At 71.5% G+C, this 57671-nt stretch carries 46 protein-coding genes and 2 pseudogenes (1 of these 48 running past the window's edge); 21 read left to right on the plus strand and 27 right to left on the minus strand.

What is annotated here, in order from left to right; genetic code table 11:
* Positions 1 to 296 (plus strand): annotated as a pseudogene (locus ACZ55A_RS27045) (RNA methyltransferase); the annotation flags it as partial.
* A 376-nt stretch (positions 297 to 672) separates the two neighbouring features.
* Here the strand turns inward: ACZ55A_RS27045 and ACZ55A_RS27050 are convergent.
* Positions 673 to 1203 (minus strand): hypothetical protein, encoded by a 531-nt coding sequence (locus ACZ55A_RS27050; protein ID WP_468845090.1) that lies wholly within the window; start codon positions 1201 to 1203, stop codon positions 673 to 675.
* A 42-nt stretch (positions 1204 to 1245) separates the two neighbouring features.
* Positions 1246 to 1698 carry a hypothetical protein gene (locus tag ACZ55A_RS27055; protein WP_468845092.1) on the minus strand — a complete coding sequence of 151 codons (453 nt, stop codon included), beginning with the start codon at positions 1696 to 1698 and terminating at the stop codon, positions 1246 to 1248.
* 536 nt (positions 1699 to 2234) lie between these two features.
* Between ACZ55A_RS27055 and ACZ55A_RS27060 the strand changes: the two genes are divergently transcribed.
* Positions 2235 to 3932, plus strand: a complete 1698-nt coding sequence (locus ACZ55A_RS27060; RefSeq protein ID WP_468845093.1) for a trypsin-like serine peptidase — start codon at positions 2235 to 2237, stop codon at positions 3930 to 3932.
* A gap of 202 nt (positions 3933 to 4134) precedes the next feature.
* Here ACZ55A_RS27060 and ACZ55A_RS27065 read toward each other — a convergent pair whose 3' ends face one another.
* From ACZ55A_RS27065 to ACZ55A_RS27090, 6 genes are all read right to left on the minus strand, one after another.
* The gene (locus ACZ55A_RS27065) at positions 4135 to 4896 is read right to left on the minus strand and encodes a GNAT family N-acetyltransferase (protein WP_468845096.1); all 762 of its coding nucleotides are present in this window, start codon (positions 4894 to 4896) and stop codon (positions 4135 to 4137) included.
* Positions 4897 to 5140: 244 nt separating this feature from the next.
* On the minus strand, positions 5141 to 5728 hold the full coding sequence (gene grpE, locus ACZ55A_RS27070; protein ID WP_468845098.1) for a nucleotide exchange factor GrpE: 588 nt from the start codon (positions 5726 to 5728) through the stop codon (positions 5141 to 5143).
* On the minus strand, positions 5725 to 7614 hold the full coding sequence (dnaK, locus tag ACZ55A_RS27075) for a molecular chaperone DnaK (protein ID WP_468845101.1): 1890 nt from the start codon (positions 7612 to 7614) through the stop codon (positions 5725 to 5727). The genes grpE and dnaK overlap by 4 nt, the downstream gene beginning before the upstream one ends.
* 198 nt (positions 7615 to 7812) lie before the next feature.
* Positions 7813 to 8877: a type III polyketide synthase gene (locus ACZ55A_RS27080; RefSeq protein WP_468845104.1), complete on the minus strand. Its 1065-nt coding sequence runs from the start codon at positions 8875 to 8877 to the stop codon at positions 7813 to 7815.
* Between the two features lie 177 nt (positions 8878 to 9054).
* Positions 9055 to 10260 carry a cytochrome P450 gene (locus ACZ55A_RS27085; RefSeq protein ID WP_468845107.1) on the minus strand — a complete coding sequence of 402 codons (1206 nt, stop codon included), beginning with the start codon at positions 10258 to 10260 and terminating at the stop codon, positions 9055 to 9057.
* A gap of 198 nt (positions 10261 to 10458) precedes the next feature.
* Positions 10459 to 12429 carry a B12-binding domain-containing radical SAM protein gene (locus ACZ55A_RS27090; RefSeq protein ID WP_468845110.1) on the minus strand — a complete coding sequence of 657 codons (1971 nt, stop codon included), beginning with the start codon at positions 12427 to 12429 and terminating at the stop codon, positions 10459 to 10461.
* Between the two features lie 246 nt (positions 12430 to 12675).
* Here ACZ55A_RS27090 and ACZ55A_RS27095 point away from each other — a divergent pair, with 246 nt between their 5' ends.
* Positions 12676 to 13884, plus strand: a complete 1209-nt coding sequence (locus ACZ55A_RS27095; protein ID WP_468845113.1) for an MFS transporter — start codon at positions 12676 to 12678, stop codon at positions 13882 to 13884.
* Here the strand turns inward: ACZ55A_RS27095 and ACZ55A_RS27100 are convergent.
* The 5 genes from ACZ55A_RS27100 to ACZ55A_RS27120 all read right to left on the minus strand — a co-directional run bounded on the left by ACZ55A_RS27100 (position 13881) and on the right by ACZ55A_RS27120 (position 18655).
* Entirely contained in the window at positions 13881 to 14627 is a 747-nt protein-coding gene (locus ACZ55A_RS27100; RefSeq protein ID WP_468845116.1) for a thioesterase II family protein, read from the minus strand. The genes ACZ55A_RS27095 and ACZ55A_RS27100 overlap by 4 nt on opposite strands.
* 53 nt (positions 14628 to 14680) lie before the next feature.
* Entirely contained in the window at positions 14681 to 16513 is a 1833-nt protein-coding gene (locus tag ACZ55A_RS27105; protein WP_468845119.1) for a non-ribosomal peptide synthetase, read from the minus strand.
* 79 nt (positions 16514 to 16592) lie between these two features.
* Positions 16593 to 17618, minus strand: a complete 1026-nt coding sequence (locus tag ACZ55A_RS27110; protein ID WP_468845122.1) for a TauD/TfdA family dioxygenase — start codon at positions 17616 to 17618, stop codon at positions 16593 to 16595.
* A 67-nt stretch (positions 17619 to 17685) separates the two neighbouring features.
* Positions 17686 to 18336, minus strand: coding sequence for an LmbU family transcriptional regulator (locus tag ACZ55A_RS27115; protein WP_468845124.1), 651 nt, complete (start codon positions 18334 to 18336; stop codon positions 17686 to 17688).
* 136 nt (positions 18337 to 18472) lie between these two features.
* Complete coding sequence (locus tag ACZ55A_RS27120; protein WP_468845127.1) at positions 18473 to 18655, minus strand: hypothetical protein; 183 nt, start codon at positions 18653 to 18655, stop codon at positions 18473 to 18475.
* 201 nt (positions 18656 to 18856) lie between these two features.
* Here ACZ55A_RS27120 and ACZ55A_RS27125 point away from each other — a divergent pair, with 201 nt between their 5' ends.
* Positions 18857 to 19792 (plus strand): LuxR C-terminal-related transcriptional regulator, encoded by a 936-nt coding sequence (locus tag ACZ55A_RS27125; protein WP_468845129.1) that lies wholly within the window; start codon positions 18857 to 18859, stop codon positions 19790 to 19792.
* Positions 19793 to 19832: 40 nt separating this feature from the next.
* Here ACZ55A_RS27125 and hppD read toward each other — a convergent pair whose 3' ends face one another.
* The 3 genes from hppD to ACZ55A_RS27140 are packed head-to-tail and all read right to left on the minus strand — an operon-like array spanning position 19833 to position 24345.
* Positions 19833 to 20924 carry a 4-hydroxyphenylpyruvate dioxygenase gene (gene hppD / locus ACZ55A_RS27130; protein WP_468845132.1) on the minus strand — a complete coding sequence of 364 codons (1092 nt, stop codon included), beginning with the start codon at positions 20922 to 20924 and terminating at the stop codon, positions 19833 to 19835.
* Positions 20921 to 21169, minus strand: coding sequence for an MbtH family protein (locus ACZ55A_RS27135; protein WP_468845134.1), 249 nt, complete (start codon positions 21167 to 21169; stop codon positions 20921 to 20923). The genes hppD and ACZ55A_RS27135 overlap by 4 nt, the downstream gene beginning before the upstream one ends.
* On the minus strand, positions 21166 to 24345 hold the full coding sequence (locus ACZ55A_RS27140; RefSeq protein ID WP_468845137.1) for an amino acid adenylation domain-containing protein: 3180 nt from the start codon (positions 24343 to 24345) through the stop codon (positions 21166 to 21168). The genes ACZ55A_RS27135 and ACZ55A_RS27140 overlap by 4 nt, the downstream gene beginning before the upstream one ends.
* 256 nt (positions 24346 to 24601) lie before the next feature.
* On the opposite strand from ACZ55A_RS27140, the gene ACZ55A_RS27145 reads away from it, so the two are divergent.
* The 6 genes from ACZ55A_RS27145 (at position 24602) to ACZ55A_RS27170 (ending at position 33999) form a co-directional block, all read left to right on the plus strand.
* Complete coding sequence (locus ACZ55A_RS27145) at positions 24602 to 25822, plus strand: MalY/PatB family protein (protein ID WP_468845140.1); 1221 nt, start codon at positions 24602 to 24604, stop codon at positions 25820 to 25822.
* A gap of 81 nt (positions 25823 to 25903) precedes the next feature.
* Complete coding sequence (locus tag ACZ55A_RS27150) at positions 25904 to 30133, plus strand: non-ribosomal peptide synthetase (protein WP_468845143.1); 4230 nt, start codon at positions 25904 to 25906, stop codon at positions 30131 to 30133.
* Positions 30130 to 31842, plus strand: coding sequence for an S-methyl-5-thioribose-1-phosphate isomerase (gene mtnA, locus ACZ55A_RS27155; protein ID WP_468845146.1), 1713 nt, complete (start codon positions 30130 to 30132; stop codon positions 31840 to 31842). The genes ACZ55A_RS27150 and mtnA overlap by 4 nt, the downstream gene beginning before the upstream one ends.
* Positions 31839 to 32432 carry a 1,2-dihydroxy-3-keto-5-methylthiopentene dioxygenase gene (locus ACZ55A_RS27160; protein ID WP_468845149.1) on the plus strand — a complete coding sequence of 198 codons (594 nt, stop codon included), beginning with the start codon at positions 31839 to 31841 and terminating at the stop codon, positions 32430 to 32432. The genes mtnA and ACZ55A_RS27160 overlap by 4 nt, the downstream gene beginning before the upstream one ends.
* Positions 32429 to 33151: an acireductone synthase gene (gene mtnC / locus ACZ55A_RS27165; RefSeq protein WP_468845152.1), complete on the plus strand. Its 723-nt coding sequence runs from the start codon at positions 32429 to 32431 to the stop codon at positions 33149 to 33151. The genes ACZ55A_RS27160 and mtnC overlap by 4 nt, the downstream gene beginning before the upstream one ends.
* Positions 33152 to 33165: 14 nt before the next feature.
* Positions 33166 to 33999, plus strand: a complete 834-nt coding sequence (locus tag ACZ55A_RS27170; RefSeq protein WP_468845155.1) for an S-methyl-5'-thioadenosine phosphorylase — start codon at positions 33166 to 33168, stop codon at positions 33997 to 33999.
* Between the two features lie 73 nt (positions 34000 to 34072).
* On the opposite strand, the pseudogene ACZ55A_RS27175 reads toward ACZ55A_RS27170, so the two are convergent.
* The 3 genes and pseudogenes from ACZ55A_RS27175 to ACZ55A_RS27185 all read right to left on the minus strand — a co-directional run.
* Positions 34073 to 35128 (minus strand): annotated as a pseudogene (locus ACZ55A_RS27175) (UDP-N-acetylmuramate dehydrogenase); the annotation flags it as partial.
* Between the two features lie 45 nt (positions 35129 to 35173).
* The gene (locus ACZ55A_RS27180; RefSeq protein ID WP_468845158.1) at positions 35174 to 35707 is read right to left on the minus strand and encodes a hypothetical protein; all 534 of its coding nucleotides are present in this window, start codon (positions 35705 to 35707) and stop codon (positions 35174 to 35176) included.
* An 83-nt stretch (positions 35708 to 35790) separates the two neighbouring features.
* Positions 35791 to 36738 carry a hypothetical protein gene (locus tag ACZ55A_RS27185; RefSeq protein WP_468845160.1) on the minus strand — a complete coding sequence of 316 codons (948 nt, stop codon included), beginning with the start codon at positions 36736 to 36738 and terminating at the stop codon, positions 35791 to 35793.
* A 467-nt stretch (positions 36739 to 37205) separates the two neighbouring features.
* Here ACZ55A_RS27185 and ACZ55A_RS27190 point away from each other — a divergent pair, with 467 nt between their 5' ends.
* Genes ACZ55A_RS27190 through ACZ55A_RS27200 form a run of 3 tightly spaced genes read left to right on the plus strand, consistent with a single transcriptional unit; the run spans position 37206 to position 39416 of the window.
* Complete coding sequence (locus ACZ55A_RS27190) at positions 37206 to 37661, plus strand: MarR family winged helix-turn-helix transcriptional regulator (RefSeq protein WP_468845163.1); 456 nt, start codon at positions 37206 to 37208, stop codon at positions 37659 to 37661.
* A complete protein-coding gene (locus ACZ55A_RS27195) occupies positions 37658 to 38593 on the plus strand; it encodes an ATP-binding cassette domain-containing protein (protein WP_468845166.1) in 936 nt (311 codons plus the stop codon). Before ACZ55A_RS27190 ends, ACZ55A_RS27195 begins: the two co-directional genes overlap by 4 nt.
* Positions 38553 to 39416: an ABC transporter permease gene (locus ACZ55A_RS27200; protein ID WP_468845169.1), complete on the plus strand. Its 864-nt coding sequence runs from the start codon at positions 38553 to 38555 to the stop codon at positions 39414 to 39416. Before ACZ55A_RS27195 ends, ACZ55A_RS27200 begins: the two co-directional genes overlap by 41 nt.
* A 94-nt stretch (positions 39417 to 39510) precedes the next feature.
* Here ACZ55A_RS27200 and ACZ55A_RS27205 read toward each other — a convergent pair whose 3' ends face one another.
* The 6 genes from ACZ55A_RS27205 to ACZ55A_RS27230 all read right to left on the minus strand — a co-directional run bounded on the left by ACZ55A_RS27205 (position 39511) and on the right by ACZ55A_RS27230 (position 46504).
* Positions 39511 to 40203 carry an SMI1/KNR4 family protein gene (locus tag ACZ55A_RS27205; RefSeq protein WP_468845172.1) on the minus strand — a complete coding sequence of 231 codons (693 nt, stop codon included), beginning with the start codon at positions 40201 to 40203 and terminating at the stop codon, positions 39511 to 39513.
* A gap of 174 nt (positions 40204 to 40377) precedes the next feature.
* Positions 40378 to 40791: an SHOCT domain-containing protein gene (locus ACZ55A_RS27210; protein ID WP_468845175.1), complete on the minus strand. Its 414-nt coding sequence runs from the start codon at positions 40789 to 40791 to the stop codon at positions 40378 to 40380.
* 145 nt (positions 40792 to 40936) lie between these two features.
* On the minus strand, positions 40937 to 42283 hold the full coding sequence (locus tag ACZ55A_RS27215) for a hypothetical protein (protein ID WP_468845178.1): 1347 nt from the start codon (positions 42281 to 42283) through the stop codon (positions 40937 to 40939).
* Between the two features lie 100 nt (positions 42284 to 42383).
* Positions 42384 to 42584 (minus strand): hypothetical protein, encoded by a 201-nt coding sequence (locus ACZ55A_RS27220; RefSeq protein WP_468845180.1) that lies wholly within the window; start codon positions 42582 to 42584, stop codon positions 42384 to 42386.
* An 89-nt stretch (positions 42585 to 42673) separates the two neighbouring features.
* Positions 42674 to 45403: a helix-turn-helix transcriptional regulator gene (locus ACZ55A_RS27225; protein WP_468845182.1), complete on the minus strand. Its 2730-nt coding sequence runs from the start codon at positions 45401 to 45403 to the stop codon at positions 42674 to 42676.
* A gap of 102 nt (positions 45404 to 45505) precedes the next feature.
* A complete protein-coding gene (locus tag ACZ55A_RS27230) occupies positions 45506 to 46504 on the minus strand; it encodes a hypothetical protein (protein ID WP_468845185.1) in 999 nt (332 codons plus the stop codon).
* 208 nt (positions 46505 to 46712) lie between these two features.
* On the opposite strand from ACZ55A_RS27230, the gene ACZ55A_RS27235 reads away from it, so the two are divergent.
* Complete coding sequence (locus tag ACZ55A_RS27235) at positions 46713 to 48047, plus strand: diacylglycerol/lipid kinase family protein (RefSeq protein ID WP_468845187.1); 1335 nt, start codon at positions 46713 to 46715, stop codon at positions 48045 to 48047.
* A gap of 15 nt (positions 48048 to 48062) precedes the next feature.
* On the opposite strand, the gene ACZ55A_RS27240 is transcribed toward ACZ55A_RS27235, so the two are convergent.
* Together ACZ55A_RS27240 and ACZ55A_RS27245 are read right to left on the minus strand one after the other, a co-directional pair.
* Positions 48063 to 48749 (minus strand): DUF2238 domain-containing protein, encoded by a 687-nt coding sequence (locus ACZ55A_RS27240; protein WP_468845190.1) that lies wholly within the window; start codon positions 48747 to 48749, stop codon positions 48063 to 48065.
* A gap of 158 nt (positions 48750 to 48907) precedes the next feature.
* On the minus strand, positions 48908 to 50065 hold the full coding sequence (locus ACZ55A_RS27245; protein WP_468845193.1) for a magnesium and cobalt transport protein CorA: 1158 nt from the start codon (positions 50063 to 50065) through the stop codon (positions 48908 to 48910).
* Between the two features lie 219 nt (positions 50066 to 50284).
* Between ACZ55A_RS27245 and ACZ55A_RS27250 the strand changes: the two genes are divergently transcribed.
* The 7 genes from ACZ55A_RS27250 to ACZ55A_RS27280 form a co-directional block, all read left to right on the plus strand.
* Positions 50285 to 50674, plus strand: a complete 390-nt coding sequence (locus tag ACZ55A_RS27250) for a cell division protein SepF (RefSeq protein ID WP_468845196.1) — start codon at positions 50285 to 50287, stop codon at positions 50672 to 50674.
* A gap of 55 nt (positions 50675 to 50729) precedes the next feature.
* The gene (locus ACZ55A_RS27255; RefSeq protein ID WP_468845198.1) at positions 50730 to 52184 is read left to right on the plus strand and encodes a biotin transporter BioY; all 1455 of its coding nucleotides are present in this window, start codon (positions 50730 to 50732) and stop codon (positions 52182 to 52184) included.
* Complete coding sequence (locus ACZ55A_RS27260; protein WP_468845200.1) at positions 52181 to 52579, plus strand: nucleotide pyrophosphohydrolase; 399 nt, start codon at positions 52181 to 52183, stop codon at positions 52577 to 52579. Before ACZ55A_RS27255 ends, ACZ55A_RS27260 begins: the two co-directional genes overlap by 4 nt.
* A 383-nt stretch (positions 52580 to 52962) precedes the next feature.
* On the plus strand, positions 52963 to 53418 hold the full coding sequence (locus ACZ55A_RS27265) for a DUF6099 family protein (protein WP_468845465.1): 456 nt from the start codon (positions 52963 to 52965) through the stop codon (positions 53416 to 53418).
* 498 nt (positions 53419 to 53916) lie between these two features.
* Positions 53917 to 54843, plus strand: a complete 927-nt coding sequence (locus tag ACZ55A_RS27270; RefSeq protein WP_468845202.1) for an LLM class F420-dependent oxidoreductase — start codon at positions 53917 to 53919, stop codon at positions 54841 to 54843.
* Between the two features lie 110 nt (positions 54844 to 54953).
* Positions 54954 to 56474 (plus strand): 3' terminal RNA ribose 2'-O-methyltransferase Hen1, encoded by a 1521-nt coding sequence (locus ACZ55A_RS27275; RefSeq protein ID WP_468845204.1) that lies wholly within the window; start codon positions 54954 to 54956, stop codon positions 56472 to 56474.
* Positions 56475 to 56578: 104 nt separating this feature from the next.
* A protein-coding gene (locus tag ACZ55A_RS27280) for a polynucleotide kinase-phosphatase (protein ID WP_468845467.1) crosses the window boundary here: on the plus strand, positions 56579 to 57671 show its beginning. Its footprint extends 1574 nt past the window's final position; 1093 of the gene's 2667 nt are visible here — the first part of the coding sequence; it begins with the start codon at positions 56579 to 56581; its stop codon lies off the right edge, out of view.

Raw genomic sequence — 57671 nt, forward strand, 5'->3', positions numbered from 1 at the left:
ATCGAACACGGCAAGGTCGAGTCGATCCTCCCCCGCACCGGCATCACCGACGTCGACCTCGTCGTCCTCGACCCACCCCGAGCCGGCGCCGGCAAACAAACCGTCAACCACCTCACCACCCTCACCCCCCGCCGCATCGCCTACGTAGCCTGCGACCCGGCCGCCCTCGCCCGCGACCTCAAGTACTTCGGGGAGGCGGGTACGTGCCGCGGCGGATGCGGGCGTTTGATCTGTTTCCTATGACGCATCATGTGGAGTGCGTGGTGATTTTGGAGCGGGTGGGGAAGGGTGCCTGACCTGCGGTTTTGAGCTTGCTCGTTATGTGCGGAGTGGGCGTTACGGGCGATGTCTTGACGCTGAAATGACGCTTGTGACGCTCATTTGGTCGCCCGCTTTGATGGGGCGTCAGCTAGCTGACAACGGCGAGTAGTGGGGCGTCGGTTTGTCCCGGATGAGGTCAGAACAAGATCTCAACGCGCGCGGAAGGTGTTTGCACAGGTCAGAGACTTGACCTGCGCTGGTCTCGCGTGGTTCGAGAGGGCATCTGGGAGCCGATTGGCTCCCAGATGGCTCCCAGCGGGACCTCACAAGCCCAACTGCCGCCGAGTTTGCCCATCCCGCTGTATCGGCTCACACAAAGTCCTTGGTGCCACGGCACCTGACCAGCGCGCCTCAGATCACTGTTGAGGGTGCGTGCTTGCTCAAGTAGCCCTTGAAGGTTTTCCTGATCTCCGCCTGGAGATAGCCTGCCTGCGGTGAGTTGGGCACCACATCCGGCTCGAAGCCCCTCTTGCGGGCATCCAGGTACCGCACGATGCTCGATGATCTGGTGTTGGAGACGAAGAGCTCGTTCTGGGTGCGGAGGTCGGCGCGCAGTCCTTCGAAGTTCCGCGCGAGCCCGATGCCGAGGTGGGAGACGTAGTACTTGCACTCGACGATGAGGACGCACTGACTGCCTCGTGGTGCGATGCCCTGTTTACGGCTCAGGGCGGCCTCCTCGGCCGGCAGCACCAGGACGTCGCACTCGTGCAGGACGCCTGACGCGTCGGTCACGTAGACACTGAGGTGGACTTCCAGGGCGGGAGCGCCGTCGCACTCGATCACGGCGTGGGTGAAGGGATGGGTATTGCTGTACCGATGTCCCGGCCCTGTTCGGAACACGAGGCTGTTGGCCTTCGCCCCGTAGACGTCCTCGTGGGTCACAGTGGAAGGCTTTTGACCTTGCCGACGAGGTGATCGACGTGCTCAACTGCGCACCTCCCTCGCTACGTCGGCCAGCAACTGGCTGAGGCGTGAACGTCGCTCAATGGCCATCCGAGCTGCCCGGAATTCCGTTCGGCCACGGCGCGAATGAGCGCTCTCGTCAGGTTCGAACACGACTGCCTCAGCGAAGCTCCGGCTGCCGGCGTCACCCTCGGACTCGGTCCGGAGCATCTTCAGCGTCTCCAGTTCCATCTCGGGCAGCTCCACGAGCACGCGCCTTACTGCATCCAGGAGGAGTTGGACACGCTCTTCATCCGTCATGGCTCGCGTGGCGATGACCAGCGTGCCTCGCTTGCGTGATGCCTCATACGCGGCGGAGCCGAGCTCCCTGCTGTCCACGACCTCGTATCGGGCCGCTGCCAAGGCCGGGCTCGCGGCGTAGGAGTCATCATCGCGGCGCTGAGGACGGCGCCGGAGGATCTTCTCCTCGGGCACTTCTGCGGCGACGGTCGGGCTTGCCGCCACCGCTGGGAGTTCCGGGCTGCGCGACGTCTTGGTGGGGCGGATGGGTCGGAGGGGTGGCTGTCGGGCGGACTTGGAAGCGGGTGCGGCCAAGCTCTTCGGCGTAGAGGTGGCCGGTAACGGCCGTAAGGGCGAACACACGTGCCCATGCGCCCGTAAGATCTGGCTGGCGCCGGCTCTGTAGCCGGCGTTTTGTAGCTTCGGTGGGTTTGGCGGGCACCGGGTGGTCGGGGGCCGGAAGAGTGTCCTCGGGGCTCGGGGGGCCGGCTGGGCCCGATCGATTCCAGCCTTCGATAGACAGGTCTATGAGACGAATACCCCGGGTGCGCGCCGTCGCTGTCGGCTCTTGTGTGGCGATTGCGCTCGCTGTTCCCGCGGTCGCTGCCGGCGATGAAGCAGAGACCGCGCTCACCGATCAGAGTAGTTCCTCGAGCAGTTCCTCGCCCCGGGCCGGCGCCCCGTCGTCGGATGATCCGGTGAAGCCCTCCAGGGGGGTGACGGAGGAAGGGATGCGCAAGGCCCGGGAGGCGGAGCGCTATTGGACTCCGGAGCGCATTCGCACGGCCGTCCCCCTAGATGTGGTGCAGGACGGCAAGGGGGTTCAGGACCAGCGGTCCGCGCCTGGTGCCACGGGCCGGCGTTCACTGGCCGTGCCGAGTCATCGGGCCGATGCGGGCGTCGCCACGGTCGGGGTCTTCCTGATCCGTGATGAGGACGGGAGTCCGACGCCCAACCAGTTCTGTAGCGCCAGCGCGGTGACCTCGCCGACCAAGAGCCTGATCCTGACGGCGGCGCACTGCCTCAAGGGCGACAAGCCGTACCGCAACGTCGCTTTCGTTCCCGGCTACCGCGCCGGGGCCTCGCAGGACGGTCAGGCCGGGGAGATGCCGTATGGGATCTTCCCGTTGCAGCAGGGCAAGGTCTGGATCGACGGGCGGTATCTGTCCTCGTCGCCCAGTGATGATGTGGACTTCGCGTTCCTGCGGGTCGGGCCGAACTCCCAGGGGCAGTTGCTGGAGGACGCCGTCGGCCGCGGCAATGAGCTCACCGCCGTTTCCGCCGCGAACCTGGCCCGCCGTGATGTGACGCTCACCGGCTACCCCGGCGGCCAGAAGACCCCGTTGCAGTGCACGAACAACACCACGGCCTTCCAGGGCCGGTTCATGGAGATCAAGTGTGACGGCTATCGGTCGGGGGTGAGCGGCGGTCCGTTCCTGGAGGGTTTCGACGGTAGTCGCGGTCGTCTTGTGGGGGCGATCGGCGGCTACAAGACCGGTGGGCTCCGCGACGACACCTCCTACTCCTCGCAGTTCGACGGCGATGTCTTCCGTCTGTACAACCAGGCGGTGTCCGATGCGGCGCCGGATACCCTCAACCCCCTGGGTGACGCCGGGACTTGGCAGCACGCCACGGGTATCACCGCCGGGCGGTTCCACTCCAGCTCGGTGCGTAACAACACCGGTGATGTGGTCGTGCGCTGGTCTGATGGCGAGGTCTCGCTGTATCCCGGTAACGGCAAGTACGGGTTCGGCAAGGACATTCAGCTCGTCAAGAAGAACCAGGTGTGGAAGCAGGCGAAGGTCGTCACCGCGGGTGAGTTCACCGGCAACTCCACCGATGACCTCCTGGTCCGCTGGGCCAACGGCAGGCTGTCCCTCTTCAAGGACGTCAACGAGACCAACAAGCTCGGCACCGAGGTCCAGCTCAGGGGCGCCAACGACACCTGGACGCACGCCTACGGCATCACCGCCGGGCGGTTCGGCGGCGGCAACACCCGCCGCGACGACCTCGTGGTGCGCTGGTCCGACGGTGAGGTCACCCTCTACACCAATGTCGACGGCAAGGGGCTGCACGCCGAGAAGCAGCTCGCCAAGAAGAACACCACCTGGCCGCACGCCGGTGATCTCGCGGCCGGGAACTTCAGCAACGCGGCCGGCGACCAGGACCTGTTCGTGCGGTGGTCGGACGGTGAAGTCACCGTCTACGACAACCTCGCCGCCAAGGGGCTCAAGGGCGAACACCGCCTCCGCCCGGCCAAGTCGGCATGGCGCAGCGCCAGCCTGATCACCGTCGGCGCGTTCGGTGGCAGCACCCGCCAGGACGACCTGGTCGCCCGCTGGACGGGCGGGAAGCTCGCCATGAACGGTGACAGCACCGCCACGTCCCTGGGGCGCGAGCGCGTCCTGGTTCCGCAGCAGATCAGCTGAATCAGGTTCAGCTGGGCCAGGTTCAGCTGAACCCGATCAGTTGAACCAGGTCAGCTGAAAAGTGCAGCTGAGCCAGGTCAGCTGAACTGATACGACGGCACACGGCCGGTGCCCTCTCCGGTTCACCGACGGAACCGGAGAGGCACCGGCGCTGGGGGAGTGGGGCAATGACATACGCATGGCGGGGCCGGTGGTGCGCGGGTCAGTGTCCGGCGAGGCGGGCGGCCACGCAGGGGTCCTCGTTCCGGTAGCCGAGGCGGGTGTAGAGCCGTTCGGCGGGGGTGTTGTCGGCGAGCTGCCACAGGGTGCAGAAGCCGTGGCGGCGTACCGCGTAGCGGGTCAGCCATGAGGTGAGGGCCGCGCCGAGGCCCTGGCCGCGGAGGGCTGCGTCGGTGGCCACGGACGCCATGAGCGGGGCGCCGCTGTCGCGCAGGCTGCTCAGGGCGCCGCAGGCCACCAGCCGTCCGTCCGTGTCGCGGATTCCGGCCCACAGGCTGACGTCGGCGGAGCCTGGGCCGGTCGAATGGGCCGGGCTGTGTGTGGCGAGGAAGGCCGCCAGCTCGTCGTGGTGGGTCTCGTCGAGGGTGACCACGCGGTCCTCCGCCCGCTGGACGGGCGGTTCCTCCAGTGTCCAGCGGAAGATCCACTCGACGGGGTCGGTCACCGTCAGATGGCGGCCGACGAGGGCGTCGGTGCCTCGGGGGCCGGTGAATTCCCGCACCCGGCCGGCGGAACCCTGCGCGGCGCGCAGGATGAGTCCGGCGGCGGCAACCGGTTCGCCGACGCTCCACACGTGCCCGCGGGTGTCGTCGAGCCAGGCGACGGCGCCTTCGCCGGACCAGCTGGTCCGGCCGGCCGGGCGCTGCCGTGCGGCGCCGAAGCGCAGCAGGGCGGCGCCTGACTGGAGCTCCAGTCCCTGGCTGAACAGGTCTGCGGTCCGGGGGACAAGTGTCGTTACCTGCATCGCTCTCTGAGGAAGGACGGAGGGGAAGGACTGACAAGGGCAGACGCGCCGTTCCGGACGCGCGGGGGCGCGGCCGGAGCCTGTATGGGGGTGGGGGAGCCCGGCGGCAGCTGCGCGCAGGGCGCGCCGAGCCGGCCGGGCGACCCACTGTGACATATCGCCCCCGGCCCGGCGCAAATCCGTCGGCCACCGTCCCGTCAGGCACGGCACGGTGGGCGGAACCACCGCTTCCGGCGCCCGGCCGTCATTCGCTCGGCACCGCGACCACCACCTGCGCCGCCCGCAGCAGTTGTCCGCCCACGCAGTAGCCCTGGCGGAGGACGGTGGTGCAGGTGGCGGTGGTGACCTCAGGGGTGTGGGTGCAGGTGATGGCTTCGTGCAGGGTGGGGTCGAAGGGGGCGCCGGGGGCGGCGACGGGTTGCAGGCCCAGGGCTGCCAGTTGGGTTTCCAGGGTGTCGGCGACGGCTCGGAAGCCGCCGGTCATCTCGTCCTGTGCGGTGGCCTCGGCGAGGGCGTCGAGGACGGGCAGGAGCCGGGAGAGGACGTTGCCCACGGCGATCTCGGCGACGGCCTGGCGGTCCCGGTGCACGCGCTTGCGGTAGTTGTCGTACTCGGCCTTGAGGCGTTGCAGGTCGGCGGTGCGTTCGCGCAGCTCGGCCCGGAGTGCCGCGGTGTCCGCGGGTTCCGGACGGGTGGGGGACTGGCCGTGGGGCGTGGGGGGAACGGCGTCGGAACGGTGTTCCCCGCCGGTGGGGTGGTCCGTCGGCCCGCCGTTCCCGACCAGAGCCAGCGGTGGGCGGGAGGAGGGACGGACATGGGGCGGGCGGTTCATCGGGCGCCCCCCTCCTTCTGGTCGTCGTCGACGATCTCGGCGTCGACGACGTCGTCGGCGGCGTCGGACTGGGCCTGCCCACCGGCGGACGCGCCCTCGGTGCCGCTGCCGCCCGCGGCGGCCTGGGCGGCCTGCGCGTCGGCGTACATGGCCTGGCCCAGCTTCTGGGAGACGGCCGCGAGCTTCTCGGAGGCGGTGCGGATCTCGGTGGTGTTGTCGCCCTCGCTCTTGAGCTTCTCCTTCAGCTCGCCGACGGCGGTCTCGACCTCGGTCTTGATCTCACCGGGGACCTTGTCCTCGTTGTCCTTGAGGAACTTCTCGGTCTGGTAGACGAGCTGTTCGCCCTGGTTGCGGGTCTCGGCGGCCTCGCGGCGCCGGCGGTCCTCGTCGGCGTACTGCTCCGCGTCCCGGACCATCCGGTCGATGTCGTCCTTGGGCAGCGAGGAGCCGCCGGTGACGGTCATCTTCTGTTCCTTGCCGGTGCCCAGGTCCTTGGCCGTGACGTGCATGATGCCGTTGGCGTCGATGTCGAAGGAGACCTCGATCTGCGGGACACCACGCGGGGCCGGCGGCAGACCGGTCAGCTGGAACATCCCGAGCTTCTTGTTGTACGCCGCGATCTCCCGCTCGCCCTGGTAGACCTGGATCTGCACGGACGGCTGGTTGTCCTCGGCGGTGGTGAAGATCTCCGAGCGCTTGGTCGGGATGGTCGTGTTGCGCTCGATGAGCTTGGTCATGATGCCGCCCTTGGTCTCGATGCCGAGGGACAGCGGGGTGACGTCCAGCAGGAGGACGTCCTTGACCTCGCCCTTGAGGACACCGGCCTGGAGCGAGGCGCCGATGGCGACGACCTCGTCCGGGTTGACGCCCTTGTGCGGGTCCTTCCCGGTCAGCTCCCGCACCAGCTCGGTCACCGCCGGCATCCGGGTCGAGCCGCCGACCAGAATGACGTGATTGACGTCCGAGAGCTTGATCCCCGCGTCCTTGACCGCGTTGTGGAACGGGGCCTTGCAGCGGTCGAGCAGGTCCGAGGTCAACTGCTGGAACTGCGAGCGGGTGAGCTTCTCGTCCAGGTGCAGCGGGCCCTCGGGCGAGGCGCTCAGATACGGCAGATTGATCGTGGTCTCGGTGGCGGAGGACAGCTCGATCTTGGCCTTCTCGGCCGCCTCCCGCAGCCGCTGGGTGGCCATCTTGTCCTGGGAGAGATCGATGCCGTAATTGTTCTTGAACTGGGTGGTCAGATGGTCCACGATCCGCTGGTCCCAGTCGTCGCCGCCCAGGTGTGTGTCGCCGTTGGTGGCCTTCACCTCGACCACGCCCTCGCCGATCTCCAGCAGTGAGACGTCGAAGGTGCCGCCGCCGAGGTCGAAGACCAGGATGGTCTGGTCGTTCTCCTTGTCCAGGCCGTAGGCCAGCGCGGCCGCGGTGGGCTCGTTGACGATCCGCAGGACCCTCAGCCCGGCGATCTCCCCGGCCTCCTTGGTCGCGGTGCGCTGGGAGTCGTTGAAGTACGCGGGGACCGTGACGACGGCGTCCGTCACGTCCTCGCCCAGGTACTGCTCAGCGTCGCGCTTGAGCTTCTGAAGCACCCGCGCGGAGATCTCCTGGGCGGTGTACTGCTTGCCGTCGATGTCGCCCGTCTCCGGGAAGCGCCACGACGCCTCGCCCATGTGCCGCTTGACGGACCGCGCGGTGCGCTCGACGTTGGTCACCGCCTGCCGCTTGGCGATCTCGCCCACCAGCACATCGCCGCCCTTGGCGAAACCGACCACCGACGGGGTGGTCCGGGCGCCCTCGGCATTGGAGATGACGGTGGGCTCACCGCCCTCCAGCACACTGACCACCGAGTTCGTCGTACCGAGGTCAATACCCACTGCACGTGCCATGGTCCGCTCCTCACCTTGCGGCCCGCTCCGCCGGGGGCGGGTCCACACGGGCCCCGGAACGCCGCCCGGGACGCCGCGCAGGCCCTCTCACCTGCTGGTACGGAGCGTGAGCCGCCTCACAACCTGGATAAATCGCACGGGGACGGCTGTCAAGAAATGCTGCGATCGACGGCAAGCGCGTTGCGGCCGGCGGGCGGCTCACGCCGCGACCGCGGGATCCGATGTCCAGGTGCCCAGGGACATCTCCGCGGTGATCCCCGGACCGAAGCCGGCCAGCAGGCCGCGATGGCCGTCGAGGGAGGACGCCTCGTCGAACATCCGGGCCAGTGCGTCCAGCACCACCGCGCTGGCGATATTGCCGTACTCGGTCAGCGTCGCGCGGCTGAAGCGGAACGCCTCGGGCGGCACCTCCAGGAAGCGGCTCAGATCGTCCAGGATGCGCGGGCCGCCCGCGTGGACCAGGTAGAAGTCCAGGTCACCCGCGTCCCATTGGTGCTCGTCCGCGACCGCGCGGAGGGCCGGCGCCAGCGGCTCCATGGTTCCGGGAACCCGCTTGTCCAGCAGGAAGTGGAATCCGGTGGAGCGCACCGCGTAGGAGATCCAGTCCTCGGTGTGCGGGATGAGGTACGAGCCGTTGCGCTCCAGACGGACACCGGTGCCACCGGCGCCCCGGACCACCGCGGCGGCGATGGCGTCACCGAAGAGCCCGTTCGACAGCAGCGAGCCCACGCCCAGGTCGGTGGGCTGGTAGCACAGCGAGCAGAATTCACAGGCGACGATCAGCACATTGGCGTCGGGGTAGGCGGTGCAGAAGTCATGCGCCCGGTTGATCGCGGCGCCCCCCGCGGCGCAGCCGAGCTGGGCGATCGGTATCTGCCGGGTCTCCGGCCGGAAGCCCAGGGTGTTGATCAGCCAGGCGGTCAGTGACGGCATCATGAAGCCGGTGCAGGAGACGTAGACGATCAGGTCGATCTGCCGCGCCTCCAGCTCGGCCTGGTCCAGTGCCGTACGGACGACGGCGGGGACCCGGGCCTTGGACTCCTGCTCGTAGACGGCGCTGCGGGCGTCCAGCCCCGGGTGCTTGAGCACCTTGTCGATCGGCTGGATCAGATGCCGGGTGAGCACCCCGGTGTGCTCGATCAGCCGGAGTACCAGTCTCAGCTGCGAATGGTCCTTGTGCAGCCGCCGTGCGAGTTCGAGTGTGTCGTCCTGGGTGATGATGTATTCCGGGACGGCTATTGCCGGTTTACACAGAACCGCCATGGGATCCACTCCTTGCAGACTGCGGTCCGCCCAGTGCAGCCCCCGCGTTGAATTCACCTCGGGCGGGCCAGCCTTCGAAGAATGAACTCTCCCCGTGCTGGTGGGTCGCTGGTGGGCGACTCGATCAACGGTAGGTCAGCCGGAGGGCATCCGCATGCCGCCGACAGCCCTGCACGGTCACCAAGCAATCGGCAACTCGACCGGATAACGCCAGATCGCGGTCTTGTTCCAGGGCACCTCGTCGGCCGGCTTCGCCAGCCTCAGATCCGGGAAACGCTCCAGGAGGGCACCGAGGGCGACTTCGAGTTCCGTGATGGCCAGGGGCGCGCCCAGACAGTGGTGGCCGCCCCAGCCGAAGGTCATGTGATTCGGGCCCTCGCGTTCCAGATCCAGCTCGTCGGCCCGTTCGAACTTCTCGCCGTCACGGTTCGCCGTCAGATAGGAGACATGCACGATGTCTCCGGCCCGGATCCTCACACCGCTCAATTCCACATCCTCAAGGGCGACCCGGGGAATTCCGACGCCTTTGCGGAAGGGAATGAATCGCAGCATTTCCTGGATTGCCTGCGGAAGCATTTCGGGGCGCTCGCGCACCATGGCCAGCTCGGCGGGCCGGGTGAGCAGGGTGTAGGCGAGGTTGGCGATCTCGTAGGTGGTGGTGTCCTGGCCGGTGATGAGCAGGACCATGGCCATCACGGTCAGTTCCTGCTCGTTGAGGATCTCATCGCCGTCACGGGCCGTGGCCAGCGCGCTGATCAGGTCGTCCCCGGGGTTCCGGCGCCGCTCGGCGGTCAGTTCCTTGAAGTAGGCGCGCATATCGGCCTTGGCGCGCACGGCGGCGTCCCGGTTGTCGAGGCTGGTGTCCATCATCGTGCGGGCATGGCCGCGCAGCCGGTCGCGGTCGCCCTCGGGGATGTCGAGGACCTCGCAGATGGTGGTCAGCGGCAGCGGGGCCGCCAGGCTCTCCATGAGGTCGGCCGGCGGGCCGTGCTGGGCCATCCGGTCCAGCAGCTCGTCCACGACGTGCTGGGTGCGGGTCCGCATCCGCTCGACCTGGCGCGGGGCGAACGCCTTGGAGACCAGGCTCCGCAAGCGGCTGCTGTCGGGCGGGTCCATCACATTGATCGCCTCGTCCTGGACGATCGGTTCGGGGGTCATCCGCGGGAAGTCCCGGCCGACGACGGCATGCCGGCTGAAGCGCCGGTCGGTGGTCACCGTGCGCACGTCCTCGTACCGGGTGACGAGCCAGGCTTCGCCCTCCCCGTACGGCAGCTTGATGCGGGCGACGGGTTCCTCGGTCAGCAGGCGCTTGAGCGTGGGATCGAACTCAAGGGCCTCGGCGTAGTCGAACGGACACTGGTGGACGGTGGGACCGCGCTCCATGATGACCTCCCGGAATGAGACCGCATGATGTCTGTACCATTTCCGGTGATTCATCGTATAAGGGCGATATGTGGGCGGCTTGCTCGCGCGCTCGGGCAGGGGGTGGCGGAGGCCGCGCACCCGCCGCCCCGCCCCGGCGAACGGCTCCGCGTGACCGGCCGGCGCATTGCGCCAAACGGGTGGCGGAGCCGCCGGGCGTCAGATGGTGCCGGCCTGTTCCAGCCGTACCGGGTGTTCCGTCCGTCGGACGTCGGGTTCGGCCGAGTTGCGGATGGCGCCCCAGCGTCTGGCGGTCTCCTCGTGGATGAACCAGATGTCGTCCTCGGACAGCCGCCGGGAGACGACACCGGGGAACGCCTCCTCGAAGAAGATGTACGGCGCCCGGTTGTCGATGTCCGGCGAGTGGTAGTCGAGCTTGTCGTGCATCCCGTGGGCGCGGGTGATCTTCGTGGCCGGGTGGTAGGTGAGGATGTTCGGGCTGGCCAGCACGATGAGTCCGGCATCGACCAGCGCCCCGACCTCGTGGACGGTCTCCTCGATGGTCGCCCGGGTCTCCCCCTCCAGGCCGAACAGCACCGAGCTGCCGACCGGGATCCCGGCGTCCCGGATGCGTTCCAGCGCCGTGCGGACCTTCGCCTTCCAGGGGAAGGCGGTGATCCGCCGGATGTTCTTGTGCACATGCTGCATGACGTCCGTCGCCATGCTCTCGATGCCCATGTAGAGGTAGGTACACCCGGCGTCGCGCAGTGCCGCCAGCAGTTCGCGGACCTCGTGCTCCTTGTGGAGCGTGGTCAGCAGGTCCGCGGTCACCTGGCAGCCGAACTGGAGGTTGCGCAGCCGCTCCCAGTCGCCCTCCGCGGTGATCCACCGGCGGCAGGCCTCGGGCAGTTTCTCCGGGCCGTCGACGGTACGGGCCGCGCGCAGCAGTGCGCAGAACTCCCGCATGAGCGGGAAGGAGCCGGTCCAGAAGATCGAGTCGTCGAAGAAGACGGCCTGCGCCCCGTAACTGACGTATTCGCAGACCCGCTCCAGCGCGGTCTCGGCCGGAGAACCCCGGAACCGCTTCAGTCCGCCGACCACCAGCGCCGATTCGGAGCAGAAATCGCAGTGGTACGGGCAGGCGTTGGACACCGTCATATGGGCCGTGCGGGCGGGGGTGCCGTCCGGCAGCGGAAAGACCGGGAAACGGGAGCGGATGGCGAATCCCTGGTAGGGCGAGGGGAGTTCGGCCAGGTCGAACTTCTCACCGGATATGGGGAACGCATGCATTGTGCCCTCGTCCAGCGCGCACAGCAGGGAGGTGCCCGGTGCCCGGACACCGGCGGCGCCGAAGAGCTTCAGCACCCGGACCACGTCCGGCACCGTGGCCCGCGTACGGTCGAGGTCCATGGCGAGCGCGATCGCCTTCATCAGGAGGTCGAGCGCGAAATGGCCCTCACCGCTGACACAGAAGTCCACCACGGGATCCGCGCGCCGGTCGTCGATGGCCTGAAGGGTACTGCTGTATTCCAGCAGGACGGAGCGCTTGGCGGCCGAATACGTCATGGTCTCGTCCATGTGCCGGCCGCCGAACACCACCAGACAGTCCGGCATTTCTTCCTTGACGATACGGGCCATTTCCAGCGCATACCGATGACCGGGGGAGACCGTACTGACGAGGAATACCCGCGGCCGCCGCCGGCGGACTTCGGCCCGTAATTCCGCACGGATCTCGGCGTCCCACACCCGGGGATCGAAGACCGTGGCATCGGAGGTCCCGGCACTTACCCGCTGGGCCGGCAGACCATGTTCCGCACTCAGTCGATGACTTTTCGTCGGTGGCTTTCCCCAGTCGGGGCACAGATCGCTGAACGGGGTGTCCTTTCCCGGTCCGAGCCGGGCGGAACGCAGCGCACTGTCGACCGGGACGCTGAGCGCCGCATAAAGACACATCGGGTCGCCAGGGTAGGTGATTTCCCCTTCGGGTGAGGTCATGACCGGGGCGAGCGCGGCCAGCAACGGGAAACTGCGGACGTGCCAGGGCACTTCGTCCGGCGCTGCGCAGCCCGCCCGGGCGACCAGTCCGGCGATCCGGGATTCGCGCAGCCGCAGCAATTCCCGGGCGGAATCCGCAGCCATGTCCCCGGCGGTGCGGAAGAATTCGTGAACGACCGTCTGGATGGTGCGCATGCGTAACTCCTGATGGGTGATCAACTCGAAGGAAGAGCCATGCGGGCCTGCGCCTCCGTCCCTTGGGCGCTCTGCGGGCGGCGGGACGGAGCACCGGCTTGCTGGAGCGGCGCGATGGAGGAAAGTAATCCATTAACCCCGAGGCGGGGCAACCTTTCTGAGCCCTGGCCCGGCCGTCCGCTTGTTCAGGGCGGGGCCGCCACAATCCGCTTGTCCGCCATTTATCGGCGGACTTACAGTCCGTGGATGGCAGGGAACACCTATCGCGCACTCCTCACCCGGCCGGTGCTGAGCTGGGCCGCGGTCGCCGTCGCGGCGCGCATGCCGGTGGCGATGGCGCCGCTGGCCCTCGTCTTCCTCGTACGGGAGCGGCCCGGCGGATATGTGCTGGGCGCCGAACTGGCGGCGGTCTACGTGGTGGGTGAGGTTATCGGCGCGGCGCTGCTGGGCGCGAGACTGCGCCCGGGCCGGGCGCGAGGGCACCTGGCGGGCGGCCTCGGTGCGGGCGCGGCGGCCTTCGCGGGTCTCGGCCTGCTGCCCGGCGCGCCGGACCTGGTGCTGGGGGCGTTCGCGCTGCTGGCGGGCGCCGCACCGGCCGCGTCCCCAGGAGGGCTGCGGGCCCTGCTGACCGAACATGTCGCCACCGGCCTGGTCGCCAAGGCGCTGAGCGCGGAGGCCACGCTGAACTACGCGGTCTGGGCCGCCGCGCCCGCCGCGGCGAGCGCCCTGGCCTTCGGCGTGGCCCCGTACGTACCGCTGCTGCTGGCGGCGGCGCTGATGGCGCTCGCCGTCGCCGGACTGTGGGCCCTGCCGTCCGGCTGGCCGGCGGAAGAGTCCGACCGCGCCGGCACCTCGGTGATCCGTACGCTCGCCGCGGCCTGGCCGGTGTATGTGTCGGGCGCGGCGGCCATGTCACTGCTCGCGCTGGCGGAGCTGGTCCTGCCCGCGCTCCTGGAACAGCGCGCCATAGCGGTCGGCTGGTCCGGCCCGCTGCTGGCCGGGTACTCGCTCGCGGCGGCCGCCGGGGCGCTGCTGTACGGACTGCGCACCTGGCCGGGACGGATCGGTACCCAGAGCCTGGTGCTGCTGCTGGGCGTCTCGGCCTGTGTGGCCGCGGCGGGTCTGCTCCCTGCGCTCGGCGCGCTCGCCGCGGCCCTGGTCGTGGCCGGCCTGTTACAGGCGGGGCTCCAGGTGACCCGGGCGCTGGGGCTGCGGGCGGTGCTGCCGCAGAGCGCCCTGGCCGCGGGCTACTCGATGATGTACTCGGTCGTCGGGGCCGGCTACGCGGCCAGCGCCTCGCTCTCCGGAGCGGTGCTGAGTGTGGCGACGCCCAGCACCGCGATCCTCTGCGGGGTGCTGCTGACCCTCCTGCTCACCGCGGTCAGCGCGGTCGGCGAGCTGCGGCTGGTCCGCGCGCAACGCTATGTGCCGGCCGAGCAGCAGGGCGTTTCCTAGGGGGCGTGCAGTGCCGCAATACGGGACGGCAGGGTCTGCCACACGCCGGGGGTGTAGAAGTGCCCGCCCGGCAGCTCGTCATGGCGGAAGGCGCCCCGCGCCAGCTTCCGCCACTGCTGTGCGGTCCGCGGATCGATGACCTCGTCGTCGGCGCCCGTGAGGATCTGGAGCGGGGCATTCACCGTGGCGCCCTCCCGGTAGTAGAAGGAGTCGCGGACCCGGATGTCGGCCCGCATCAGCTCCACCGCGATCTCCCGCAGGTCGGGATCGCCGAGCACATGCTCCGGCATCAGCCCGAAGGTCTTCATCCAGTCCATGAGCGTGTCGTCGGACTGGTGTTGGGCGGGGAACATGTCCTGTGGGGTGAGGCCCCGGCTGGGGGCGTTGGCCGAGGAGACCACGACCGCCTGCGGTGCCGGGCCGCCTTGTTCCTCGATCCGGGCGGCGACGTCGAAGGCCATCCAGCCGCCCATGCTGTGGCCGAAGAGGACGTACGGCAGCTGTGCGGCGGAGAGCACCGCGGCCACCGCGTCCGCCGCCAGCTCGTCCCAGTTTTGGGCGTACTCCTCCGCGAAGCGGCCCTCCCGGCCCGGGTAGCAGACCGCGGCCAGCTCGGTCCCGGGCGGCATCACCTCCGTCCAGACCAGGTACGCACCGGCCCCGCCGCCGCAGAAGCCGAGGCAGATCAGCCGCTGCGAGGCCGAGGGGACCGGTCGGGGGCGGACCACGATGGTGTCCTGCATGGGTGGCGTCTCTCTTCTCCGTAGCGGGCCGGTGGCGTGACGGGCGGCGGCGGTCAACCGGGCGGCGCGGTCCGCGCGTTGTGTTTCTCCACGTGGTGGGCCAGGTCCCTCAGCCGTGGGTGCCGGTACACCTCCTTGACCGAGATCACCACGCCGAGGTTCCGCTTGAGGCGCCCCACCACCCGCAGCGCCATCAGCGAGTGCCCGCCCAGGGCGAAGAAGTCGTCCTCGGCGCTGATCGTGCGCCGGCCCAGCACCTCCGCCCACACCTCGGCGATCAGCTCCTCGAACGGGCCGGCCGGCTCGGCGGCCGCCCGCTCCGGCGCCCCGCCGTCGTCCGTCGGTTCCGGCAGCGCGGCCGTGTCGAGCTTCCCGTTGGGCGTCAGCGGCAGCGCATCGAGCGGTACCCAGCCCGACGGCACCATGAACTCCGGGAGGGACGCCGCGACATGCTCCCGCAGCCGTGCGGCGGCGAGCGCCGCCCCCTCGGCGGGTACGCAGTACGCCACCAGCCGTTCGCCGGCCGGTCCGTCGCTGCGGACCACCACGACGGCGGCGCTGACGTCCTGATGGGCACGGAGCACCGACTCGATCTCGCCGGGCTCCAGCCGGAAGCCCCGGAACTTGATCTGGCGGTCGGCGCGTCCGAGATACTCCAGGCTGCCGTCGGCGGTGCGCCGCACCCGGTCGCCGGTGCGGTACATCCGCTCCCCGGCCGCGCCGAACGGGTCCGCGACAAAGCGTTCCGCGGTGAGCGCAGGCCGGTTGACATAGCCGTGGGCCAGCCGCGGCCCGGCGACGTAGAGCTCACCCTCGGCGCCGTCGGGCACCGGCCGCAGCCGCTCGTCGAGGACGTACAGCCGGCCGTCCGGCAGGGCGCCGCCGAGGTGCGGGGTGTCGCCGGTCATCCGGGCGACGGTGGTGTCGACCGTGCACTCGGTGGGGCCGTAGAGGTTCAGGCCCTCCAGACCGGCCGACTCCGCGATCTCGCACCAGGTCCGTGCGGGCACCGCCTCGCCGCCCATGAACAGCCGCAGCGGCCGGCCGCCGGCCCGCGGGGCGGTGAGCGTGCCGCGCAGCAACTCCCAGTGCGAGGGCGTCAGATCGAGGTCGTTCACCTCGTATTCGTCCAGCAGGGCGCGGAGCAGGGCCGGCTCCTTGCGCTCCTCCTCGGTGAGCACGACCACGGTGTCGCCCCGGCAGACCCGCGCCCACTGCTGGACGGACGCATCGAAGGAGACACTGGCGTTCCACGCGACGACCCGCGGCTCGGGGGCGTACGCTCCGGCCTCCTCCAGCCCCGCCAGCAGCGCGGCGACACCTCCGCGGGAGGCCTCGACGCCCTTGGGCCGGCCGGTCGAGCCCGAGGTGTAGATCACGTAGGCGGGGTCCCGGGGGTCGCACGGGTCCGGCGGGGCGGGTGTGGCCGGCGCGGTACGGCCGACCCCGTCCGGCACCCCGTCCTGCACCCCGTCCGGCACCTCGTCCGGCACCCCGTCCGGCAGGCCGAGCACCGGAACACCCCTCGCCCAGGGCGGAGCGCCGTCCGCCGTGAGCAGCGCCCGGATCCCGGCGTCCCGTGCCATGAACTCCAGCCGCGCGTACGGATAGTGCGGATCCAGCGGTACATACGCCGCTCCGGCGCGCCACACCGCCAGCAGCGCCACCACGAGCCCGGTGGCGCGGCCCTGCGCGACACCGATCCGGTCGCCGCGCGCCACCCCGCGGGCGGTCAGCTCCCGGGCCAGCCGGCCGCATGCCCGGTCGAGTCCGGCGAAGGTCAGGGCGCCGTCGCCGCCGCGTACCGCGATCCGGTCCGGGTGGGCGCGGACCGCCCGGTGGAAGCGCACCATCGCGTCGACCGGCGGCCGAACGGGATCAGCCATGAACGGCCTCCATGAACAAGCTCCTTGTGCCCGTGGAAGGGGGAATGTGCGGTGCTGCGACGGCCGGTCCCGCGGTCCGTCAGGCGAACGCGGCGGCGGGCTCGACGGTGGGACGGCAGCCGGCCAGCTCGACGGGCGCGCCCATGGCCACCGCGATCCGGCGCTCGCCCCGGAAGGGGTCGCGGCCGTGTGCGGTCAGGATGTTGTCGACCAGCAGCAGATCGCCGGGCTGCCAGGGTTCGCGGACCGTCGCCGCGTCGTAGGCGGCCTGGATGTGCGCCAGGTCCTGCCGCGTCAGCGCGCTGCCGTCGCCGAAGGCGGTACGGAACGGGAGGCCGTCCGGCCCGAACTCGTCGATCAGGGTCTCCCGGAGCTCCTCGTCCAGCGACCACTCGTTCCAGAAGGCGAGGTGGTTGAACCAGACCTCCTCCCCGGTCGCCGGATGGCTGATGATGCCGGGCCGCACCTGGCCGGTCCGCAGCCCGCCCTCCTCCTGCCAGGCGTGGGCGATCAGCTGGTCCGCGCAGTAGCGTTCGACCTCGCCGCGGTCGTCGGAGCCGAAGGCGCTGCGCCAGTCGGTGGAGACCAGGTCGGAGTAGCTGCGGCACAGCAGCCAGCCGGACGTGCGCATCTTCGCCACCAGGTGGCCGGGCAGCGAGCGCAGCACCCTGCGGCAGTCGGCCACCGGAGTCGCGCCGCCCTCTTCGGGCGCGATCAGGCAGGCGAAGAGCAACAGACCGGGGAAGGTCAGGGTGTAGCTGTTCTCGTTGTGCAGATGGATCCGCTGCGAGGCCGGGAGGTCGGTGGAGGAGTACACGCCGTTGCCGAAGTCGCTGCGCGGAGTGGCCTTTTCGCGGTACGGCGTGGCCTCGGGGATGAGGATGTCGCGCACCTCGGCGACATCGCCGGTGTCCGCGAGCGGCAGCCCGCGCAGCAGGACCGCCCCGTGGTGGTGCAGGGCGTGGGTGAGGGCGGGGCGGACCGCGGTCAGCCAGGCGCGGGCGGCGGCGATATCGGTGAGGGCCGGGGCGCGGGTCAGGGCGGGCCGGCCAGGGAGGGTTTCCCAGTGGAGCGACGGGGAGTCCGGCACGGCGGCACGGTTCACGATCGATCAGCACCTTTCACTCAGCGATGACGAGAAGGGTGGTGCGGGGTTCCCGGGCGGCCGGAGGTCAGCCGCCGCAACCGCCGAGCGCGTTGTTGGCCGCAAGGTCCAGCCGGTCCACCATCCAGGACTCGAGGCTGCTGTCGCTCCGCTCGGCGGCCGCGCGATAGCGGGCGATGCGTTCCGGCGTGAGCTGGATGCCGACGGAGGCCGTCTTGCGGGCGGCGGCCGGCTCTTCCTCCCTGGCGGCCCGTACGTTCGCCCGTAACTGGTTGCGCGACCAGCCGAGTTCCTGGGCCCTGTTGAGCCAGTAGTCTTGCTCATGGGGCGGCAGGGACGCCACCTCCGCATGGTGGTTGAAGCTGAGGGTGTCCCGCCGGCGGGACACCTCGAACCTCCGGGCCACCCAGGCGTAGTTGCGCAGTGTCTGGTAGTCGAGGCCCACCGCGTCGACCGCCCTGCGGTAGCGGTCGGTGTAGCGCCACTGGCCGTAGATCAGCCAGTCGCCCAGGCACCAGGCGGACGAGTTGGCGACCGCCGAGATCCGCCGGCCGGCGCTCTCCCAGGTGTCGTAGCTGAGCGCGGCCGGGATCTGGAGGCCGACGCGGGTGACCAGGACTCCGCTGCGCGCGGTCTGCCGGTGCTGCGGTGCTGCGCCACGTTCCCTGACCGGCCCGGGGCGCGGCGCGGTGCCCAGGGCTGCGGACGATGTGCTCAAAGCTTCTCCTCGGTGCGGTTGCTTCGGTCCGGGCCGTGGGCCCGGCGCACCCGTGGCGGGCCGCGGAACGGTCCCGCGCGGCCCAGCACACGCATGCGGTGAATCGCAAGAGCGGGAAATGCTCGGAAACGGGGCCTCAGAACGGCCCGGTGTGCGGCGTCATGAGCCGGCCCCAGGCCGAGTCGCCGTAAAGGACGTCGGTGGCCCCGGAGTTGAGGTGGTCAGCGCTTTCGACGGCGGGATCGGAATGGTCAATTCCATATCCGGCAGCGGTAGCCAGGGCAGCGGCGACGGAAAAAACGCGCAGGATGCGACGCATCGTGGTCCCCCATTGTGCGGCCAAGGATGTGGCTGGCGCCGCCATCCTCTTCGGACTGGCCGGATCGATGGTCTGCACGGGAGGTGCACGAATGTAACCTGCACAGTTGTGAACCCTGAAGAACTGGGTGGATGTCAGTGCAATGGGGGTGAATTACCCCCAGGTCGCGTTTGTGGTGATGCGCTCGGCCACTACCGGCGCATGCTGCGCGAGGGTTCGGCGTGCCGGGAGAGCGCGCCCCCGTGTCTGCGCGCGCTCGGTCTCGTCGCCGACGATCCCGGGACACCGGGCGCCACCACTCCGGTCCCGCCCGAGGCGGCGGCGATCGCGGCGCTGCGCCCGATCGAGGAGGCGATCGCCGATCAGCAGCGCACCTACCGCTCGGTCCAGGCCACGCTCTCCGTCTTCACCAGGACCTACGACGACGCCCGGAAGCACGAGCAGCCGACGCTCACCCTCCTCACCGGCGCCCAGGTCATCAGCAACGCCCTGGAGGCCGCCGTGGACGGCTGCCGGGAGGAGCTGCTGACGGCCCAGCCGGGCGGCGGACGCCCTGAGCAGCTGCTGAGCGAGGCGCTGGACCGCGATGTCCGGATGCTCGCGCGCGGTGTCCGGCAGCGCACGATCTACCAGCACACCGTCCGCTCGCACCCGCCGACGCTCGGCTACATCGAGCGGGTCACCGCGGCCGGTGCCGAGGTGCACACCCTGGCCGAGGTCTTCGAGCGCATGATCATCTGTGACCGCGCGGTGGCGTTCATCCCCACCTCCGAGGAGCGCAGCGACAGCGCACTACAGATCCGCCACCCCGCGCTGCTGCGCTTCCTGACCGCGCTGTTCGACAGTGCCTGGGCCCGTTCGGTGCCGGTCGCGCCGGGCGGGGCACCGGCACGGTCCCCGCTGATCACCTCCGACGTACAGCGGGCCATACTTCAGGCCGTGGTGGCCGGCGAGACCGACGACTCCATCGCCCGCCGGATGGGAATGAGCCGCCGTAGCGTCGCCAAGCACATCAGCCGGGTCTCCCGGCAACTGGGCAGCGGCAGCCGGGCCCAGCTCGGCTATCTGCTGGCGACCTCGGGGCTCCTGTGGCTGGCGGAGCCACCCCGGTGCGCCCCGCCGGAGCGCGGCTTCTGAGCGGGTGCGCGTCCGTGGTCGGCCAGGGGCACCGAGGTCCTCACCGAGCGGCACCCGACCTGTTCTCCTGTAGCTCGACCGCCTCGTAGAGCGCCTTGATGTTGCCGCTGCCGAACGTACGGGCCCCGAGCCGTTCGATGACCTCGAAGAAGAGGGTGCCGCGGGGGTGCGTGGACCGGGTGAAGATCTGGAGCAGCTGGCCGTCCTGGTCCTCGTCGGCCAGGATGTGCAGCTCCCGCAGCTCCTCGACGGAGTGCCGGGAGAGTGTCAGCCGGCCCGGTATCAGGTCGTAGTACGTGCTGGGGGTGTCCAGGAACCCGATGCCGCGGGACGCCAGCAGCCCCACGGACGTGACGATGTCGTCCGAGGCGAAGGCGACGTGCTGGACCCCCGCCCCGCCATGGCTCCTGAGGAACCGGTCGATCTGGCCCGGCTCCCGGGTCGTGTCCGGCTCGATCAGGGTGAGTGTGACGGTGCCGGCGTCGTTCTGCACCACGACCGAGTCCATCGCCTGGGAGCCGACGATGATGCGTTCGGTGAACACCGCGGCAAAACCCAGTGCGCGCTCGTAGTACTCGACGGTGGGCCCCAGCCGCCCCGGCTCCAGACACACCGCGAGGTGGTCGACGCCGTGCAGCCCGGACTCCACGGGGCGGGGACGGGCCGCCACCGGGGAAAGGCCGGGCAGCAGCGCCGGGTCCGCCGTCCTCGGGCGCTGGACGAAGGTGTGCGCCACATCGCCGAAGCCGGCGACCGAGGCGGTGCGGACACCGTCCCGTTCGGCCGGCCCCGCCAGCGGCCGCGCACCGCGCCGCACCGCCTCGGCGAACGCGCCCGCGGCGTCCGTCGTGCTCAGCGCGATGTCGCAGACCCCGTCGCCATGGCGCTCGACGTAGCGGGCCGCGGGGTGCTCGGGGTCCAGCGCGGAGGTCAGGACGCACCTGATGCCGCCGGTGCCCAGGGCCAGGGCGCGGACGCCGTCGCCGGGCCCGTCGGAGTCCGAGGATCTGGCGAGGACGCCGAATCCATAGCGGTCGGTGAACGGCTCGGCGGCCTCGGCGAGATCGCGGACCGCGAAGCCGAGATGGTCGATGGCGAGTCCGTCGAGCGGTCCGTCAGCGGTGCGGGTCATCCGGGGAACCTCCTGGACCGGGGTGAGGGCTCGGCCGGTGCCGCGTCGAGGGCCGCGGCCAGGGAGGCCGGCCGCAGATCGGTCCAGTGCGCCTCGATGTACGCGGTGCACTCCGCCCGGCGGCGGTCGTCCAGCCGTACGTCCCAGCCCGGCGGGACGTCCGCGAAGGACGGCCACAGCGAGTGCTGGCCTTCGGCATTGGCCAGGACCTTGAACGTGCCGTGCTCGTCGTCGAAGGGGTTCATGGCTGCTCACACTCCTGGGAGTCGAGGGGGAAGGTGCTCAGTCGCCGGTCCGGCGCGGCGGCCGCCGCGCGCAGCAGGCGGACGAACCGGTCCGCCAGCCGCTCCACGGTCGTCCGGTCGAACAGCTCCGTGGCGTATTCGAGGCTGACGTCCAGCGCCCCGGGTGCGCCGTCGGCACCGGTGCGGCTGACGAGGTCGAAGGCGAGGTCGAAGCGCGCCGCGCCGGTTCCGGCCAGCCGCCAGTGGTGCGCGGTGCCGTCCAGTTCGAGCGCCGACCCCTCGGTGTTGAGCAGGCCGAACGCGATCTGGAACACCGGGTGGTGGGCCAGGCTGCGCGGCGGGTTGACGGTCTCCACCAGCAGGTCGAAGGGCACGTCCTGGTGCGCGTACGCGGGGAGCCAGGCGTCGCGCACCCGGTGCAGCAGTTCACCGAAGGTGGGGTCGCCGGAGGTGTCGGTGCGCAGCACGACGGTGTTGACGAAGAAGCCGACCAGATCGTCCAGGGCCTCGTCGAAGCGCCCCGCCGTCGGTGAGCCGACGACGATGTCCTCGCCGCCGCCGAGCCGGGTCAACAGGCCCGCGAGCGCGGCCTGGAGGACGAGGAACAGGGTGCAGCCGGCCGACCGGGCCAGCTCGTCGAGGTCCCGGCGCAGGTCCGCCGGGATCTCGAAGCCGACCACCGCGCCCTCGCCGCCGGCGAACTCCGGTCGGGGGCGGTCGCCGGGCAGCGGGGTGCACTCGGGGATGCCGGCCAGCGCGGTGCGCCAGTAGGCCAGCTGCCGGGCCAGCAGGCTGTCCGGATCGTCCCGGTCACCCAGCACCTGCTGCTGCCAGGCGGCGTAGTCCCGGTACTGGACGGGCAGCGGCGGAAGGCCGGGCGGCGTGCCCGCGCGCCTGGCGGCGTACGCCCGGGACAGATCGCGGAACAGCGGGGTGAAGGACCAGCCGTCGGCGGCGATGTGGTGCAGCACCACCAGCAGGACATGCTCTTCGCCGGTGCGGAACAGGGTGACCCGCAGGGGCAGTTCGTCCTCCAGGTCGAAGGGGGCCCGGATCCCGGCGGTCAGCAGCGCATCGAGCTCGGCGGGGCGGCAGTCGGTGACGGTCAGCCGGGGCTCGGCGTCGCCGGGGTCGAGGATCAGCTGGCAGGCGGTCTCGCCGTCGGCAGGGAAGACCGTACGCAGCGGTTCATGACGGGTCGTCACATCGTGGAGTGCGGCGCGCAGCGCCTCGGTGTCCACCGGCCCGGACAGCCGGAAGACCAGCGGGATGTGGTAGCCGGGGTCGGCGTCGGTCATCAGCTGGTAGAGCAGCCACAACCGCCGCTGGGCGGAGGAGAGTTGGGTGCGCCCGTCCGGGGGCGCGGCGACCAGCGGGATACGGGAGCGTGGGCCGGCGTCCTTGTGGTCCGCCAGCCGGGCGGCCAGTCCGGCGGGCGTCGGCGCCGCGAACAGGTCCTGGAGGCCGGGCCGGACGCCGAGCACGGACGCGAGACCGGCCGCCGCCCGGGTCGCGGTCAGAGAGTGCCCGCCGAGCGCGAAGAAGCTGTCGTCGATACCGATCCTGGCCACCCCGAGAACGTCCGCGAACACTTGGCACACCAGCCGCTCGGTCTCGTTGCGCGGTGCCCGCCCGGCGCCCTCGAAGACCGGCGCGGGCAGCGCCCGCACATCGAGCTTCCCGTTGTTGGTCAGCGGCAGCCGGTCCACCACCACACAGGCGGCGGGGACCATATGCCCCGGCAGGTTCGCCCGCAGCGCGTCGAGGAGCCGGGCCGGCCAGTCGCCGTCGACCTCGGCGGCGGTGGCCGGCGCGGCGGGCACGACGTAGCCCACCAGGTTCCGGTCGCCGTGCTTGTCGGGGACCGGCACGACCGCGGCCCTGGCCACATCGTCGCGGCGGGTCAGCTGGTGCTCGATCTCACCGAGTTCGATCCGGAAGCCGCGCAGCTTGACCTGGCTGTCCTGGCGGCCGAAGTACTCCAGCAGCCCGTCCGCGCGGCGGCGCACCAGATCGCCGGTGCGGTACATCCGGGTGCCGTCGCCCGCGAACGGGTCCGCGACGAAGTGGCTCGCGGTCAGCGCCGGCCGCCCCCAGTAGCCCCGCGCCACCCCCCGCCCCGCGAGGTACAGCTCGCCCACCGCACCCGGACCGGCCGGGCGCAGCCGCTCGTCCAGGACGTACGTACGGACCCCGGCCAGCGCCGAGCCGATGGGCACCGGGCCGTCGCCCACCTCGGTCACGAGGTGCCGGGTGGCGAAGACGGTCACCTCGGTCGGGCCGTAGACATTGACGACGGAGTGCGGACCGGAGGCTGCCAGCGTCCGCCTCACCGCGCTGGGGGAGGCCACCTCGCCGCCCATCCACACCTGGCAGCCGTGTGCGAAGGCGTCCGGGGACTCCTCGGTCAGGATGTTGAACATCGACGGGGTGAGGAAGGTGGAGGTGATCCGCTCCTCGGCGAGGAGGCGCGCCAACTGCGCCGGGTCCAGCCGGCCCGGAGGCGCCACGACCACGGTGCCGCCGCGCAGCAGCGGCACCAGGATCTGGTACACCGAGGCGTCGAACTCCAGCGGCGACTGGAGCAGCACCCGCCGGTCGATGCCGGTCCAGCAGTCGTCCGCCGCGAACGCCACCACGTCCTGATGGCTGATCGCCACGCCCTTGGGGCGGCCGGTCGACCCCGAGGTGTGGATGACATAGGCGAGTTGCCACGGCCGCACGGGTGGGGGCCCTGCGCTGCCCGCCGCGGCGCCGGTCGCCAGCTCACCGGCGACGTGGACCGCCACCGTGTCGAGGCCCCCGGCGCGGCAGCTCTCGCGGAGCGCGGCCGCCCGCTCCTCGGTGTCCACCAGGACCAGCCGGGTGCCGCACTCGGCGATGACCGTCCGCAGCCGGGCCGCGGGGGAGCGGATGTCCAACGGCGCATAGGCGCCGCCGGCCTTCAACGTCCCCATCAGGGCGACGACGACCTCCACCCCGCGCTCCATCAGGATGCCGATACGGTCCTCGGCTGCCACCCCGAGGCCGGTCAGCGCCCGCGCAAGGGCATCGCTCTTTTCGTCGAGTTCGCCGTAGGAGAGGGCGGCACCGCCTTGTCCGACAGCGGTGGAATCCTTGTTCTCACCCACCCGCGCGGCGAATACCGATGTGATGGTGCCCGGCGCTTCAGGCAAGCCGAATCCCCTTTCGGCGCGACGAGTTGGCCCTGCTCTGCATTCGCCTTTCGCGACCTCTTTCGCTGCCTTCGGTGACAGCGAACGGCAACGTAGGCGGGTGGCTGAATCAGTGTCAAGGAACGGCTGCCGTCCCGCCGGCGGGACAGGATCCGGTCCTTGTGCGGAAATGGCGGGGCGGGTTGAATGGGCGGCGAAATCGCCTTTCCGTGAATTCCCTTCGTATTTCTGGAGAGCGCATTTGGGGGCGTCTGGAGTGCATCGACGGGACGAGTACGCGAGGGACGCCACGGCCGCCGCCTGGAACGACCCGGACTCCCTCGACCTGACCCCCCTGTCGTGGCTGACGCGCCGCGACGGGGAGAAATGGGCGGTGGCCAAGGACGGTGCGCTGCCGGCCTGGGTCGCCGACATGGACTTCCCCGTCGCACCGGCCATCCGGGAGGCGGTGCTCCGCCGTATCGACACCGACCTCGGCTATCCGGCCTGGTACGACGAGTCCGAGGGCGGCCCGCTGGGGGAGACCTTCGCCCGGCGTATGCACCGACGCCATGGGTTCGCCGCCGATCCCACCCATGTCCGGCTTTTCACCGATATCAACCAGGCCATGCAGGTGGTCCTCCAGCTCGGCACCGCACCCGGCGACGGGGTCGCGCTGCACACACCGGTGTGCCCGCCCTTCGAGGAGACCATCGGCAGGCTCGGCCGGGTGGCCCGTACGGTCCCCATCCGGCAGGGCCGCGACGGATGGCACCTCGACACCGACCGGTTACGCGACGCGGTGACCGGCCGTCATGGGCCGCCCTGCCGCGCCCTGTTCCTCGTCAATCCGCACAATCCCACCGGGCGGGTGCTGCGCCGGGAGGAGCTGTGGGACATCGCCACGCTCGCGGTCGAGCACGATCTGCTCGTGATCTCCGACGAGGTGCACGCCGACCTGGTCCACCCCGGCAGCACGCACCTCCCCATCGCCTCGCTCTCCGACGAGATCGCCGAGCGCACCGTCACCCTCACCTCCGGCAGCAAGACCTTCAATCTGGCCGGGGTCCGCTGCGCCGTCGCGCACATCGGCGTCAAGGCCGTCCGGGACGCCGTCGACGACCACCAGGGCCTGCTGTTCGGACAGGTGAGCGCGCTGGCGGTGGACGCCCTGAAGGCCGCCTGGACCAGCGCCGACGACTGGCTGGAGCAGGTGAAGGCGGTGCTGCGCCGCAACCGGGCCACGGTGGCCGAGCAACTGCCGCCCGGTGTGGGCCTGGTGCCGCCCGAGGCCACCTACCTGGCATGGCTGGACTGCCGCGCGCTGGACCTGGGGGAGGAGCCCTCGGACTTCTTCGCACGGGAGGCCAAGGTCCTGCTCATGCCCGGCTCGCTGTTCGGGAGCGAGGGCGAGGGGTTCGTCCGGCTGAACTTCGCGACCCCCGCCCCGGTGCTCACCGAACTGCTGCGCAGAATGCGCGGCGCGCTGGGCCACTGAGCCCCGGCTGCCTCCGTTCCCCGCGTTCCCCTCGGTTCCCCTCGGTTCCCCTCAGGACTCCCACCGGATGAGGTCTGCCCCATGACACTGGACGGTACCGGCGCCGCGCCACGCGGTGCGCGCGAGGAGATCCTGTGCGGTCTGTTCGCCGAGATCCTCGAGGTCCCCGAAGTCGGCGTCGACGACAACTTCTTCGCCCTGGGCGGGACCTCGATGCTCGCCGTCCGGCTGGTCAACCGGATCCGGGCGGTCCTGGGGGTCAAGACCGGCGTGCGGGCGCTGTTCCGCAGCCAGTCGGTGGCGGCCCTCGCCCGGCACCTCGCCGCCGGCGACCCCGTACGCCGCCCGGTGGTGCGGGTGGAGCCGCGCCCGCCGTCCGTACCGCTCTCCTCCGGCCAGCGCAGCCTGTGGTTCCTGGACCGGCTGGAGGGGCCGGGCGCGACCTACAACGTGCCGGTGGTGACCCGGATCGAGGGCCCGGTGGACGACCGGGCGCTGGCCGCCGCGCTCCACGACGTGGTCGTACGGCACGAGGCGCTGCGGACGCTGTTCGGCGCGCACGACGGCGAGCCGACCCAGCACGTACTGCCCCCGGACGAGGTGCGCATCGAGCTGCCGGTGACCGACTGCGACCCCGGCCGGCTGCCCGCAGCGGTCGCCGCCGCCTGCGCGCACCTCTTCGACCTCACCTCCGGACTCCCGCTGTACGCCGCCCTGTTCCGGACCGGGGCGGAGCGGTCCGTGCTGGTCCTGGTCGTGCACCACATCGCCTGCGACGGCTGGTCGGTGAGCCGTCTGGGCCGGGACCTGTCCGTCGCCTACGCCGCGCGAAGCGCCGGCCGGGCGCCGGAGTGGCAGCCGCTGCCGGTCCAGTACGCCGACTTCGCGCTGTGGCAGCGCGCCTGGCTCGACGAGGAGTCCGCACCCGACAGTGCGGTCTCCCGGGCGCTCGCCCACTGGAGGACCGCGCTGCGCGGGCTGCCCGAGGAACTTCCGCGGCCCGCCGACCGCCCCCGCCCGGCCCGGGCGAGCTCCGCGCACGGCACCCTGCGCCTCCCCGTCGACGACCCCACCCGGGCCGGTATGAAGCGACTGGCCCGGGCCGGGCATGCCACCGAACTCATGGTGGTGCAGGCCGCGTTGGCCGCACTGCTGACCCGTATGGGCGCGGGCACCGACATTCCGCTGGGCACGGTCGTGGCCGGACGGAGCGACGACCTCCTCGACGAGGTCGTCGGCTTCTTCGTCAACACGCTCGTACTGCGCACCGACACCTCCGGCAACCCTGCCTTCAGCACACTCCTCGAACGGGTGCGGGAGGCGGATCTGGCGGCCTTCAGCCACCAGGACCTGCCTTTCGACCGGCTCGTCGAGGAGCTTCAGCCGCCCCGCGCGCCCGCCCGGCACCCCCTCTTCCAGGTGATGCTCTCCTGGGCGTACGGCGGCGATCTGGGGCTGGAGCTGCCGGGCGCGCGGTGTGTCACCGACCGCGCGCAGGCCCAAGGCGCCAAGTTCGACCTGGAGTTCGCCTTCGACGAGCGGCCTGAGCAGGGCCTGCTGGAACTCTCCCTCACCTACCGCACCGACCGGTTCGACGCGGCCACCGCCCGGGCGCTCGGCGAGCGGCTGATCCGGCTGCTGGGCCGGGCGGCGGCCGACCCGGACCGGCCGATCGGCGCGCTGGACCTGCTCTCCGGCGGGGAGCTGACGCAGGTGACGAGCCGGTGGCAGGGCGCCCGCCGGCCTTCGGAGCCGGGCTCGGTCGTCGCGGCCTTCGACGCCCGCGCCGCCGCCACACCCGACGCCCTCGCCGTGATCAGCGCGGACACCACTCTGACCTACGCCGAACTCGCCGCCCGCGCCGAACAGTTGGCCGGTCGGCTGCTTGCGGAAGGGGTGCGTGCCGACGCCCCCGTCCCCCTGCTGATGGAGCGGTCGGCGGACCTCCTGGTGGCGCAGCTCGCCGTCCTCAAGGCCGGCGCCGCGTACCTGCCGCTGCCCACCACCCACCCGGTGGCCAGGACGAAGGCCGCCCTCGCGGCGGCCGGCAGCCCGGTGCTGCTGGTGGACGAGGCGTTCCGGAGCCACCCGGCCGCAGTCGGGCACCCCACCGTACTGACCGTCGGTGCCGCCCCGGACACGGCGGACGCCGGCCGTCCGCCCGCTCTGCCCGAGGTGCACCCTGACCAGCTGGCCTACGTGATGTACACCTCCGGATCGACCGGCGAGCCCAAGGGCATCGGCACCACCCACCAGGGCGTACTCGACCTGGCCAGGGACGCGTGCTGGGGCCTCGGGCCGGGCGACCGGGTGCTCTTCCACGCCCCGCACGCCTTCGACGCCTCGACCTACGAGATCTGGGTGACGCTGCTGGGCGGCGGATGTGTGGTGGTCGCACCGCCGGGCGGGATCGACGGGCCGGAGCTGGCGCGGCTGACCGTCCGGCACCGGATCACCCATGTCCATCTGACCGCGGGCCTGTTCCGCGCCGTGGCGGAGGACCAGCCCGGCTGCTTCGCCACCGTACGCGAGGTGCTGACCGGCGGCGACGCGGTCTCCGGACAGGCCGTCGACCGGGTGCTGGCGGCCTGCCCGGACACCACGGTACGGGCGCTGTACGGCCCGACCGAGACCACGCTGTGTGTCACCCAGACGTCCTGGCGTCCCGGCGAACGGACCGGCGGCACCGTGCCGTTGGGCCGCCCGATGGACAACACCCGCGGCTATGTCCTCGACGAGGCGCTGCGCCCGGTGCCCCCAGGTGTGCCGGGCGAGCTGTACCTGGCCGGTGCGGGACTGGCCCGCGGATACACCGGCCGGGCCGCGATGACCGCCGAACGCTTCGTGGCCTGCCCGTACGGCGGTCCCGGTGAGCGGATGTACCGAACCGGCGACCTGGTCCGCTGGGACGGCGAGGGCCGGCTGCACTTCCTCGGCCGGGCCGACGACCAGGTCAAGATCCGCGGCTTCCGGGTCGAACCGGCCGAGGTCGAGGCCGCGTTGGCCGCACTGCCCGGCGTCGGCCAGGCCACGGTCGCCGTCCGCGCGGACCACACGGGGGACAAACTGCTGGTCGGCTATGTGGTGCCGGACCCGGACGCTCCGCCGGTCGACACCACGGCATGGCGCGCCCGGCTCGCCGAACGGCTGCCCGCCTACATGGTGCCCGCGGCGCTGCTGACACTGGACGCCCTTCCGCTGACCGCCAACGGCAAGCTCGACCGCCGGGCGCTGCCCGCCCCGCGGTTCGCCGCGGCGGACGGTGGCCGGGCGCCCCGCAGCCCGCGCGAAGCCCTCCTGTGCCGGCTCTTCGGCACGGTCCTCGGAGTGCCGCAGGTGGGCATCGACGACGGCTTCTTCGAGCTCGGCGGGCACTCCCTGCTGGCGGCCCGCCTCGTCCACCTGATCCGCACCGCGCTCGGCACCGAACTCGGCGTCCAGGACCTGTTCCAGGCACCGACCGTGGCCGGGCTGAGCGCACTGCTGGACACCGGCGGCGCCGGCGCGGATCTCGGCGAGGTGCTGACCTTCCGGGCCGACGGCGACCGCGCCCCGGTCTTCCTGATCCCCGCCGCGAACGGTCTGAGCTGGTGCTACTCCGCGCTGCTGCGGCACATACCGGCCGGCCACCCGGTCCATGCGCTCCAGGACCCCCGGCTCACCGCGGACCGGGCCGGCCCCCGTACGGTCCCGGAGCTGGCCGCCGGCTACCTGACCCGGATGCGCGAGATCCGGCCAAAAGGCCCGTACATTCTGGCCGGTTGGTCCTTCGGCGGCACGGTCGCCCAGCAGATCGCGGTCGAACTGGCGGCGCAGGGCGAACCGCCGGCCCTGCTGGTACTGCTCGACGCCTACCCCGGTGATGTCCTCGGCTGGGGCACCGAACTCGACACGGACGCCCTGGTACCGCTCGCCCTGGACGGCATCACACCGGCCGGACCGCAGGACGGGGGAGGACTTCCGGACGCCGCCGCGCTCGCCGCCGCCCTGCGCACGGCCGGCAGCGCCCTCGGCTCCCTCGACGACCGGACCATCGGCAGTCTGCTCCGGGTCGCGCAGCACAATGTCCGGGCGTTGGCGGAGCATCGGCCGGGCAGATACCGGGGGCAGGTGCTGTGCTTCGATGCGGCGTCCCCGAAACACCCCGCGGGACTCGCCTCGCAGGCCTGGCATCCGCTCCTCGGTGGCCGGGTCGACAGCTACGCCGTCGGCTGCGCGCACACCGGCATCGTCACCGCGGACGCCATGCCGGAGGTCGGACCGGTCATCGAGGCCGCGCTGAAGGCAACCCACCCCTTGGAGTCCACGTGAACGCCCAGCAGCCCTCCCTGCACTGGGAGGACGGTGCCCTTGTCACCCTCGACCAGCGGCTCCTGCCCCACACCTCCCGGCAGCTCCGGCTGCGCACGGTGGACGAGGTCATCGAGGCCATCTCGACCCTCGCCGTCCGTGGCGCCCCGGCCATCGGCCTGGCCGGCGCGCTCGGCGTCGCGCTCTCCGCGTTACGGCACCGGGAGCCCGGTGGCGGCGTCGACGCGGCGGCGGTACGGGCCGACGCCGCGCGCCTGGTGGCCGCCCGCCCGACCGCGGTCAACCTGGAGTGGGCCGTCCGACGGGTGCTCACCCGGCTCGACGAGGGCCACCAGGCCGTCCTCGACGAGGGCCTGGCCCTGCTGCGGGAGGACGCCGAGGTCAACACGGCGATGGTGCGGCGCGCGACGGACCTGCTTGCCGGCCTGCTGCCGGACCGCCCGCTGCGGCTGCTCACCCACTGCAACACCGGCCGGCTGGCCACCACCGCGGTCGGCACCGCCCTCGGGGTGATCCTCGAACTCGCCGCCCGGGGGCGGGTGGACGAGGTGCTGGTGGACGAGACCCGGCCGCTGTTGCAGGGCGCCCGCCTGACCGCCTGGGAGCTGCGCGAGGCGGGGGTGCCGCACCGGGTGTGCGTCGACTCGGCCGCGGCGTTCGCCCTCGCCTCCGGCATGGTGGACTGCGTCCTGGTGGGCGCCGACCGGATAGCCGCCAACGGCGATGTGGCGAACAAGATCGGCACTTACGGTCTCGCGGTCGCCGCCGCGCGCAGCGGTGTCCCCTTCGTGGTGGTCGCGCCCGAGTCCACCCGGGACCCCGCACTCGCCACCGGAGCCGGCATCACGATCGAGGAGCGCAGCCCGGCCGAGGTCACCGAGTTCGCCGGCGCCCCGCTGGCCCCGGCCGGGACCGCGGTCTTCAACCCCGCCTTCGACGTCACCCCGGCCGAACTGATCACCGCCATCGTCTCCGAGACCCGGGTGCAGCGGCCACGCGAGGAACCCGCCGACGTCCCGGACGCACCGCCTCTGGGCGACGAGATCGCCGCGATGGCCAGGACCCTGTACGAGCGCGAGTGGATGCCCGGCACCTCCGGCAACATATCCGCCCGCACGGACGCCGCCCGCGGCACGGCGCTGATCACCGCGAGTGGACGGGACAAGGGCGCCCTGACGGCCCGTGACATGGTCGCCGTGCACGCCGCGACCGCGCAGCCGGTGGACCCCGACGGGCCCCGGCCCTCCGCGGAGACCGCCATCCACGCGGCGGTGTACCGGACGACCGACGCCAAGGCCGTCATCCATGTGCACGCGCCCTATGCGACGGCGGTCGCAGGGCGCTGGGCCCGCGAGACGGCCGGGACGGGCCCCACCGGGCTCCCGCTGCGGCACTTCGAACTCCTCAAGGGCCTGGGCCTTGCGGACCCGTCCGCCACCGAGGTGCCCGTCTTCCCCAACCACGCGGATGTCGGGAGGATAGCCACCGAGGTGGCGGCCCACCTGGCGGACCGGCCGGAGGCGCCGCCCGCGCTGCTCCTCGCCGACCACGGGATCACGGTCTGGGGCCAGGACCTGGCGCAGGCGCGCAACCGGCTGGAGTGCCTGGAGGCGGTCTGCCGGCTCCTCCTGCTCGACGCCGGCACCTGGCCGGCCGGGCCCGCCACGGCCGCCCCGCGGACCACGCTCTGGGAAGGAAAGACCGCATGACGCTCCTTCAGCTGATGCCCGACGACGCCCCGCGCACCGTGCTGCTGCGCACCACCGACCCCGCCACCATCACCGGGGCGCTGGCCGGCCACGGAGTGGAGCTGAGCCACTGGCCGGTCCGAGGCCCCGTCGCGCCGGAGGACGACAGCGACGAACTGCTGGACCGCTACCGCACCGAGATCGGTGAACTGTGCGACCGCCACGGCTTCCGCGTCGTGGACGTGGCCCGGCTGCACCCGAGCAGCGACCCGGAGTGGGCCGCGCAGGCGGCCAAGGCCCGCACCACCTTCCTGGAGGAGCACCGCCACGCCGAGAACGAGGTGCGCTTCTTCGCCCACGGCCGGGGCTGCTTCTACCTCCACCTCGACGACAAGGTCTTCGCCACGGTCTGCGAGGCCGGCGATCTGCTGTCGGTACCGGCCGGCACCCGGCACTGGTTCGACATGGGCACCCGCCCCGACTTCGCCGCGGTCCGCTTCTTCGAGGAGGAGGACGGCTGGGTCGGTGACTTCACCGCCGACCCGCTCGCCCGCTCCTTCCCCTCCCTCGACGAACTCGTGGTGGGCCCGCAGCGGACGGCGGCCCCGTGAGCGCCCCCGTCCACGCCGTCGTCCTGGACATCGAGGGCACGACCGGTTCGGCCGACCACGTCCACACGGTGCTCTTCCCGTACGCCCGCGAACGCTTCGCCGGCTGGTTCGCCGACCACCGCGGCCACCCCCGGCGGGCGCGCCTGCTCCATGACATCCGCACCGCGACCGGGACACCGGACCTCGACGAGGCGGGCGCGGTCGCCGCACTGCACGCCTGGACCGACGCCGACGTCAAAGCCGCCCCGCTCAAAGCGCTCCAGGGCGAGATCTGGGCAGCCGGCTACGCCGAAGGAAGCCTGCACGGACATGTCTACGACGACGTACCGGCGGCGCTGGCCCGCTGGCAGGCGGCCGGCATCGCGTGCCACATCTACTCCTCCGGTTCGGTCACCGCCCAGCGCAACTGGTTCGCCCACAGCAACCACGGCGATCTGACCGGCCTGCTGGACGGCTACTTCGACCTGACGACCGCCGGCCCCAAACGCGAGCCGGACTCCTACCGCACGATCAGCAACGCCCTGACGGCGCCGCCCGGCCGGACCCTCTTCCTCAGCGACGTACGGGCCGAACTGGACGCCGCTGCGGCGGCCGGCTGGCAGACCCTCGCGGTACGCCGCCCGGACGACCCGCGCGGCCCCGCCGTCGAGGGCCACCCCGTCGTCACCGACCTGGCAGGACCGGACCTCACCCCGCACCCCGCCGCCCCCACCCGCTGACCGAGACAGGACCCATGACCACCACCGGAACCACCGGATCCACCCCCGGCCCCCGCGCCGAACTCGCCGTCATCGGCGGCAGCGGCTTCTACGAACTCCTCGCGGACGCCGAGAGTTTCACCGTGCAGACCCCCTACGGCGAGCCGTCCGACGCGGTCACCCTCAGCGAGATCGGCGGCCGCCGCGTCGCCTTCCTGCCCCGCCACGGCCGCGGCCACGCCGTACCGCCGCACCGGATCAACTACCGCGCGAACCTGTGGGCGCTGCGCTCGCTGGGCGTCCGCCAGATCCTCGCCCCGTGCGCGGTCGGCTCGCTCCGCCCCGAGCTGGGCCCCGGCTCCTTCGTCGTCCCCGACCAGCTGGTGGACCGTACGAGCGGGCGCGTACAGACCTTCTACGAGCAGGGCGCGGTGCATGTCTCGTTCGCCGACCCCTACTGTGCGCACGGCCGGGCGGCGGTGCTGGGGGCGGCCGCCGCGACCGGCGTCGAGGCGACGGACGGCGGCACCATGGTCGTCGTCCAGGGGCCGCGGTTCTCCACCCGCGCCGAGTCGCAGTGGTACGCCGCCGCGGGCTGGTCGCTGGTCAACATGACCGGCCACCCCGAAGCGGTGCTCGCCCGCGAACTCGCCGTCTGCTACACCGCGGTGGCCCTGGTCACCGACCTCGACGCGGGCATCGACGCCCAGCAGAGCGTGTCGCAGGAGGAGGTCTTCAAGGTCTTCGCCCAGAACACCGAGCGCCTGCGCGCCCTGGTACTCGAAACCCTCGACCGCCTCCCCAAGGAGCGCACCTGCGGCTGCCCCGACACCCTCACGGGCATCGACGTCCCCTTCCCGTTGCCCTGACACCGCTGACCGGCCGGACCGGCCCCGTACCCGCGCCCGTTGAGGGGAGGGGACCAGGAGTCGGCTCCGGCGGTCAGAGCCGTGACGTCCACGCCCCGACGAAATCGATCTCGGGTGTGAGCCGCACCCCTGTGCGCCGCAGGACGCGCTCCTGGACGAGGTCGACGGCCCGCGCGAACCCGTCGGCGGTCGCGCCCTCGTCCGCGACCAGGGTGTAGTGCAGTGAGGAGATGCGTACGCCCTCGACGACCGGGGTGTTGAGGGCGAAGCCGGCGCGGTGGATGAGCCAGCTCGCGCTGACCCGGGTCGAGCCGTCGGGGAAGACATTGACCGGCGCGTGCTGCGCCCGCAGCCGTTCGGCCTGCGCGGGGGTGACCTCGGGGCTGAGAAACACACTGCCGACCGACCGCCGGTCGGTGTCACAACAGCCCAGCACCATGCCCTTGCCCTTGCGCACCTCGACCACCGCCCGGGCCGCATCGGCCGGCACCACCCTGCCGCCGACCGGGACATCGAGCGCGTCGGCGACCACGGGATAGGTGACCGGTGCGCTCAGCGCCGAGCGGCGCAGCGCGAAGACCAGCTTCAGCACGGTCCACCGCCGGGACTTCTTGAAGACGCTGGTCCGGTGGCCCAGCCCGCAGGCCGCCGCGTCCATGGTGACAAAACGGCGCAACGCCCAGTCCCAGACCGTGACTTCGACGAGCGTGTCGGCGACCTCCTGACCGTACGCGCCCACATTCTGAACGGGTGTGGCGCCCGTGGTCCCCGGGATCCCGGCGAGCATCTCCATCCCGCTCAGACCCCCCTCGATGGTGGCCTCCACCAGCTCGGAGAGGGGATGGCCCGCCTGCACCTCCACCAGCGTCCGGCCGTCCTCCCGCTCCCCGAGCACACGCACGCCCCGTGTGCTCATCCGCACCACGGCGGACGAGCAGCCAGGATCATCCACCAGAACATTGCTGCCCGCCCCCAGACAGACCGGTTCACCGGGCAGGCTGTCGGCGAGCTCGACGAACGCCGGGAAATCCGCCGGATCGGTCAGATCCACGAACACCGCCGCCGGCCCCCCTATCCCCAACGTGGTCAGCGGCGCCAGCGGCACCCCGTGCCCGACTCGCATACGTACGGTCTCCTCCTCTTCGTCTGCCGTCCCCCGGGCGCTCCCGCTCGCTCACTCCCTCTGATGCGCGATCCGGGCGGCGTCCACGAACTCCTCCAGTGCGGCCCAGAAGGGGCTGTAGGAGGCATCGAAGGCGCCCCGCTGCCCGGTGTCACCTGCCAGTTCGGCCTTGACGGCCGCGTAGAAGGGGCCGGTCGCCTTCTGGAGGGCGAGCGCGGCGGCAGCCGCCGCAGGCGGGCCCTCCAGTTCGACGACGCGCGCGCAGCGCCGGATCTTCACATACTCGGCGACCTCCCGGTCGTGCAGCTCACGCAGTGTGGCGGTGCGGGCGTCCGAGGCGGCCAGCCGTAGCGCCGTGGAGATCTCCCAGTACAACTCGCCCATCCGGTGGGTCTGTTCGATCAGATCCAGATAGGCGGTGCGCCGGCTCTCCCGCAGCCGTTCGGCGCGCTGGGCGCGTGCGGCGGTCTCGGCCTGTATGCGTGCGGCCCGGGTGCTGCCGCGGCTGGTGACCCAACTGGCGAGCACGGCCGTGCCACCGGTCACCGCCGCGATCGCCAGAGTCCACCAGCTGCTGTCTCCCACATGGCGTCACGATACCGAGCCGGGGCGGAGCCCCCCGCCCCGGCCGCCGTGCAACTGACGGGCCCGGTCCGGCACCCGCGCCGTTACGACGGGAACTCGCCCGGCGGCACCCGGCTCGTGGTCGCATTGCCGCCCACCACCTTGTTCAAGGTGAACGTCAGCACCGTGTACTGCGTCCCGCCGGTCACCTTGACGGTCCGGAAGTTCGCCCTGTCGTCGAACTTCTCGAAGCTGCATCCGCGGGTGAAGGAGCTCCTGGCGCTGTTCCAGTCCTCGCCGGTGGTGAAGTACACCGTGTACGAACCGCTGTTGACGCTGCGTATGGTGGTGCTCGATCCCTGGCGTACGTATACGGAGAACGCCGTCCGGCTGCCGCGGGTCAGTGTCACCACCGCATCCGTGCCGGTGCCGTTCTTGATCGTCAGCCGTCCCAGCCCGCCCCGGCTGCCGTCGCGGAGGAACGTGCCGTTGGCGAGCCGCCGGTGCTTGGCCTTCTCCGTACGCGGTAGTTGCAGCGCCGCGTCATAGCCGAGCGCGGTGAGCGCGCGGCCGGCTTCCCGGACGCTCTTCGGGCTCTCGGCCGTACCGAGTTCGACGCGCGGGGAGGTGGCGCAGCGGCCGTCGGCACCGCGTGCGCTCTTGAGGTCCTGCCCCAACGCGCGCAGGGAGGTGGCGAGTTGACTGTTTCCCGCGATGGCGTTGTCCGGCGTCCGGGTCGTCTGGAGGGCGTCCGCGGCCGCATCGGCCCGGGCAGCGGCGGTGTCCAGTGCCGTGTTCAGCTGACCGCCTTCGTCTGCCCTGTCGACCGCACGCAGCGCGCTGTTGAGCGGTCCGAGCGCGCCGGACAGCGCGTGACGGTAGCTGTCAGGGTCGACGGTCGGGGTCGGGGCCGCGCTGGTCGACGAGCCCGATCCGGCCGTCGAGCCACTGGCACCGCCCGACGGTTCCTCACTCCCTCCCCCCGACGAACAGGCCGCCACCGACAGGGACAGCGCAAGCGCCACGGCAACGAACCCGGCTGCCCTGCGCACCTTTTGCGCCCCGCCTCCCCCTCTCGCCCCGCGCACCCCTCGCGTCTCATCCGACGCACGCACAGACGTATACCTCAGCATGAGTCCCCCGATTCCCCCGGATTCCCCCAACATCCGGCAACTGCCGAAAGAACCAGGCTTCTCCGCCCGCAGAGCACTGTCAAGGCTGTCGCCGAGGCTGTGGAAAAGCTGGGCTCCGGTGCTCGGCGCGACGCCCTCTGCCGCGCGCCGGGGCATCCGCCCGGTCCCGCCGCCGGCCCGGCCACGGGGACGGCCACCGACCCGTCCACACCCGTCCGCCCCCGTCCGCGCCCGTCCGAACGGAGCCGGACGGGTCCGGGAAGATCGTGCCCAACCGGGGGCGCCGTCCTCCACCGCCACCTGCCGGGGAGGACCGGGGCGCCCCTCCCCGCCAGGACGTGCCTGCGCAGACGCGCTAGCTCTCACTCAGAGCTAAAATCGGGGTCATGGCCGCAGGGGAGTTCCCCGACTCGCTCGCCGATGTGCTGGCCACCGTGCAACGGCTCATCCGGCGCCGGCTACGGGCCGGCCTGGCCGCCCCCCGGCTGCGCGGCGCGCAGGTGGAGCTGCTGCGGCTGGTCGCGGCCCGCCCCGGCATACGGGTCTCGGCCGCCGCGAAGGAGCTCTGCCTGGCGGGCAATTCGGTCTCCACCCTCGTCAATCAGCTCAGCCGGGCCGGCTATCTGCGCCGGCAGACCGCCCCCGACGACCGCCGCTCGGCCCTGCTCTTCCCCACCCCGGCCGCCCGGTCCCGGCTGGACGACTGGGAGAACCGCCGCAGCGCCCTGGTGAGGGAGCAGGTCGCGCGGCTGCCCGAGGCCGACCAGGCGGCGCTGGCCGCGGCCCTCCCGGCACTGCGCAGGCTCGCCCACAATCTGCACGCGGAGACGGAGGGCCCATGACCACCGACCACGAGCGCGCTGCGGTCCCGTCCGGTGGGCCGGCCGCCCCCGATGCCGTGACCTGCCACGGCCTCCGCTACGCCTTCGGCGAGACCAAGGCCGTGGACGGCGTGGACCTCTCCGTACGCACCGGCGAGGTCTTCGGCCTGCTCGGCCCGAACGGCGCGGGCAAGACCACCGCGATCCGCTGTATCACCACGCTGCTGCCCGTGCCTGCCGGGATGGTCCGGGTCTTCGGGCACGATGCGGCGAAGGAGCGGATGGCGGTCCGCCGGCTGCTGGGCTACGTACCGCAGCAGCTCTCCGCCGACGCCGGGCTGACCGGCCGCGAGAACGTCACCCTGTTCGCCCGGGTCTTCGACGTCTCCCGCCACGAGCGGGCCGAGCGCGTCACCCAGGCGCTGGCGGCCGTCGGCCTCACCGAGGCGGCCGGGCGGCTTGCCAAGACGTACTCCGGCGGGATGATCCGCCGTCTTGAACTCGCTCAGGCGCTGGTCAGCGCGCCACGCCTGCTGATGCTCGACGAGCCCACCATCGGCCTCGACCCGATCGCCCGCACCAGCGTCTGGGAACACATCAACGCCGTACGGGCCGCCACTGGCATGACCGTCCTGGTGACCACGCACTACATGGACGAGGCCGACCAGTACTGCGACCGGGTCGCCCTGATGCACCACGGCCGCCTCCGTGCCCTCGGCACACCGGACGCACTCAAATCCGCCCTCCGCGCCCGCCGCCGCGCGGCCGCTCCCCCCGCCGCCGCTCCCAGCCACCCCGCAGCTCCCTCCGCACCCGCCGCATCGCGCTCATCCGACGCCGTGCCGACGCTCGAAGACGTCTTCCGGGACGTCGCCGGCAGCGGCCTCGACGAGCAGTCAGGAGACTTCCGCGATGTCCGAAGCACCCGCCGCACCGCACACCGGGTCGGCTGACACCGCCACCGCCGCCGGCCGGCTGGACCTGCTGCTGGTCCCACCGCGCCCCCGTACCGGCTGGCGGGTGCTGCCCGCCCGGGTCGTCGCGATGTGCATCGTCGAACTTCAGAAACTGCGCCACGACCGGACCGAGCTGTACACCCGCGCCGTCCAGCCCGCCCTGTGGCTCCTGGTCTTCGGCGAGACCTTCACCCGTATCCAGGCCATTCCGACCGGCGGCACCCCGTACATCGACTATCTGGCGCCCGGCATCATCGCCCAGTCGGCCATGTTCATCGCGATCTTCTACGGCATCATGATCATCTGGGAACGGGACGCCGGCATCCTCACCAAGCTGCTGGTGACACCGACCCCGCGATCCGCGCTGATCGCCGGAAAGGCCTTCGCCGCCGGGGTGAAGGCGCTGGTCCAGGCCGTTGTCGTGATCGCCATCGCCGCACTGCTGGGTGTGGCCATGACCTGGAACCCGCTACGGCTGCTCGGCGTGGCCGTCGCGGTGGTCCTCGGGTCGGCCTTCTTCTCCTGCCTCTCGATGACCATCGCGGGGATCGTGCTCACCCGCGACCGGCTGATGGGCATCGGCCAAGCCATCACCATGCCGCTCTTCTTCGCCTCCAACGCCCTCTACCCAGTGGCGATCATGCCCGGCTGGCTCCAGACGGTCAGCAGTCTCAACCCCCTCAGTTACCAGGTCGATGCGCTACGGGGGCTGCTCCTCGGCACCCACGCCCATCTGGCGCTGGACTACGGCGTCCTGATCGGGGCCGCCGCCGTCGGCATCGCCGCAGCCTCCTCCCTCCTGGGCCGCCTGGCCCGCTGACACCCCCTCACGCCCTCCCCTCAAGCCCTCCGCTCACCCCACCAGCTCGCGCACTCCCGCCATGCACGTCCCCGCAGCCCGGCCAGAGCGCGCCTCACCCCGCCCTCCGCAGGGCCGTACGCTCCGCCTCCTCCAGCCACTCCAGATACCAGCTGGCGAACGTCGCCACCTCGCTCTTCTCCGGGCCCACCCGAAGCGGTTCCAGATCCACGTCATCGCACCGGGCGTCCGCCCACACCCGACCCCGCTCCGGCCCGCTCACCACCAGCCAACGCCGCTCGGCACACCCGATATGACACAGACAGATCGCGCCGACCGTACGGTCGGCGGACCACATCAGCCCCTCCCACCGCTCCCACCAGGCGTCCTGCGCGGCATCGAAGTCCGCCTCGTCGGCAAAGTCCTCCTCCTCGGGCCGCTCCGCCTCCAACGCGGCAACCTGCGCCGCGTCGGGACCCGCGGTCGGAAACGGCTCGGCGATCCGGCCCGGCGTGGTCAGATCGCCCCCGTCGCCCACCCACTCCCACCCCCCGTCCGCCGCCCTGCGCACGGGAAAGACCCCATAGGCCGGCCCCGCACCGCCCGCGCCCACCTGCACCAGGAACTCCCGGTACTCCCCGGGGAGCCGTACGCCCAACCAGCCCTCCAGCTCGGCCAGTTCCCCGGGCGTCAGCGGATCGGCCAGCGCAAAGCGGTGTCCGTAGTAGCCGAAGACCCGCTCCACGCCGGCCGTCGAGCCGAGCCCCAGCACCCTTTCGCGGACCCCTGCCCACGCCTGATCACTCATGCTCCCCACGGTACGAGACCGCACTGACAACTCCCGCCGTCCACACGCCCGGTGGCGCGGCCCCAGCGGGACGTTGGCGCAATGCCAACGCCTACGAGGAGTTGACACGGCCCAGGTTCGCCCGCGCCGGGCCGCGCCGAAGCCGCCCAGGTCCCGTCCGGCCCAACCAGGCCGTCAATGCAGGATCTTGTCCTTGGCCCGCTGGAACTCCTCTTCCGAGATGGCGCCCTTTTCCTTGAGGTTCGACAGCTTGACGAGCTCATCCGCATGGCTCGGGCCACCGCCGGCGGCCGCTGTTTCGCGGATGTACGCGTCGACCGCCTCTTGTCTGTGCCTGGCGTGCTGCGCCTCGCGCTTGGCCATGTCCTTGCCGCGCACCATCAGGTAGATCAGGGCGCCCAGGAAGGGGAGGACGATGATGAACAGCAGCCAGCCGGCCTTCGCCCATCCATTCAGCGAGTGGTCGACGAAGATGTCGGCGATGAGACGGAAGAGCACCATCAGCCACAGGACCCACAGAAAGATCCACATGACGGTCCAGAAGGCGCCCAGCACCGGATAGTCGTACGCCATGTACGTGTTTCCCATGGCTTTCCTCCTGCCGCTCGCGGTCGCCTCTCCAGCCTGCGCCCGCCCTGGCGAACGGTCATCACCCTCTGCGGGTGAAGCGCGGGAGGGCCCACGCGCGGCACCGTACGGTGCCCGACCGGTGACGTCCGGGTGAGCCGGGTGGTCAGCCGTCGTGGCCGGTGGTCCGGCGGCCACGCCCCGGCGGCGCGGTCGGGGCTCCGGCAGCGGCGAGGACGCCGAGGACCACCAGGACGAGCACCGCGATCCCGAGGACCAGGGCCACGGAACCCGGAGTCGGGTAGTTCCACAGGGCCAGCGCCAGCACCCCCGCACCCACCACGATTCCCGTCGTCCAGCCGCGGTGGCGGTCGAGCCAGCGACCCGCGCCATCGGTGCGCAGCCCCACTCGGGCGAGGCTCCGCCCGGCGGATCCTGTGCCGCGGACGGTGACGGAGCGGATCCAGCGGGCCCCGCGCCCCGGCCCGTAGAGGTAGCCGGCGACCACGACGATCACCGCGAGGACAAGCACCGTACGGGTGCTCTGCTGCAAGAACCGCACCAGGTCGTCGTAGACGACGGCGGCGACGTCCGGCGACTGCACCTTGGGCTCCACCGAGTCCAGGTACTTCTCGCGGAAGACGGCGAGCGCGACGAGCAGGGCGGCCATCATCACGCCGATGCCGACGGCCGCGCTCATCATGATGACCCGGTGTGCGGGCCCCACCCACACGGCCAGCGCCGCGAGGACGACGACGAGTACGGGCAGCCAGACGCCGACGAGGTTCAGCAGGCGCATGGCGTCCTGGGCGTCGTCCAGCTTGTCGGTCTTCACGAGCACGACCGACCTGTCGATGTCGGGGATCTTGTCGGCGTTCTCGAATCCGGCGTCGACCAGCCGCTTCTGCACCTGATCGATCACGGTGCCGATGTTGAGGCTGATGGTGTCGCCCTTGGCCTCGACGGCGCTGCCGCCCTTGCCGGTGAGGACGTTGACCACGGCCGTGTGCGCCCTGCGGTTGGCGTTGTCCCAGACGTTCGCGAACTGGTCGCTGGTCACCACCTTGTTGACCACCGTCCGGACCGCGTTGGTGGCCGCGGACTTCAACGCGCCGGCGAGCAGTCCTCCCTTGTCGACCACGGCTGGTGGGGCACCGGTCTCCTGAAGGGCGTGGGTGAGTGCGGCGGTGAGCTTCTCGGTGTCGATGTAGCTGACGACCTCGTTCGTCACACGAGTGGTCACGGCGTTCTGGAACGCCGGGTCCCTGGCGAGGGGGGCGACGGTCTGGACGTACCGGTTGGTGTCGGAGATCTGTGAGTTCACCCAGGTCGCCACGGTGGCCAAGGGGGCGAGGACGAACGCCACCAGCAGCAGCGCGCAGGCGACGGCGTTGCGCAGCCGGCGGTGACGCATCTCGGCGGTGCGGCGCAGGCGCTCGTAGTGCGCCCGCTCGGTCGCGCTCAGCGGCCGCGGAGGCTCCGGGGGCTCGGAGGCGGCGGACGGTGAGTCCATGGTCGACTCCTTCGCGCAGGCCTTCGTTCACGGTCACCCGGCGGGCGGGTATCCGCATCACCCGTGACGGGTGGCTCTTCGCCGGTCTGCTCCACGGATTTCATGGGTCCGGCAGCTGACGCATCTCGACGACCCGCAGCCCGAGCTCCTGGAAGCGGATGAGCAGCCCGTAGAGGTGGGCCTCGTCGGTGACCTGCCCGCACAGCAGGGTCTGCTCCGGCGCGAGCACCTTCGTCAGCTCGGGGAATGCCTCACCCAAGAGCGCCGACAGGCGACCGGTCACACGGAACTCGTAGTGCATGAGCACCCCCTCGCCGGGTGGAGTCGTCGCACTCCATGCTGAAACGCCGCCTGCGGGGGCGGCATCACCCGGGCCGGGTGACCCGCGGGTCACAGCGGCAGCAGCAGATGGAGCTCACGCGCGCGACGTACCGCTTCGCCGCGGCGGGAGACCTGGAGCTTGCGGTAGATGTTCCGCAGATGCGTCTTGACGGTGTTGACGGACAGGAACATCGCCGCAGCGATCTCTTCGGTGGACATCATCCGGGCACAGTGCTGGAGCACTTCACGCTCACGGGCACTGAGCTCTTCCACCATGACGTGGGTCGTCGCCCAGGCGTCCGGGCGGGACACGCCGTTCACACCGTCCGGGCGGGCGGTCAGCCAGGCGTGGCCGTCGAGCATGCGGGGCCGCTGATCCAGGAGTCGCCACAGCCACGGCCCCGCTTCGGTGAACGGCCGTCGCATCCCTTCGGGCCCGGCGATGGCCACCGCCTCATGGAGCAGGCCGTACGCGCTCCCGCTGTCCTCGGCCAGGGTCGCGGCGTGGGCCTGTAGCAGGTGCATCCGGACCAGCTCGGCGATGGCCGTGCCGGCCGCCCCGTCCAGGGACGCGAGGAGCACGAGGGCGCGGTCCGGGTCGCCGGCCGCAAGGTGGGCGTGGGCGAGGGCGACGGTGTGCGCGGGCCCGCCCTGACCGGCGTCCTCCAGGGCCGCCAGCGCCGCCTCGGGGTCGCCCCGGGCCAGCCGGCAGGCGGACAGCGCGGTGGCGAAGCGCTCCGACAGCCAGGGTGAGCGCCCTCCGAGGCGGTCCTCGCCCGGCTCGACGTCCATGATTGCCATGAGTGCGGCGTGCTCCTTCCCGCACGCGAGGTCCAGCCGGGCGCGCAGCAGGACGAATTCCGCGTCGACGAAGGGGTCGCGCCCTGCGTCCGGGAACGTGGCGCCGACGCCGAGGTGGTGACGGGCCTGCCGGAACCGGTCCCGTTCGAGGGCGACGCCGGCCAGCGCGAGGTGGGCCACCCCGGACCGTCGGGCGAGCGGCACGGCCGGGTCGTCGGCGGTCGCGAGGGCGAGCAGGGCGTGCTCCTCGGCCTGCCGCAGCTCCCCGCACAGGTACTCGGCCAACGCCAGCTGTCCGAGGCAGTGATGCCGTACGACGCGGGTCGCCGCGAGGGCGCAGCCGTCCGTCGCGGCGACGAGGGCGGCGCGGGCGGCGCCGGGACGGCCGGCGTGGAGCAGCGCGCGGCCCAGCCCGAACTGGCGCAGCGCTTCGACCTCCGGATGGTCGGCGAGCCGCCCGCGCGGTATCCGGTCGGCGAGCTCCCGGGTCCGGTGCGCAGCCGCCTCGGCCGCACCCCACCCCCCATCGCCCGTTCCGGACACACCGAGCAGCCGGAGGAGGGAGAGCGCCAGCCACGCTTCCGGGGCCGCCGGCGGGTCGGCGGCGCGCAGGCTCTCCTCGGCCCGGTCCAGCTGGGCCCGGCAGCCTTCGCGGTCGTACCGGACGAGGGCGCAGGCCCCCGCGACCAGGGCGGGGGCCGCCCCGGGCAGATCGCCCGGCATCGCCAAGAAGTAGGCCTCGAGCCGGTGGGCTTCCGGGCCGGTCAGCAGGCGTCCGATCGCCAGGTGATTGACCACCTGGTCGGCGGCGCACTCCCAGTCCCCGCCCGCGGCCGCCTGCTCCAGCGCCTCGCCGAGCCGGCCGGCGTCGGCCAGCCAGGCAGCGGCCCGGCGGTGCAACCGGGGTTCCAGACCGGGCCGCCGATGGCGCAGGTGCGTGCGGAGAACCTCGGCGAACAGCGGCTGGTAGCGGCACCACTCGGTGCCTTCGACCGGCTCGACGAAGGCGTTGGCGCGGGTGAGTTCGGCGAGTATCCCCTCCGCGTCCGCACGTCCCGTCAGTACGTTCGCCAGGTCCGGGTGGACCCGGTCGAGGATGCTCGTGCGCATCAGCATTTCCTGGGCGGCGGCGGGCTGGGAGCCGAGGACCTCGGCGAGCAGGTAGTCGGCGACCGTGCTGCGAGAGGCGGCGAACGTCCGCGCGAAGGCCTGCGGATCCTCCGCCCGCCGCATCTCCAGGGCGCAGAGCCGCAGCCCGGCGGCCCAGCCCTCCGTGCGCTCCGTGAGGGCATCGATGCTTTCCGCGTGCGGTTCCACGCCGTGCCGGCGCAGCAGGGCCGCGGTCTCCTGCCGGGTGAACGCGAGATCGGCGCCGCGGATCTCGTGGATCCGGCCCTCGGCGCGGTAGCGGTGCAGCGGGAGCAGCGGGTCGATGCGGCTGAGCAGCACCAGACGCAGCCGCGGTCCCGCATGGCCGAGGACGAAGTGCAGGCCCGAAGCCACCTCGCGCACCGGAACCTGGTCGAGGCCGTCGATGACGAGGACGACGGGCCGGGGCAGCTGTGCCAGCGCCGACGCGAGCCGGGTGAGCAGGGCGTGGTCCACCTGGTCGGCGCAGTCGGGCCGGCCCACCTCCTCCGGCAGCGCGACGCCGTGGTGGCACAGTGCCTCCAGGACGTACGCCCAGAAGACCCCCGGTGCCCTGTCCTCCCGCTCCGTCGTCAGCCACACCACCGGGCCCGGCGCCGTCCCCGCGGCCGCCCACGACGCGGCCAGAGTCGTCTTGCCCGCCCCCGCCGGGCCGGTGACCAGGGTCAATGGCCCAGTGGTCCCCGCTGCGAGCTGGTCCAGCAACCGGTTTCTGCGGATGAATTCCCGGGGCACGGCCGGGACGGCGAACTTGGCGCCCAGCAGTGGGTCGCCGGTCGGCCCCCGATGTGTCCCACTGCCGCTCGGGCCGCGGCCCGGGGCGTCCTCCGGGGCTGCATCGTGGGGCATGGGCACCACCGTCCAGGCATGAACCGCCCCCTGAAGATCCCCTCCATCTTGACGGGCCGGGAGTCATGATCGCCACGCGGGGCGGGCCCGCCCGCGCAGGGCTCAGGGGCGGTGCCGTCGTCGCCTCTCGTACAGCAGCCACCCGGCCGCGGCCAGGAAGGAGACGCAGACCAGGGCGATCAGCGCGCCCAGCCAGCCGCTGCCGGCGACCCGGATCCCCAGGAGGGAAACCACCACGGCAAGGACCAGGGGAAGCACCGCGAGGAGGAAGAAGCGCAGGACGGACAGCATCCCGGCGGCCCTGGGCACCATGACGCGCCCGTGCTCCCTCGCGCTGCCTTCCGCACCGGCCCCGCCGCCCGGCACACCGGCGGCTCCCGTGTAGTACGCGAGCGCCCGGCCACCGAGTTGCAGCGTGGCTTTGCGGTACATCACAGCCAGCGCAGGCATCCAGATCAGCGGCCACACCATCCCGAGACCCACCAGGGCCCCGAGGTACACGATGCCGCCGATCCGCTGGAGCCGGCTGCGCTCCTCGTGCGGACCGACGAGCCCGAGGAGGGCCGCCATTCTCACGATCATGCGCCACCGTGTCCCCCGGGGCAGCCGCCTGCGTCCCGCGTGACGCCCTTCCTGCGCCCTCGCCAGGGCCTCGGAGGACGCTTCCGGCGTCGGACACACGTTCTGGAGAAACAGCAGGTCGGCCACGCGCTGCGGGGACCGCGGGTCGCGCCCCGCCAGCGCGGCGAGCTCCAGCACCATCTGCGCCTGGGCGAGCAGGGACGCGACGAACGCGAAGGGCATCAGGACCAGGAACGGCCCGCCCAGGACGGCACCGTTCGCGATCGTCGCCCGGGTTCCGTGGTCGACGGCGCGGCTGCTCAGCTCGTCGAAACCGGCCGCCGGCGCATGGTTCCGCCACCGGGAGGTGGCCGCGGCGGCCCGCGGACCGAACCGCCGCACCGCGAACCTCGCCAACTGCTCCGGCATGTGCTCGGGGTCCGCCCAGAGCGCCGGCAGCAGCGCCTGGGCCTCCAGCCGCGCCGCCCGTGACGGCGGACTCGGCTCCGGTCCGGCGGGAGCGGTTCCGCGATGCGTCATGTTCATCCCAGCTTCTCTCGGACCGGGGCACACGGCACGCGGCCGTCCACCGCCGTTGCGCGGTCGCCCGGAACCCCCTGGGGAACGGCGGGAGACATTCCCCCACACTGGGAGAAGCGAGACCCGGCCGACGGCAGGGGGACAACGGTGGGCGAGCGGGCACTCCGCTCGCGCGCATGAGCAGGGATCGTGGCCGCCAGGAGGTTCCATGATCACGGATGCGGGCGGGCGCTACGCCACGGCGCCACGCTGGTACGCCCGGCTGGCTCTGCTGGCCGGGGGTGCGGCGATCGCGACCCTGCTCGCGTTCGCCGGGCTCAGGAGTCTGGTCCTCCTCGGCGTCGGACCGGCCGGCTTCGCGCTGGCCGCGGCCGGCGCGTGGTGGGCACTGACACGGCGTGCGCTCATCCGGGCGCTCGCGTGCCTCCTGGCCGCCGCGGCCCCGGCCGCCGTCGTCCTGCTCTACGCCTGGGCCGGTCTGCTGTGGGTGGTCGTCGTCTCCCTCGCCCTCTGGGCGCTGGCGCTCTTCGCCGGCGGAGCCGCGCTCAGCGGCGGTGCCCGGCCGACCCGCTCACCCGAGGTCCGGGCCGCCCCGGCCGCGCACCCGTTCCTGATCATGAATCCTCGCTCGGGCGGCGGGAAAGTGGGCCGCTTCCGGCTCAAGGAGAGGGCGGAGGAGCGCGGAGCCGACGTGCACCTCTTGGACACCGCCCATCCACAGGACGTGGTCGGGCTTGCGCGCAGCGCGGTCGCCCGCGGCGCGGATCTGCTCGGCGTCGCCGGAGGGGACGGCACCCAGGCCCTGGTGGCCGGTGTGGCTGTCGAACACGACATCCCGTTCCTGGTGATCCCGGCCGGAACCCGAAACCACTTCGCACTCGACCTCGGCCTGGACCGCGACGACCCGTCGACGTCCCTGGATGCCCTCACCGACGGCGTCGAACTCCGCGTCGACCTCGGTTTCATCGCCGGGCGCCCCTTCGTCAACAACGCGTCCTTCGGGACGTACGCAGAGGTCGTGCAGAGCCCTGCGTACCGCGACGACAAGGTGCGCACCAGCCTGGACCTGCTCCCCGACCTGCTGACGCACCATCGCGGCCCGACGCTGTCCCTCCGCGCCGCCGGCACGGCCCTCGACGGCCCGCAGGCGGTCCTCGTCAGCAACAACCCCTACCGGATGGGCGACCCCGTGGGGCTGGGACGCCGCGAGTCCCTGGATTCGGGCGTCCTCGGAATCCTGGGCATCACCGTCGACAGCGCCGCGCAGGCAGCCGAGCTGCTGAGGGGCAGGCATGGGAGTGGCCTCACCGTACTGACCGCAGAGGAAGCCGTCGTGGACGCCGACGAGCCCGCGATACAAGTAGGCGTCGACGGCGAGGCACTCACGCTCCCGACCCCCGTCCACTGCACCCTCCGCCCCCGGGCCCTGCGCGTACGCGTCCCCCGCCACCGCCCCGGCGTACCGCGACGGAGGCAGCCACTGGACTGGCGGCGCCTCGGCCGCCTCGCGCTGGCGAGGGGGCGCCCCGCCCGCGTCCGGTGAGCCGATTCGGCCTTCTCAGCTCGATAGATCACGTGCACCGGCCGGGCCGGCCGCCGTGCTCTCGAGGCGAGCGAGGCTGCGGTCGTGTACCCGGCTGAGCAGGAGCAGCGAGCATATGGCGCCAATCAGGGCGCAGAACATGTCCCACTGGGTGTCCCACACATCGCCCTGGGTGGCCAGGAACGCATCGGCGGCCTGTCCGCCCGTCACGGCCGCGGCCCACTCCAGCATCTCGAAGACGGCGCTGAAGGCGAGGCAGGCGCAGACGGTCAGCGGGGCCAGCCAGCGGCTGCCGCGCAGCGGTGAGGTCCGGATGAGGATCTCCCGGACCAGGATGGCCGGTACGAAGCCCTGCATGAGGTGGCCGAAGCGGTCGTAGGGGTTGCGCTCCAGATCGAACCAGTCGCGCACCCAGTCACCCGCGGGCACCTCCGCGTAGGTGTAGTGGCCTCCCACGATGAGGACCAGGGCGTGTGCGGCCAGCAGACAGCACAGCAGACCGCTGAGCGGGAACCGCTTGCGCAGCAGGACGGCCAGCGGCAGGCCGACCAGCACCCACATCGTCTCCAGCACCCAGGTGGTCGGGTCCTTCGGATGCCAGGCCGACACGGCGAGGGCAAGGACGACGACGGCCGCCAGAACGGCGGGGAGCCGACGGCCGGTGCGGCGGGCGCGCTGCGTTTCCGTGGGGATGTCGGACATGGCTGGCTCCTCGTGTCAGGGGCCTCATCCTCGGATGACCCCCGAATCGTCGGCATGAGTACTGCTACTCATCTGCCGACGGCGGTCTGTGACGTTCTCGCCTGCACCACGCCGACCGCGCGGTCAACGAGCCGAGTGCGGTCCCTGACGCCGGTTGCTCACAGCCAGTCCCGCCGCTTGAAGATGACATACAAGCTCGTACAGACGATGCCCATCAGGGCGATGGCGAAGGGGTATCCGAACCCCCAGTGCAGCTCCGGCATGTTCTGGAAGTTCATGCCGTAGATCGTGCCCACGAGGGTCGGGGCGAAGAGGATGGCCGCCCACGAGGAGATCTTCTTGATCTCCTCGTTCTGTTCGAAGCCGGCCTCGGCCAGGGCGCGCATCTCGGCGTTCTGCTGTTGGTTCACCAGGGTCGCGTTGACGGTCAGGATGTCCTGAAGGGCCTGCCGGAAGCCGTCCACGCGCTCCGTCGTGTGCAGGGCGTGATCGGCCACATCGCGCAGATAGCGGCGCAGCTCCTCGTCGATGGCGTACTTCTCGAAACCCGCGGTGAGACTTTCCAGCATGCCGTTGAGAGGACGGGTCGCGCGCTGGAACTCCACGACCTCGCGGGAGAGTTCATAGATACGGCGGGAGACGCGGGGGTCGCCGCCGAAGACCTCGGTCTCGATCTCGTCGATGTCGTTCTGGACCCCGGCGACGACCGGGACATAGCCGTCGACCACGGCGTCGAGGATCGCGTAGAGCACGGCTTCGGGGCCGCGGGTGAGGAGTTCGGGTGCGTCCTCCATGCGGCGGCGTACGGCCGAGAGGTCGGGGGCGCCGCCGTGCCGGACGGTGATGACGAAGTCGCGGCCGACGAAGACGTGCAGTTCGCCGAAGTCGACCTCTTCGGGGGCGTCCAGGTAGCGCGCGGCGCGCAGTACGACGAAGAGGGTGCCGCCGTAGCGCTCCAGTTTGGGGCGCTGGTGGGCCTCCAGGGCGTCCTCCACGGCGAGCGGGTGGAGGTCGAACTCGGAGGCAAGGGTGACCAGTTCGGAAGGTGTGGGGCGGTGCAGTCCGATCCAGGCGAGGGTGTCGGAGGTGGCGCGCTGCTGCCGGAAGGCCTCGGCGAGGCTGTCGTGGGTGCTGATGCGGTGTCCGTCCCGGTAGAGGACGGCGTTGATGACGCTGCTGGAGTTCTCGGCGGGCGGCGGCGAGGCGTCGGTACCGTCCGGGGCCTCGGCGGGCGGGGGCCCGACGGACCGTTTCTTGGCGGTTTTCCGCAGGCCACGCAGGCCCCGCGGCCGACGGCTCGGAGGTTCAGAGCTCACGGCAGAACCGACCTCCGTCACAAGAGGGATGAACGGGCACACAGAATCTCGATGCAGGATATCTGTCGAGGATGTCGGCACAGCTCAGGGCCCGTGGTGCAGGATGGAACGGGGCGTGCGCGGCGTGTGTCGCGTCCGCCGAGCTTTGTATGTTTATCTCTAGAATTGTGCGATGCAGATACCGCAGATAGCCAGCGCTCCTCTGGGTGAGGTGATTCGGTGAACGGCCCCGACGCCACCGACGAGCAGTGGGAAGGGCTCGCCGAGGTCGTCCCGCTCCGCGGCGGCAGCGAATGGCCTTCCTGGCCCGACCACCGCGCCCTCCCCGAGGAGGAGCCGGCGGAGGAGACCCGGCGGTTCATGGTCATCCGCGTCCAGACCTTCGCGGACGCCCGTGAGGTCGCCGAGTACTTGATGGCGCAGATCCCGGTCCTGCTGGACCTCAGCAGCGCCGACGGCGATGTCGCCAAGCGCATCCTGGACTTCTCCAGCGGTGTCGTCTTCGGACTCGGCAGCGGCATGCACCGCGTCGACACCAATGTCTTCCTGCTGGCACCGGTGGGCACCGAGGTCGCGGAGGCGGTAACGGGGGCCATCCCCCGTTCGTAGGAAAAGCAGTTGGACGTAACGGTTCTCCGGCCGGGGCGTTGCGTAACGTCCCGGCATGAATACCGACAGTGTGCGACCGGCGGTCACCGAATTACGGCTGTCCGCCTTCAAGATCCATCGCGGCCTCACCCTGCCGCTCGGCCCACTGACACTCCTCAGCGGCGAGAGCGGAAGCGGTAAGTCCAGCGCGCTCCAGGCGTACGAGATCCTGGCCCGGCTCGGTAGCGGGCAGCCGCTGGCGCGGGCCGTACGGGAGGTGGCGGGCGGCCCGTCGGCCTGTGTGCCGGCCGGGTCGCGCCCCGACGAACAGGGGCGGCGCGGTTTCCGCATCGGCTGCACGATCGACGGCCCGGCCGGCCCCGTCACCCTCGATCTCGCCGTACAGGCCGAGCCCGAACTGCGCATCGTGGGCGAGCGGTTGACCGGGGGCGGCGAGACGCTGCTGACCACCGCGCTCACCGATCCGACCCGCCCCGCGGTCCAGGCGGCCTGGTACACCGCGGGCGCGGCCCCGGTGACCCGCGCACCGCTCCCCGACGACCGGCTGGGCACGTCGCTGCTGCCGCTGCGTGTCGCGGGCAAGACGGCCGGCCAACGGCTGGTTCTGGCCGCAGCGGAACAGGTCGTGGTCGCACTGCGGTCGGCGTTTGTGTGCGATCCGCGGCCGGAGGTCATGCGGGGCGCGGCGGGTGCGAGGGGCACGGCGGCAGGCACCGGCAGGGGCGTGGAGGGCGGTACCCGGGGTGGCCGGGGAGAGGCGGGCGCGGCGAACTGCGCGGGGAAGTCCCGTGGGTCCGGCGGTGCCGGTGCGGCGGGCGGCAGCGGGGGAGCCGCCGGTGCGTGGGGCGTGCGGGGGCGCAGAGGGAGTCAGGGTGGCGGAGAGGCCGGTGGCTGGGGCCGCGACGTCGAGGAGGAACGCGACGAGGGGCGGCTGCGGTCGGCCTGTGACAACCTGCCCGCCGTACTGGCCCGTACCAGCCAGGAGTGCACCCGACGGCATGCGGTGCTGGTCGCGACGGTACGGGAGGCGTGCGCCGGTCCGGTCGACGGACTGCGCGCCGTGCCGCCCCAGGGGGCCGACCCGGGCGAAGGGACAGCCGCGGCTGCGACGGCGGCGGCCGGACGCGGGGGAACGGCCACTGCACAAGCCGGGGGAGAGGTACGGCAGCCGGGTGTGCGGGCCGTGCTCGACCGGGGTGTGCTCGGGGAGATGCCCGTCGAGCAACTCGGCGACGGGGAACTGCGGTTTCTTGCACTGGCGCTGGTACTGCTCACCGGGCCGGGGGTACTGGCCATGGATCCGGTCGGGGAGGTTCCGTCGGCACATCAGCAGATGACGGTCATGGCGGACGGGATGGACCGCTGTATGGACCGCCGGCAGGCGCGCGAGCTGGTGTCGCTGGCCGTACGGATGGCCGAGCGCGGGCACGTCCGGCTGCTGGGGACGGTACGGGATCCGTCGGTCGCCGAGGGGCTGCCCGGCGTACAGGTGCTACACCTAGGGGCATGAGTGAAGATCTTCATGCGCTACAGCGACGGCTGGCCGAGTTCGCGGCCGCGCGGGACTGGCAGCAGTACCACACCCCCAAGAACCTGGCCGCGGCACTGAGCGTCGAGGCCGCGGAACTCGTCGAGATCTTCCAGTGGTTGACGCCGGAGGAGTCGTCGGAGGTGATGTCCGACCCCCGCGCTGCCGGCCGGGTCGAGGACGAGGTCGCCGATGTGCTGGCCTATCTGTTGCAGTTCTGCGAGGCGCTGGGGATCGACGCCCTCACGGCGCTCGCCGCGAAGATCGAGCGCAACGAGTCGCGCTTCCCGGCGGTCCGGCAGGCACGCCCTGACCGCCGGGAGGGGCCGGAGGGGTCGGACCGTCGGGAGGGGCCGGAGGGGCCTGAGGGGGAATAGGGGGCCGGGCGGGCCCCGATGGGGTCGATGGGGTCGGCGGTGCGGACCGGCCGCGGTAGGTATAGACGCGCGGGGTCCGCCCCGTGCGCTTCGGGCGCGTGTGCCGGGCTCGTTCGGGGCGTTCCGGCGCGCTCGTCGGGGCGGTTCCGGCGTCCTTCGTGACCTGTGCCGATCGTGTGCGGCGCGGGGCTGCTGGGGCGGAAGGGGAAGGGGGCTAGTCCGAACCCGCGCATCATCACTCTCCGGAGTCATGGATCTTTCCACAGCGCCTTGCTTGTCCACAGATTTGCGAATTCCCCTGGCTTTTTTGGGTGTTCACCCTCACTCTGGGTAGTGGAAGGAGAGCGGGGTGCATGCGAATGATGAGGGAAGGAGGGGAGCGGATGGACGCGGTGCGGATCATCGCGGCCGGTCGGCGCGGTCTGGCTGAGGCAACCACGATTCACGATGTGATCGTCGAGGCGTGGCAGGCACAAGCCTTGGCGGAGGCGATAGGTAGCCATCTCGCGATATTCGGGCCGTACGAAGTGCGGTCCAGGGCCCGAGGCTTAGGGGACGCGGGCGGGCGGTTCAGCGGGGGACTGCTGTGCCCGGCATCGGCCACCGGCGGGCTGCGGGCGGCTCAGCTGACCGAAGTGCGCGACGTCAGGGCAGCTTTACTGAGCCTGATCCGACTACTACGAGAGGTGTGCGAGGCGCTGGTGGCAGTGGTGCTGCTCGCGGACGAGGAGGGGACGTACTGGACCTGCGTCGAGGCGATGGACACGGTCGACGAATCGCGGGACCGCGTGGCCGGAATACTGGAGAAGCTCGAGGTACGTGACCGGAACCCCGCCTGAGGCGGGAAATCCAAGGCAGCAGAACAACCCAACACCACGCAGAACAAACCAAGCCAGCGCAGGACAGCCCAACCCCAACACAACGCAGGACAGTCCAACGCAGCGCAGGACAGTCCAACGCAACGCAGGACAGTCGTCCAACGCAACGCAACGCAAGGCAGCAGCGCCGAGACCCGTGTTCGGACGCGGGACATGTGCCCCGGACGGTGTCACGCCGACCCGCGGGCCAGGGAGTGCTCACACCGCACACGCCGACGGCACGTCCGTCAGCCGTCAGCGTGACGGTAGGCCCACCGTCGTGCCGGCCTCCCCATGCCACATTCCGTCCGTCTCCTCTGCCACCGCCCGTCGCTCTTCGCGCCCGCACTGAGGCGCACCACCGTGGACACTCACGCTCGTGGCACTCGCGCTGGTCCGGCCCTGGCCGGACGCTGGCCCGACCTGATGTATCGAGACGCCGTGACGGTTGGTCGGTCGTCCGGTGCGCAGGATGGAGGTATGGAACTTCGAATCTTCACCGAACCCCAGCAAGGGGCTTCCTACGACACCCTTCTGAAGATTGCTCAAGCCACTGAGGAGCTGGGCTTTGATGCATTCTTCCGGTCCGACCACTACTTGAGCATGGGCTACGTCGACGGGCTGCCCGGCCCGACAGATGCCTGGATCACGCTGGCCGGCCTGGCCCGGGAGACCCGGCGTATCCGGCTCGGCACGCTCATGACGGCGGGTACCTTCCGGCTGCCGGGCGTGCTGGCCATTCAGGTGGCCCAGGTCGACCAGATGTCCGGTGGCCGGGTCGAACTCGGCCTCGGCGCGGGGTGGTTCGAGGAGGAGCACAGGGCGTACGGCATCCCGTTCCCCAAGGAGAAGTTCGCGCGGCTGGAGGAGCAGCTGGCGATCGTCACCGGCCTGTGGGCCACCGAGACAGGAAAGGAGTTCAGCTACGACGGGACCTACTACCAGCTGGAGAAGTCGCCCGCGCTGCCCAAGCCCACCCAGGGCAAGGTGCCGGTGCTGGTCGGCGGACACGGTGCGACGCGTACCCCGCGGCTGGCGGCACAGTACGCCGATGAGTTCAACATCCCCTTTGCCTCGCTCAAGGACAGTGAGCGCCAGTTCGGACGGGTGCGGGCGGCCGCTGAAGCCGTCGGGCGGAAGGGCGATGAGCTGGTGTACTCCACGGCCCTCGTGGCGTGCGTCGGCAAGGACGATGCAGAGGTGGCGCGGCGGGCCGCGGCCATCGGACGGGACGTGGCCGAACTCAAGGCCAACGGCCTGGCGGGGTCGCCCGCCGAGGTGGTCGACAAGATCGGCCGTTACGCCGCCATCGGTGCCTCGCGTGTCTATCTCCAGATGCTGGACCTCGATGATCTGGACCACCTCGAGCTGATCTCGGCGCAGGTACTGCCGCAGGTACAGCCGTAGCTGAGCTGAGCCATACGCAACGGCGATGGGCGGGGGCGGAAGCGGCGTCGGTGGTCGGCGCTGGGGAAAACCGGTGGGGAGGGAGGCGTCATGCGTCAATACTCGGACGTGTGTTCCTGACGATAGCCACCACCGGCAGCGCCGACCGTCCCGCGACCGACCTCGGATTTCTGCTGCACAAGCACCCTGACAGGTCGCAGCAGTTCTCGACGGCGCACGGCACCGCGCACGTCTTCTATCCGAAGGCGGACGAGGAACGTTGTACGGCCGCGTTGCTGTTGGAGGTCGATCCCATCGCTCTGCTCCGCCGGAGCCGGGGGCAGGGCCGCGGCGGAGCGCCGGATGCGGCACTCGGCCAGTATGTGAACGACCGTCCGTATGCGGCCTCCTCACTGCTGGCGGTGGCGCTGCGGAGCGTCTTCTCAAGCGCGATGAAGGGGCAGTGCGACGCGCGGCCCGAGCTGTCGGGGCGGGCGATGCCCTTGCGTATCGAGGTGCCGGTGCTGCCCGCCCGGGGCGGTACGGAGCTGGTGCGGCGGCTGTTCCAGCCGCTCGGCTGGGAGGTGCTGGCCGAGTCGGTGCCGCTGGACGAGACGTTCCCGGAGTGGGGCGACTCCCGCTACGTACGGCTCGTCCTGGAAGGGGAGCGCACGCTCGCCGAGGCGCTGCGGCATCTGTACGTCCTGCTGCCGGTGCTGGACGACACCAAGCACTACTGGGTGGCGCCGGACGAGGTCGACAAGCTGCTGCGGGCCGGTGAGGGCTGGCTGGAGGACCACCCCGAGCAGCGGGTGATCGTCGGCCGCTACCTCGCCCGGCGCGGGGCGCTGACCCGCCAGGCCATGGAGCGGCTGGAGCTGAAGCGGCTGGCCGAGTCGGACGATGTCGTGGCCGCGGAGATCGACAACGCGGTGGACGAGGAGGCGGATACCGAGGACAAGCCGGTGCCGCTCGCCGTACAGCGGCGGGAGGCGATCCTCGGAGTGCTGCGGGCGGAGAAGGCGGCACGGGTGCTCGATCTGGGCTGTGGACAGGGCCAGTTGGTCGGTGCGCTGCTCAAGGAGGGGCAGTTCACCGAGGTCGTCGGTGTCGATGTGTCGATGCGGGCGCTGCACGAGGCGCGGCGCCGGCTGCGGCTGGACCGGATGTCCGAGCGGCAGGCGGAGCGCGTACGGCTGGTACAGGGGTCGCTGGCGTACACGGACGGCCGGCTGACGGGGTATGACGCGGCGGTGCTGAGCGAGGTCGTCGAGCATGTCGACCCTGCGAGGCTGCCGGCGCTGGAGTATGCGGTGTTCGGGTCGGCCAGGCCGCGGACGGTCGTGGTGACGACGCCGAACGTCGAATACAACGTGCGCTGGGAGTCGCTGCCGGCCGGGCACGTACGACATGCCGACCACCGCTTCGAGTGGACGCGGGAGGAGTTCCGGCGGTGGGCGCGGGAGGTCGCGGCGCGGCACGGCTACGGAGTGAGCTTCGGCCCGGTGGGGCCGGACGATCCTGAGGTCGGCCCGCCCACCCAGCTCGCGCACTTCCGTCTGAAGGGCGAAGACAACAGCGGTAGCAGCAGTGCCGACAGCAGCAGTGCCGACAGCGGGAGTTCGGTGCGTGGGAAGGAGGGTGTGGCGTGACGGGCGTAGACCGTAGGGAGCATGGGGACGAGCGCAGGGAGCGTGCGGACGAGGAGCGGCGTGACGGAGGGGAAGCGCAGGGGGCGGCGCGGCGTACGCTCGCCGTGCCGGACCTCTCGCTCGTGGTGCTGATCGGGGCCACCGGCTCCGGCAAGTCCACCTTTGCCGCCCGGCATTTCAAGCCGACCGAGGTGGTCTCCTCCGACTTCTGCCGGGGTCTGGTCAGCGACGACGAGAACGACCAGAGCGCGAGTGGCGATGCGTTCGACGTGCTGCACTTCATCGCGGGCAAGCGGCTGGCGGCGGGGCGGCTGACGGTGGTCGACGCCACCAATGTGCAGTCCGAGGCGCGCGCCCAGCTGGTGCGGCTGGCGCGGGAGCACGATGTGCTCCCGGTGGCGATCGTGCTGGACGTACCCGAGCAGGTCTGTGCCGAGCGCAATGCGGCGCGTGCCGACCGGGCCGGGCTGCCGCGCCGGGTCATCCAGCGCCACCAGCGGGAACTGCGCCGTTCCGTACGGCACTTGGAGCGCGAGGGTTTCCGCAAGGTGCACCTGCTGCGCGGCCCCGCCGAGGTGGAGTCCGCCGAGGTCGTCACCGAGCGACGGTTCAACGATCTGCGCCATCTCACCGGTCCGTTCGACATCATCGGCGACATCCACGGCTGCCGTGCCGAGCTGGAGACGCTGCTCGGCCGACTCGGCTATGCGCTGGTGCGCGACGAACGCGGCAGGGCCGTGGACGCGGTGCACCCGCAGGGCCGTACCGCGGTCTTCGTCGGTGACCTCGTCGACCGCGGCCCGGACAGTCCCGGCGTTCTGCGCCTGGTGATGGGCATGGTCGGGGCCGGGCATGCGCTGTGTGTGCCGGGCAACCACGAGAACAAGCTCGGCCGCTACCTCAAGGGCCGCAAGGTCCAGCCCACCCACGGCCTCGCTGAGACAATCGAGCAGCTGGAGAAGGAGGACGACGCCTTCCGGACCGAGGTCGGAGCGTTCATCCAGGGACTGGTCAGCCATTACGTCCTGGACGGCGGCGGGCTGGTGGTGTGCCACGCCGGGCTGCCGGAGAAGTACCACGGCCGGACGTCGGGCCGGGTGCGGTCCTTCGCGCTGTACGGCGACACGACCGGCGAGACCGACGAGTTCGGCCTGCCGGTGCGCTACCCGTGGGCCGAGGACTACCGGGGCCGCGCCG

The organism is Streptomyces sp. NPDC034111 (assembly GCF_055575375.1).

Coding starts and splice junctions, on each gene's coding strand:
- ACZ55A_RS27060 (WP_468845093.1), top strand. CDS start 2,235: ATGCGCAAGGCCCGGGAGGCGGAGCGCTATTGGACTCCGGAGCGCATT.
- ACZ55A_RS27065 (WP_468845096.1), bottom strand. CDS start 4,896: ATGCAGGTAACGACACTTGTCCCCCGGACCGCAGACCTGTTCAGCCAG.
- grpE (WP_468845098.1), bottom strand. CDS start 5,728: ATGAACCGCCCGCCCCATGTCCGTCCCTCCTCCCGCCCACCGCTGGCT.
- dnaK (WP_468845101.1), bottom strand. CDS start 7,614: ATGGCACGTGCAGTGGGTATTGACCTCGGTACGACGAACTCGGTGGTC.
- ACZ55A_RS27080 (WP_468845104.1), bottom strand. CDS start 8,877: ATGGCGGTTCTGTGTAAACCGGCAATAGCCGTCCCGGAATACATCATC.
- ACZ55A_RS27085 (WP_468845107.1), bottom strand. CDS start 10,260: ATGGAGCGCGGTCCCACCGTCCACCAGTGTCCGTTCGACTACGCCGAG.
- ACZ55A_RS27090 (WP_468845110.1), bottom strand. CDS start 12,429: ATGCGCACCATCCAGACGGTCGTTCACGAATTCTTCCGCACCGCCGGG.
- ACZ55A_RS27095 (WP_468845113.1), top strand. CDS start 12,676: ATGGCAGGGAACACCTATCGCGCACTCCTCACCCGGCCGGTGCTGAGC.
- ACZ55A_RS27100 (WP_468845116.1), bottom strand. CDS start 14,627: ATGCAGGACACCATCGTGGTCCGCCCCCGACCGGTCCCCTCGGCCTCG.
- ACZ55A_RS27105 (WP_468845119.1), bottom strand. CDS start 16,513: ATGGCTGATCCCGTTCGGCCGCCGGTCGACGCGATGGTGCGCTTCCAC.
- ACZ55A_RS27120 (WP_468845127.1), bottom strand. CDS start 18,655: ATGCGTCGCATCCTGCGCGTTTTTTCCGTCGCCGCTGCCCTGGCTACC.
- ACZ55A_RS27125 (WP_468845129.1), top strand. CDS start 18,857: ATGCTGCGCGAGGGTTCGGCGTGCCGGGAGAGCGCGCCCCCGTGTCTG.
- hppD (WP_468845132.1), bottom strand. CDS start 20,924: ATGACCCGCACCGCTGACGGACCGCTCGACGGACTCGCCATCGACCAT.
- ACZ55A_RS27135 (WP_468845134.1), bottom strand. CDS start 21,169: ATGAACCCCTTCGACGACGAGCACGGCACGTTCAAGGTCCTGGCCAAT.
- ACZ55A_RS27150 (WP_468845143.1), top strand. CDS start 25,904: ATGACACTGGACGGTACCGGCGCCGCGCCACGCGGTGCGCGCGAGGAG.
- ACZ55A_RS27160 (WP_468845149.1), top strand. CDS start 31,839: ATGACGCTCCTTCAGCTGATGCCCGACGACGCCCCGCGCACCGTGCTG.
- ACZ55A_RS27170 (WP_468845155.1), top strand. CDS start 33,166: ATGACCACCACCGGAACCACCGGATCCACCCCCGGCCCCCGCGCCGAA.
- ACZ55A_RS27190 (WP_468845163.1), top strand. CDS start 37,206: ATGGCCGCAGGGGAGTTCCCCGACTCGCTCGCCGATGTGCTGGCCACC.
- ACZ55A_RS27195 (WP_468845166.1), top strand. CDS start 37,658: ATGACCACCGACCACGAGCGCGCTGCGGTCCCGTCCGGTGGGCCGGCC.
- ACZ55A_RS27200 (WP_468845169.1), top strand. CDS start 38,553: ATGTCCGAAGCACCCGCCGCACCGCACACCGGGTCGGCTGACACCGCC.
- ACZ55A_RS27205 (WP_468845172.1), bottom strand. CDS start 40,203: ATGAGTGATCAGGCGTGGGCAGGGGTCCGCGAAAGGGTGCTGGGGCTC.
- ACZ55A_RS27210 (WP_468845175.1), bottom strand. CDS start 40,791: ATGGGAAACACGTACATGGCGTACGACTATCCGGTGCTGGGCGCCTTC.
- ACZ55A_RS27215 (WP_468845178.1), bottom strand. CDS start 42,283: ATGGACTCACCGTCCGCCGCCTCCGAGCCCCCGGAGCCTCCGCGGCCG.
- ACZ55A_RS27220 (WP_468845180.1), bottom strand. CDS start 42,584: ATGCACTACGAGTTCCGTGTGACCGGTCGCCTGTCGGCGCTCTTGGGT.
- ACZ55A_RS27225 (WP_468845182.1), bottom strand. CDS start 45,403: ATGCCCCACGATGCAGCCCCGGAGGACGCCCCGGGCCGCGGCCCGAGC.
- ACZ55A_RS27230 (WP_468845185.1), bottom strand. CDS start 46,504: ATGACGCATCGCGGAACCGCTCCCGCCGGACCGGAGCCGAGTCCGCCG.
- ACZ55A_RS27235 (WP_468845187.1), top strand. CDS start 46,713: ATGATCACGGATGCGGGCGGGCGCTACGCCACGGCGCCACGCTGGTAC.
- ACZ55A_RS27240 (WP_468845190.1), bottom strand. CDS start 48,749: ATGTCCGACATCCCCACGGAAACGCAGCGCGCCCGCCGCACCGGCCGT.
- ACZ55A_RS27255 (WP_468845198.1), top strand. CDS start 50,730: ATGAATACCGACAGTGTGCGACCGGCGGTCACCGAATTACGGCTGTCC.
- ACZ55A_RS27260 (WP_468845200.1), top strand. CDS start 52,181: ATGAGTGAAGATCTTCATGCGCTACAGCGACGGCTGGCCGAGTTCGCG.
- ACZ55A_RS27265 (WP_468845465.1), top strand. CDS start 52,963: ATGGACGCGGTGCGGATCATCGCGGCCGGTCGGCGCGGTCTGGCTGAG.
- ACZ55A_RS27270 (WP_468845202.1), top strand. CDS start 53,917: ATGGAACTTCGAATCTTCACCGAACCCCAGCAAGGGGCTTCCTACGAC.